This is a genomic window from Planctobacterium sp. R6, from assembly GCF_055755215.1.
The window spans coordinates 115,343-173,013 of the sequence record NZ_JBVTQY010000002.1; the positions used below are offsets into that span (position 1 = coordinate 115,343).

Genomic DNA, 57,671 nt, shown 5'->3' on the forward strand with positions numbered 1-57,671 from the left:
GGCAAAAGTGGGCCATCTTCAAAAAACTGGGCCTGAAAGATTTAATGCCGGTACCGCCGGCTGTTGCTGAATACTCAACCGGTTTGTCGATGGGGCAAACGGCGGAACAGATGGCAAAATCTCACCAGATATCCCGTGAAGAGCAGGATGCGTTGGCGCATCGCTCTCACAGCAATGCCGCAGCCAGTTGGAATGATGGCAAGTTAGATGGTGAAGTGATGACCGCCTGGGCTGAACCCTATAAAGGCGCGTTGGAAAAAGACAATAACATTCGCTTTGATTCCAGCCTGGAAGGTTACAAAAAGCTGCGTCCGGTGTTTGATAAAAAATACGGCTCCGTTACTGCGGCGAATGCAACCCCGTTGACGGATGGTGCTTCTGCAGTGCTGATGATGACAGAAAGCAGAGCAAAAGCCCTGGGTTACAAACCGTTGGGATATATAAAAAGTTACGCATTTTCTGCCATTGATGTCTGGGAAGACATGTTGATGGGACCGTCTTATGCCACACCTATTGCGCTGGACAGAGCGGGTATGACCCTCAATGATCTTACATTGATTGAAATGCACGAAGCGTTCGCAGCACAAACACTGGCTAACGTAAAAATGTTTGCCAGCGATAAATTTGCCAAAGAAAAATTAGGCCGGGACAAAGCAACGGGTGAAATTGACATGGACAAGTTTAATGTCATGGGTAGCTCTATTGCCTATGGCCACCCGTTTGCTGCAACGGGTACACGTATGATCACGCAAATGCTGAATGAACTTAACCGCAGAGGCGGTGGAACCGGTCTGTTGACAGCCTGTGCCGCTGGCGGATTGGGCGCAGCGATGATCGTAGAAACTGAATAATTAGCCGGGATTTGGAGAAGCAAATAATGACTGAACAAGTACAAAGCGCCTTCACATTAGAGAAATTTGAAGACGGTATTGCCATCCTGACGATGGATGTGCCCGGCGAAAGCATGAATACCCTGAAAGCGGAGTTTGGTGATCAAATCAGCAAAATGCTGGATGACATCGAAAGCGACAGCGATATTAAAGGCGTTGTTCTGGCCAGTGGTAAAAAGTCGTCTTTTGTGGCGGGTGCGGATATTACTATGCTGGCAGCCTGCAAGACCGCAGAAGAAGCAGAAGCCTTATCAAAAGGCGGACAGCAAGTCTTTGATCGGATGGAAAACTTTCGGGTGCCGTTTGTAGCCGCTATTCACGGCCCTTGTCTGGGCGGTGGTCTGGAGCTGGCATTGGCCTGCCACTACCGGGTCTGTACGGATAGCCCCAAAACCCAGCTGGGTGTGCCGGAGGTACAACTGGGTTTGCTGCCTGGCAGTGGCGGTACTCAACGCTTACCCGCACTGATAGGTATTCAGCAGGCGATGAAAATGATGCTGACCGGTGCACCGGCGCGTCCCAAACAGGCCAAAAAATACGGTATCGTGGATGACGTGGTGCCAGAGAGTGTATTACTGGATGTGGCACGTCAATTCGCTCTGAAAGGGAAGCCGAATCGCAAGCCGCCGGTACTCAAAGGGGCCAACAAATTCCTTGAAGGCACTACCCTGGGGCGTCAAATTCTGTTTAAACAGGCTCGTAAGCAAACGATAAGTAAAACCAAAGGCAATTATCCGGCGCCGGAACATATTCTGGATATTCTGGAAGCCAGCGGTGGCAAAGCCACCAAACGCGGATATGAGCTGGAAGCTAAGTTTTTTGGTAAGCTGGTTATGACACCGGAATCAGAACAGTTGCGCAATATCTTTTTTGCTACCACTGAAATGAAAAAAGAAACCGGTGTTGACGGTGTTGCACCGGCAAATCTGGACAAAGTCGGCGTATTGGGTGGCGGTCTGATGGGCGGTGGTATCGCTTTTGTCACTGCCAGCAAAGCCGGGTTACCTGTGCGCATTAAAGATGTGCGGGCTGAAGGCATCGCCAATGCGATGAAATACAGCTATGACCTGCTGAATAAAAAGGTAAAGCGCAAGTTTATGCGCAAGTCAGAAATGCAGAAGCAAATGGCGATGCTTACCGGCTCACTGAATTACGAAGGCTTTAAAGATACCGATATCATAGTAGAAGCGGTATTTGAAGATGTAGGCCTGAAGCAACAAATGGTGAACGACGTGGAAACCCACTGCAAAGCATCCACCATTTTTGCATCGAATACTTCATCGATTCCAATTCGTCAGATTGCTGAAAAAGCTGCTCGTCCTGAGCAGGTAATTGGTCTGCATTACTTCTCACCGGTAGACAAAATGCCGCTGGCTGAAGTTATTGCCCATGAAAAAACCTCAGACGAAACCATCTCTACGACGGTCGATTTTGCCAAAAAACAGGGCAAAACACCCATTGTTGTCAAAGACGGTGCCGGTTTTTATGTTAATCGAATCCTGGCTCCTTATATGAATGAGGCAGCGAACGTGCTTCTGGCAGGTGAGCCCATTGAACATATCGACTCGGCATTGGTGAAGTTCGGCTTTCCGGTTGGTCCGATGAAGTTGCTGGACGAAGTAGGAATTGATGTGGGTGCGAAGATTTCACCGATCCTGGTGGCCGATCTCGGAGACCGGTTTAAGGCACCTGACGCGTTTGATAAATTGCTCGCGGATGATCGCAAAGGCAAGAAAAATGGCAGGGGCTTGTACAACTACAGTGGCAAGAAACCCGGTAGAGAAGTAGATTCCTCGGTGTATAGTTTATTAGGTATCGAAACCTCTAAGCGTATGAGTGCCGAGCAGATTGCTGAGCGTTGTGTATTGTTGATGCTGAACGAAGCGGCGCTGTGTCTGGATGAAGGGGTAATACGCAGCCCCAGAGACGGCGATATCGGTACTATCTTTGGTATTGGCTTCCCGCCGTTTTTGGGTGGCCCGTTCCGTTACATGGACAGTCTTGGTATTGGTCACGTAGTGGCTCGCCTGGAACATTATCAGGGGCAGTTTGGTGATAAATTCGCACCTGCTGAAATCCTGAAAACCATGGCAAAAGAAGGTAAGTCGTTTTATTAATTTTGACTGACCCTTGTATTAAAAACGCCCCATTTTTGGGGCGTTTTGCGTTATAAATCCAATTGAAAACACAAAGGGAAGGGGATTAGCTCGATTAGTACTGACTGCTATTACACCGATTCTGATGTTGCTCGCCCGTTATGGCTCAATATGGTTTGGTCGAAATAACGATATAACGCATCAATACTCTCTGTGCACAGGGAAAACCATTCCTGAGTCGACATCAGGTTTTGTGCCGGTAATAAGTGCTCCTGAACGCACTGCAATATCGGCGGGATAAGACGGGCCTGATGTTTAAAGCCCGTGTCCAGGCTTTCCAACAGGCTCACTGATTCATTGAGCTTTTGGCTTAAGTAACAAAGCCGAATTTTGGTGATACTTTCACATCGACCAGACGAAGTAACGTTGGTACCAATGGCTCGGGTTTGCCCTAAAAACTCAATCACGTATAGCAGGTTTCCTCCGGACTGAGATGCGGCATTTGAATCTTCGTTTCTCTGCGTGAGCAGCGCCAGTGATAATTCGTCCTCTATGGTATACATGAGTTGCCTTATCAAAGCATTGTGTTGCTTAAAGTTTACCTCTACGTTGTTGTTCCGCCATTGTTCAGAAATTTGTTGCCACAGCTTTACCGTAGACAGCCAATATGAACTGCTCTGTTCGGTACTTCTGTAGTCATTAATTGCCTTTTGAATGCGGTGCGCAATTTCGGTAAGTTCAGCGAATACCTGTGTGTCTCCGCTCAGCCAGGCGATAGATTTGCCGCGATGAGTCTGAAATAACCACATTAGCTGACGCAGTGTTTTTAGCCGGTGCGCCTGTTGCACATCAACGGTCAGTGGTTTTGGCCGCAGTAGCCAATACAAGCCTGAAACCACGGAGGTTAGCAATAGGCCGAACCAAATATAGGACATAATATGCTCCTTATCACCAGCGTTAAAGGGTGATGGTTTTGTCGTTGCTCAATGACCAGACATGCTTTGCAATCAGCGCCGCCTGTTCAGCGGCATAGCCATTTTGCTGCGCCGTTAAGGCCAGTTCTTCGATACTTTTGGACATTTCGGAGGTGGCGGTCTGCTGTTGCTGAGAGGCACCTGAAATATCCTGAATATCACTGTTGATTTGAGAAGACTGCTGACTGATTTGACTCAGTAGCAATTCGATATTACCGGCCTCAGAAACGGTATTATCAATATTGTGTACCACCTCCTGCATGTCCGAGGTCAATACTTTGGACTGCTTTTTAAGCTGCGCCAGATGCTCATCAATTTGTCGCACCGAATCATTGGTTTTATTGGCAAGATTGCGAACTTCATCCGCCACCACCGAAAACCCGCGCCCATATTCACCCGCTCTGGCGGCTTCAATGGCGGCGTTCAGCGCCAATAAGTTGGTTTGATCTGATACTTCGCTGATCAGATCCGTGATGGAAGCGACATTCAGCGTGAGATCTTCTAACTTTTGCAACTGTGCAAACGCATCTTTGGACAGTACGGCTACCTGCTCAACGTGGGCTCTGACCTCGGAGACAGAGGCGGAGCCCGACTGGCTGAGATCATTGGTTGCCTGAACACTATTTTGAATATCAGCAATATTACGACTGACTTCAGCCAGTGTGTATTCTATCTCGCTGATACCGGCCGCCAGGGTACTGGTGGTTTGTGATTGCTGCAGAATGTTAGTGGCCAGTTGCGCTGAATTGTGGGTAAGTTCCTCAGCGGAATGGGATATTTCAGAGACAGAATCATTGCTCAGTTCCAGTTTTCTGGAAAAGGTTTTAAGGGTAGCCAACAGATTGATTTTGAATTGCAGGTCGGAGTTAAAGCGCAATTCACTTTGCGCCTTTGTTTTTCCGTATTGCTGGATAAGGTTTAGTGTGTCAGCTAATGCGTTTTGACGCGAAATTAGGCTCAGATAGAGCAATCCTGATTGGACGAGAAGTGCAGTCACTAACAATGGAGTAGCGCCACTCAGATAAAAGCTTAATAAAATGCCTGATGTAGTAGCTATAAGAAGCAGTGGATAGCAATGGTAACTCCGCGTCGAGCTGAGTTGTGGTGTTTTCCTGGATAGCACATTTACCTCCTTTGCTTCGATGATGCGTCAGTTTCGGGTGCTGAGCGTGGCCCGGCAGCAGAAACCGTGAAGGAAAAAACCTATTGAGTGCTTCAATTTGAGTGCCATAGTCATGCGCTGGCCAAAAAGAAAATACCTGCCATTAATCAGAGGGTTACGAAATGAGGTTGGAGGCAGCGCTATTGCAACCTGCCAGTTATTTCACCGCGATGGTGCAAATGCACAATCAGGCGACAAGGTGATTGTCAACACTGAGGGGCGCGAACGACGAAACCGATGGCCCTATTTATGTTGATAAATGGTGTGCAATGGCTTTTCAAAACTCGTGGTTGCACTGCTTTGTTTACCCGGACTGTATAGAACAAAATGACTGTTTTTATGGAGAAACTGCTGCCCGAACCACTGCACGATATCAGCTTGACTGAGCCTGGCAATTTCATGGTTAAGGTGTAGCTCATGCTGAAAGTCTACCTGTGGTCTGGCAATTGCACTCCAGTACCGTTGACATTTTTGCGGGAAGTTGATGGTTTTTTGCGAAATCTGACGCTCCAGATTTTTTCTGTACTTCAACCATTGTGGTTCATCAATGGCTGTTAGCCATTGGTGAAACTGGATCAGTGCATTAAGGGTTTCCTGGTAGAGTTCATCGGCACTGGCATTGGGTGACTGAATGAATAATACTGTGCCAGGTTGCTCATTAAAGGGCATGTAACCTGTCCCGACCTGGTAGCCCAGTTGTTTTTTATTGCGCATCCAGTCGAAATAAAAGCCAGCCAATATACTTTCCGAGAGCATCATAAGCGCTCTGGTTTTCAGGCTCTTGTCAGCGGTTTGCAGGTATAAAACAATGGCGGCATCCTGATGTTCGCAGGCGAAGCGAAAACTGCGTTGTTCAATGTCCTGCAACATCACAACTGACGCCTGTGTGCGTTCTTCGGGTATCCGGGTGGGCAGTTGCAGTGAGTCAACAAACCCCGACAGCGCACTTTCGTCCCAGCAACCGTACAACAAACTTTCTAGTTGATACGCACTAAATAGCTCAGTGTGTTTCGTCTGAATGTCTTTTAGCGTTAGATTTTGCACAATATTAGCCAGGTCTTCTGGCAACCATGAGGCTTTAACAAAAATTGCTTGCAGCACGGTGAATAACCGGTTGAGGGGTTTGTTGTGGATACTACTGTGCAGGCTGTTGAGGTAGTCCTGTTTGTGCAACTCAAAGTCAGGGCAGGGTTGGGGCGCCGCGCAGATACGCTGTATCAATTGTCTGACTAAATCCAACTGCTTATCAGCAAAGCCACTGGTGTGTAACCCGATACCGCGCTGATGGGCATAAAAATGGAAGTGCAAACCGGCCAATTGTGCCTGATAAAAGCTGTTGTGCAGGCTGGATTCCAGCGCACTGGCGTACAGTTTACGTTGTGCTACCTTATTTATGTCGGGATTTAAATGGGAGCTGCGCCAGGAAAAGAAGCACTCTCCCTTTAATCCTGACTCCAGGGTGTCAGTGCCGTACCAAATGTTGTGTTGCTCTTTAGAGGCCTTTACAGGCAACTGATTGAGTGGTTTTTGTACCGGTTTAATGTCCGGAATAAATGGATTAACCCCGGGTAGTGCTAATTCCTTGTCGAACAGCGATTCCAGCTGTTGCGGCACGGCCTCCATATGCCAGGGGCGATCCTGGTACGCAACCTGATACCATTTGCTGGAATGCGTTGCCGTGTGCCGGTTCGAAATCGAAATTACCCGCATGCGCTCAGGATTTATATTGGCTAAAAATTGCTGTAATTCTGCTTTGTTCAGGTCGCCTAACAGGTAGTCGCCACACAACACTTCATGCTCTGTGTAGCGTTGAACATTGGTTACTAATTGCTGCACTAAATCAAGAATGTGTTGTCCGGTTTGATGTTCAAAGGCAATGCGATTGAGACGACTTTTCTCGGCATAATGACGTTCAATATCATCAGTGTTTTTTATGATTTGGCAAAAGTGGAATACACTGGCAATAATGGCCTGGATATGTTCCATACCTTTTTCAGTCAGCTCGATATACAGGTTAAAATCAGCAAAGCCAGTGCCTTTTAATCCCGGTCCTGCCAGTACCTGTGTTGCCCATTGTTGGGATTTCCACAGCCGAAGCAAACTGCCATGACCTTCGTAGCCAAACAGGTGACTCACCAGAGTTTCTATGTTTCTGGCATCTGCCAGGTCAGGGGTTTGGTTAAATATCAGTACCAGTCTGTGATGAGGTCTGGCGGTATTAATTTGAATGTGTCGGCCCAGTTGCTTAGCCAAATACAAAGGTGTGCCACTATCTTTTTTACGGCAGGGAGTGCCTTTTTCAAACCGGCTTACCTGCTCAACAAGTTTCGGGACTAATGCGCTATTTGCCGTGTTTGTAATGGCGCAAACCGCGATGTTGCAGGCCACAAAATGTTGGCGCCAGTAGTCTCTGAGTAATTGCTGAAGTTCCTGAGTAGAAAACTGTGCAAAAGTCTCGTTATTGCCAACAGCAAACTGGTGGAAAGGGTGGGCCGGATTGCAGGTTTCTTTCTGGACTTCCATGACACGGCGCTGTTCTTCGGTCACTTTGTTGTGAAATTCCGCATTAATGGCCTTGATCTCTTTTTTGATACCGGCTTCGCTTAGCAGTGGCGATTGCAACATGTCAAAAAAGATATCCAGAGTTTCTGAAAAGTATTTATGATGGACTTTAAAATAAAAGGTGGTGGATTCAGCGGATGTCCAGGCATTGATTTTTCCCTGATGACTATCTAAAAACTGAATAATGTGATTGTCTTCGGGGTAGTGTTGGCTGCCGGTAAATAACACATGCTCTAACAAATGAGCTAAACCGGGACAATGCCGGGGATCAGAAAAGTTGCCGGCAGCGACGGTGACAGCGAATGCGCAAAATTCAGTTTGTGGGTCTTCGACATGCAATATTTTAATGCCATTGGGGGCATGGAGAAGTTGGTATTCGTTATTGTCTGTCGGGGCTTTAATCAAAGGTGTGGACCATTAGTTCAAACTGCTAAGTTTAATTTATTGTTTTTCGTATGCGTTTATCAGTGGTTTCATAATTACAAAGACAAACATGCTCTAAAGCATAGCTACAAATTCATAGAATTACAGCGCTTTTTTGTTATCATGTGCTGATTAATGCACAAAAAAATCAATAATTTAGTTATGCAGTTATTCCTGATGCGGCACGGAGAAGCGGAACCTACTTTTCACGATGATGCGCAGCGCAGCCTGACAACCCAGGGGTTCATAGAAAGCCAAAAAACCGGAGTATGGTTAAAGGAAAACATACATAACATTGAGTATGCGCTGGTGAGTCCTTTTAAACGCGCACAGCAGACTTTTGAAATGGTTCAGTCGATTGTTGAAATCGACAATTTTGAGATCTGTGCAGATATCACTCCCTCAGGCAAGGCGGAACAGGTACATGACTATGTTTATGCCCTGGCCCATGAGAAATCTGTTGAGTCACTCATTATAGTGAGCCACATGCCGCTGGTAAGCTATCTGTTAGATGAGTTTTGTGGCAAATTGCAGTCGTTGATTTTTGCAACCGCCTCAGTGGCCTGTCTGGATTTTGATATTGAACAAAATAAGGCCACATTAAAACAAGTCTATTTACCCTGATGTGCTAAGCGTATTGACCTTTGCTGGTAAAATTGCGAAATTGGCGTATATTCAAATAGAATTGATGGCTCCTGATTATTTTTTAACTAAAAATAACTGGAGAAAATAGAGCAACCAACCGATAAAGAGATCGGGAGGATTGAGGAAATGTCAGGTAATAGTTTACCTGCGCAGTTACAGAAGGTGTTGCAAAGCCATCTGGCGCAGAAAGATATTGCTTACGACGACGAGTTGCAGGGCATCATTAACAGATTGTCAGCGTTGAATGAATCTGTTGAAGAAGTCAAAAGTAAGATACTCGAAAATCGCAAAGCGAAACAAAGCACTTCTTAATGCAGAGGTCTGGATATTAAGGTTGTAAAACAATCTTAGTCTCTTTACCTCTGTAGCATCTCTTGAGCTGTTTCGGCTCATACACAAACTGACAAGCACCGATTTTCAGAACAATCCGAACAGGTACACTTTTACCTTAATTTTTACCCTGTATTTGCCCGTCAATGCTTGTGCGTCTATGCGCTGCTATTGACCAGGTAAATACGCCTGTTGCTAACCTTTTGGTTTTTCAGCTCTTTTCTCTTATCTCGCGAACAGGCCAGATTCGTCCGGACTTTGAACATAACAGCAGCGGAACGTTTAAATAAAATCCACTGAAAAGTTATCTTTCATGTTTAATGTATTTCTCTTATAGTCAATAAAACGACACGTTTGGTTGATGTTAAATTTTTACGTGAAAACATATTTGAATATTTCTCTCTTTGACAAGGAGGTTACAATGACTTCATATAAAAACCTAAATGGAAACTCCAATGTGGAATCCTATGAAATCGCTGAAGACTCAATAACTGTCCGTTTTAAATCTGGTGGAATTAGAAATTACCTGTATACATATCAAAGACCAGGCGTGGCAGTAGTTGACAGAATGAAAGCCCTGGCCGAGCAAGGACATGGCCTAAACTCGTATATCTCATCAATAGTAAAATCTAGGTTCGCTCAGAAGTGGTAAATCATATAACAAACGGCTTTAAAAATAAGCGGGGATTAAGACGTTAACCGCGTTCGCGCCGCTAAGACGGGCGTTGTTCAATTCAGAGTTTAGAGTTGTGGATTGGTTTCAAGAATATAAAAAATTAGTATTTTCTAATACTACATCAGTAGACCAGATTAATAGAGCTATTTCGCTTAAATATGAGCATATCCCAAAAACTCTTTATAAGTATCGTTCCATAAACGAATACTCAATAAGGAATTTAGAAGATGATTCAATATGGTTGTCAGACCCAAAGAACTTTAATGATCCTTATGATTGCTCATTTCATCACAAAGTAGACTTAGACCCTGACAATGTTGATTCAATCCTATCAATTGCTCGTGAAAATGATTTAATTGGAGAGCTTTCAGAACAGCAACTCCACTCAATTGCTGAAAGTAGTGCCCCATTAGTGAAATTTCTTGAACTTAGTTACCCAGATAGACCTGATTATGGTCGTATTTGTGGAGAAGCATTAAGTCGTGTAATGAAAGAGAGAGCAAATTCTCTTGTTCAAGCAACGTCTGAGGGGGTTAAACAGATGTTCAAAATCTGTTGTTTTTCTGAAAACCCAAAGTCAATTCTTATGTGGTCGCATTATGCTGACTATCACTCTGGATTTTGTATAGGATATGACTTTCACGAACTTGGAAATGATGATCCAAGAACACGGTTAATTTATCCTGTAATTTACTCCGACGAAATGTTTGATGCTACAAGTGTTTTTGGAACAACAAGAACTGTAGAAAATATCCTCTATCTTAATCAAGCTGCGCTTATGAAAAGTACTGAGTGGGCTTACGAGAAAGAATGGAGGCTTGTTTTTGGAAACATGCTCAATCAAAATGAAATGTCTTGTCCTATGCCAAAACCAAAGCATATTATTTTAGGTGCAAAAATATCCTCAGGTGACGAGCAGACTATCAGGAGAATATGTAATGATAAAAACATTGAAGTTCTAAAGTTATCTATGGCACACAATAAATTTGTTCTGGATATTGAGCAATTACCACATAATCGGGTCTCCGGAGACAGCTAGCCTTCAGCCCCCACAATACCTTGAGTGCTACTCCGCACAGGGCTTTTCATTCAGGCTGGTAATAAATTGTGGCGTTAGCTGTATAAATGGTGACAACGATGGAATCCAAAGACCAAGAATTATAAGTCAGGACTCTTTTACCATTGATATCTTTAAATCAAACAGATATCGACATGGCTATTCACAATTTTTCCTTTTGGCAGAGCCGTTCTGATGCTGGTGTGGTCTGATTGCTCCGGTGTTTTAGTCATTCCGGCTCTGATTAGGTATAAATCTTCACAGGTCATCCGGCTAATATGCAGTTCCACTTTTTGCTGCCGCAGAGACGAGTGTTAGCTACCAAAGTGCTCATCCAACTTTTTCAGTAAATCTAAGCCTCTTTTTTTATCACCGGTAGCAGCCAATGCTTTGAACCGTACTTCAGTATCAAACTCTGCTATCGCCTGAGTTGATAACTCTTCTATCAATTTGTTGAGGCTCAATTTTTTATGTGCCGCTAATGCCTTTAATCTATTATGTTTATCGTCTGGTAAACGCACTGTTATAGTCGACATATTAAACTCCTCTTAAATATTCTTCGGGCGCATAAACTTTCAGACCATCAAACTGTAACTCGGCATTTCGCAGATCTTTCAGGTTATTTGTTATGATGCACTTTGCGTTTCCGGCCACTGCAAGTTCAATAAGAAAATTATCGCCTTCATCTTTTAAATTAGGTCGCCACAAATAATGTATTTGTACCCACTCACAGACAGCAAAAAAAGCAGCGAGCAACTCGCTAATTTCTTCCTCGGTTAGAGGGCATAACTCTTTTATATTTGGCCTTTTACTTACGGACTCATATTCCAAAAATAAGGCAGTGCTAACAAGCGGCCTGAGTTGGGCCTGCAGACAACGCCGCACAATTTCCCGTGCTGGTCCAGCTTTGCCAATCAAAGCGCTAATAAGTACACTGGTGTCAATAACGACTTTGTCCATAATAATTATGCTAGCGTATATGCTATCACTTTTCAATTTGGCAATGGCAGCTAACAACCAAATGGTGGGACCCAAACACGCGGGCTTTGCTTTACCACGATAGCCCCTGCGTTTGCGACGTTAAATTAGAGCGTTAAATATCAAGGAAATAATCTGATGAATTGGAACAACCTAAATATCCTGCAAAAACTAATTGTAGGCTTCATCATACTCCTTATCGCTGCAACGACACCCGAGTTAATGTTACTGGTAGATTTGGGCGGTATTGAACTGGCTATGACCGCCCTTGTTTGGTATCTGAGGCCCGTAATTGCTTGGATGCATTTGAAGTGCCGTCGAATAAAAGAGGTGTTTTTCATTTTGCAGATTACACTAAAGAGAAGTGCATGGTGTCAGCCAAAAGTATTTGTTACTCAAGCTGCTTTTAGTGTAACTGCATTATTTTTAACCAGCTCGTTAGCATTGTCCATTTTCTTTTTTATCCCCGGCATTTTATTCAATTCGGCATTGGTTTAAGGCATAAAACAAAAAAGTTTTAAAGCTGGACGCTTATTCGCCGGGCCCTCTTATTTTTTATCCCGGACATAAAAATAGAAAGACAGCCCCTTTAAAGTTCAATCAATGCCCTTTTCCCCAAGCCCTGGCCTCGCTATAGGATATTTGTTTAGATCTTCGGGAAAAGGGGGCAACAGAGAACGGGTTTAGCCTTTTACTGGTGTTTTGCTGGTGGATAAAAACAATGCCAAAAAGCATTTTTACTAGCCAGATAAAAAGACTTGTTACAGCGATGGCTGAATGATTCTGAAGATGAATCACATAACAATTAAACAGGAAGTGCGCAGCATGCGTTTCTGCTTCCGGAGGCATTGTTTTTGGGGTTCAGTTAACCCTAATCGTTGTTTTTACCCTCATTCGGGGAAATGTAAAACTCGGGCATTACCCTAATCGTTTTAATTTTGTTGTCTTCAATATCTACTATTTCGATGGGGTAGCCGGCAAGGCGAAAACTCAGGTGGGATTGTGGGATCTCTTCAAGGTATTCCAGAATCAGTCCGTTCAGGGTTTTTGGACCGTCAGTGGGTAAATTCCAGTCCATTTCCCGGTTGATATCGCGAATGTTGTTACTGGCGTCCACCAGGTAGGAGCCATCCTGTTGCAGGCGTGCTTCGCGATCGCTTTTCTCTTCAATAATGCTGGTGGTAAAGTCTCCGACGATTTCTTCCAGAATATCTTCCAGCGTAACCAGGCCCTGAATATCGCCGTACTCGTCCACCACCAGGCCAATGCGCTCTTTTGCAGACTGGAAATTATACAGCAGGTTATGCAGGGGAGTTTTTTCCGGCGTAAAGTGAATTTCCCGTACCGCTCTGAGTAGTGAAGCTTTAGAAAACTCGTCTTTCGACAGCAGTCTCAGCGCGTCTCTGACATGAATAAAGCCAACGGCATCATCTATGTTGTCTCTGAACAGCAATACCCGGGTGTGCTGAGCGTGGGTAAGTTGTTTTTGGATGATTTTCCAGTCGTTGTTGATATCAATGCCAAAAATGTCGTTGCGGGGCACCATAATGTCTTCAGCGGTGACTTTTTCCAGATCCAAAATGCCCATCAACATGTCCTGGTGTTTTTTCGGGATCATGACACTGGACTCATGGACAACGGTCCGCAATTCTTCTTTGCTTAGTGAATGGTTTTCGACTTCGTCCGGGTTTACCCGAAACAGTTTTAAAATCCCGTTGGTAATGTAGTTAAGGGCGATCACCAGGGGGTAAAATATTTTCAGTAGCGGGGTCAGAATAACCGAGCTGGGAAACGCAATACGCTCCGGGTAAAGCGCCGCCAGAGTTTTTGGGGTTACTTCTGCGAAAATCAGTAATACTACGGTCAGGCCAATGGTATTTATCGCTGACGCAACGGCCAGACCATAATCACTAAACCAGCGCAAACACAAAATGGCAGCCACCGTTGAGGCGCCAATGTTAACCAGATTATTGCCGATGAGGATCAGACCGATAAGCCTGTCTGGTGTATCCAGAAGACGTTCAACGCGTTTTGCTCCTTTGTGGCCTTCACTGTTTAAGTGTTTCAGGCGATACCGGTTGATGGACATCATCCCCGTTTCGGAGCTGGAGAAGTATGCGGATAGCACGATGAGTACTGCTAGTATAATAAGTAGCGTACTGGTTGATATATCGTCCAACTAGTCAGTCCTATGTAGTGTGACAGATGCAAATTTAGGTGGTTATAACATTGACTTCAAGCGTTAATCTGGCTTTTTGTCGATTTTATTAGCCCATCAGGACTTCTTTTACGATTCGGCTGCCGAAATAAGCCAGTGTCAGCAATATCACTCCCACTACCGACAAACTGATAATGGTGTTGTCTTTTAATCCAACGCGCTTGTGAGCGACAATCATGCCGGCATACATAAACCAGGCGAGCGTGGTGAGGATTGTTTTGTGTACCTGGCGCTGTTCAAACATGTTTTCCAGAAAGAAGAAACCACTGGCCAGCGATAATGTGAGTAGTCCGGTTCCCAACATCAGCAAGCGGAACAGGTTTTGTTCTACTTCCATCAGCGGGGGCAAGGAGGAGTGAATAATAACCGCCTTTTTTTGTTTTAAACGTCGATTAATAAAGGACAGCTGCAACGCGTATAAGAACGCGATGCTTAAACAGCCATAGGCCAATAAGGCAAAACTAATATGGGCCATCAGGGAAGGGCGCAATTCTATATGCATGATGACAGAACCCGGGGTGAAGCTGGCCACGAATACTGTGATTGCCGAAAACCCGGTAACTAATGGCAATAAGAACGTTTGCTGATTGCGCAATGACAACAGCCAAATAACGGCAGTGATCATCAGAGCTGTGATAGAGCCAACGTTGATAATACTCAGGTTCTGACCATCTCCTGACAAGATGCTGTTGAGCAAAATGATCAGGTGCAGGGTAATCGCGCCAGCCGTTGCTAAGAGAGATAACTTAATGAGTGGTCCATCTTTGTGAAACCATCGACTTGCGACAGAGACAGCTGCAACGATATAAAGCGAGATGCAAATGAGATTAAGTATTATCAACATATTCATTTATTGAGAAAATTCTTCCGCCAGTATAAATAACCCGAGGCAGATACACTAGTGTTTGACGCAAATCCTTCATATTAAAAATGCAAATCCCCACAAGCGGGTACTCATTCGGTGATGCAAAAGGTATAATCAGCCAAAATTTTTCGTGAACCAGTAAGCAAGGCATCAGCATGTTCGATAATTTGACCGAAAGGCTTGGTCAGACATTAAAAAATATCTCCGGTAAAGGTCGTCTAACGGAAGACAACATAAAAGACACTATGCGCGAAGTGCGCATGGCATTGTTGGAAGCCGATGTTGCATTACCCGTCGTCAGAGAGTTTGTGGCAAAAGTTAAAGAGCAGGCTCTGGGTGAAGAAGTGGGCAAAAGCCTGAATCCAGGCCAGGTATTCATTAAAATTGTTCAGAAACAGCTTGAATCTGTGATGGGCGAGGCGAATGAAGCATTAAATCTGGCTGCAACACCACCGGCCGTGGTGCTGATGGCTGGTTTGCAAGGTGCGGGTAAAACCACAACCGTTGCGAAACTTGCCAAATTTTTAATTGAGCGTGAAAAGAAAAAAGTGCTGACGGTCAGTGCTGACGTGTATCGTCCGGCCGCAATTAAGCAGCTCGAAACGCTGTCAGCGGAAGTTAATGCTGAGTTTTTTCCGTCCACTGTAGAACAAAAGCCCCGGGACATCGTCAACGCTGCGATGGAACATGCTAAAAAGTCATTTATTGATGTGGTGTTGGTGGATACTGCGGGTCGGTTAGCTGTGGATGCTGACATGATGCAGGAAATAAAAGACTTGCATGCGGCAATCAATCCGGTGGAAACACTTTTTGTCGTGGATTCCATGACCGGTCAGGATGCGGCGAATACCGCGAAAGCCTTTGATGAAGCATTGCCATTAACCGGTGTGGTACTGACCAAAACCGACGGCGATGCCCGCGGCGGTGCGGCCTTGTCGGTACGTCAGATCACCGGCAAGCCCATCAAGTTTTTGGGTATCGGTGAAAAAACCGATGCCTTAGAGCCTTTCCATCCGGAGCGCGTTGCTTCGCGTATTCTGGGCATGGGCGATGTGCTTTCACTGATCGAAGAAGTGGAGCGCAAAGTCGATAAAGACAAAGCCGCCAAACTGGCCAAAAAGGTGCAAAAAGGCAAGGGCTTTGATCTGCAGGACTTCAAAGAGCAACTGGAGCAAATGCGCAATATGGGGGGCATGATGTCCCTGATGGACAAACTGCCAGGCATGGGTGGCATGACTGATAAAATCAAAGAGCAGGCTGGCGATAAACAGTTTACTCAGATGGAAGCCATTATAAACTCCATGACTCCTGGTGAAAGACAGCGCCCGGATATCATCAAAGGCTCGCGCAAAAAGCGCATCGCTGCAGGTTCGGGTACACAGATTCAGGATGTGAACCGTTTATTAAAACAGTTTACCCAGATGCAAAAAATGATGAAAAAAATGTCTGGTGGCGGCATGAAGAAAATGATGCGCAATATGCAAGGCATGATGCCACCTGGCGGCCCGGGTGGAATGTTTCCACCCAGATAAGCAATCCGTTTTTGCGGGATTGATGTCACAAAGTTTTACAGTTTAAAGTTTACTATTTGCACTGAGTTGCTACTTTTACAACAGTGAATTAACAGGGTAATCAAATCATGGACAATAAAGAATTCAAAGGGATATTACTGGCAGCGGGAAGTTTAGGGCTTGTGGTCTGCCTTTTTGTGTTGATTGCGTCTGCGTTATCACTGTTTAAAACCAGTAAATTGATCCTGCTTGCCTGTACACTCATTTCATTGATCCTTTTCCATGAAGGTCTGGCCAGCAATGTTCAAGCCCGCATTAAGCGCTTAGCCAGGTTTCACCTTCGGGAAATTTGGCAATCTTTGCAGGCCTGGCGCGCTAACTGGTGTGCCATTAAGGCCTGAGTCGACTGGGTTACGGCAAGACGCTGGTTTCAGATTACTCATTAGTGACTCAGAGACCAGCAAATGGCGTTGTTGTTCAGTAACCGTTTGAATTTCAAGATGTAGGCTGTCTTTTGGTGCCATTGCCTGAACCTCACTCTCTCACTTTTAAAGCATTTTCCCCGGAATATTGCCAGCAACTTCGGTCCTGGTTTACAACACCTGAGCAAATTATATTCTGGAGTGGCTACAAGTTTGGTCATCCTGCAACCCTCAATGAATTTGCAAACCAGTTAAAGCTGGTATCTATTCCTGCCTATGCCATGCTGTCAGCAGACGGACAGTTGATCGGTTTTGGTCAAATGATGTTTGATAATGGCCGTTGTCACCTGGTGCGGGTAGCCGTCAGTCCGGCTTTTCGGGGACAAGGGTATGGCAAAATGCTGTTAAATTGTTTGTATTTGCAAGGCCAGAAACTACACCAACCGCGTTACTTTTCGTTGTTCGTGAACAAAAAGAATGCAAGCGCCATAAAGCTTTATGTAAAAGCCGGATTTCAGGCCACCAGATACCATGGCGTGTTGCCCAACGACAATAGCTGGTACATGGAAAAACCGGTGTTGCAAAAGTAAACGAACTTAAAGCCACACCCGTTGAGGGTGGTTGTATAAATACAAGCTGAATGGTCAAGTTGTTATTGCGGTTGTTCAAAAAAATCTATTTTTGTGACAAATTTGCAGGATATTTGCATAACGAGTTTACGCTAAGGGTAATTGCTGTATTTTTGACGCAGTAATTACTTCATTTTATGACTAACAGATTAAAGAGTATCGAAATGGATCTAAGACATTGGTTGCTGGTTTCCCTGACTACATCATTGCTTGCCTGCGGTGGTGATAGTTCAGACGAGGATGTTGACAGCGTTACAATCCTGGTTTCAGCAGGGTCAACCGTTAATGAGCAAAGTGAAGTTACGTTAAGTGGCCGTACTACATTGGACAATGTCAGTAGTTACAGTTGGTCGGTGAGCGACAGTGATTATACCCTGGAGCATGAGGATTCAGCTTCAGTGGCTGCCACGTTAACGACGCCTGAAGTCAGAACAAGTAGCGAGCAAGTCACGCTGACGCTTTCTGCGACGTCTGAAGAAGGCGGTACCATAAGTGGCACCTTTACCCTCACCGTTGAACCCGTCAATATTGCACCAACGGCTGACGTTGCCATTTCCCAGGACAACCGTTTTGACGAAAATACCTATGGTGGCGCGCTTGCAGTGACCTTTACCGGTAGTGGTGCAGATGAAGATCCTATTGATGCAGAAAGCCCAATCAGTGCTTACAGTTGGCAGCAAGTATCGGGAACTGATGTACTTACTGGCCTCGACGTGTCAGGCAGTAGTCTCACTATAACTACACCGGCCTTGGCAGCGTCAGAAACACTGGGGTTTGAATTTACGGTAACAGACAATGAAGGAGGCACTTTTACTGAACCTTTCGAAATAGTGGTTCTGGATGTGACTCAAACCCATCCAATTGCCGAAGCGGGTGAGGCCATTACGATCATGGAAGGTGAGCGATTTTTATTGGCGGGTTCAGCAACGTCACTGAGCGACGATGCAACGCCGTTTTTGTTTGAATGGACAAATAATTCCAGTGATCTGGCCGAATTCGCGGATGCGTCGGATGCAACCACTTATGCGGATGCCCCGGCCGTCACAGAAGATACAGATATAACTATCGACCTGCGAGTCGTGGATCAATTTAATAATGAAGACAATGATCAGGTGGTAGTGACAGTACGTGAAATGCCCGCCACCTATGTGAATGATACCGGAGTGGTGGTCAATGTTTCCAATACCGGTCTTATCAACGGTTCCAGTCACAGCTTCCCTGGTCAGGATGCCGATATTGGCCGTGACCGCATGCATGAATCTGATGTGTTGGAAAAGGCCGGAGCAGGAGATGAAGGCTTTGATTTTACGAAACTGGACGAATTTGGTGATGAAATTGACGCCACCGAAACCGACTGGAGTTGTGTCAGAGATAATGTCACCGGATTGATTTGGGAGTTAAAAACCAATGATGCTGGTTTGCATGATGTTGATAATACCTATTCCTGGGTTTCGAGTACCACCTCAGAGGAAAACCAGAATGATGGTGCCAGTTGTACCATAGCTAACTGCAATACCGCCGCATTTGTAGAAGCGGTTAATGCTGAAGGTTTGTGTGGTTTTTACGACTGGCGTATCCCCACCCACAACGAGCTGATGTCTATCATGCATTTTGGCGAGTCAGGTGGAACCTTTGTTGATCGTGATTACTTCCCATTTAATAGCCCGGATACCAGCGTACCTACCTGGTATTGGACCAATGTTCAAAATGTCGATGGCGCCAGTGGTGACACCCTGCAAAACAGTTGGGCTATCGATTTTAGTTCTGGCAACGACAACTTTTTATTGAAATCCACCGAAAATTACCTTCGTCTTGTGCGTGCAGGCCGGTAAAAAGGAGAACAACATGAAATTGAATACCTTATTGTTATCAGGCTTTTTAATGATGGCATCATTTGTTCAGGCGCAAACCTGCGTCAGTGGAATCGGTGAAACCGCACCGCAAACAAATTTTACAGATAATGAAGATGGCACAGTGACCGACAATACCACCGGACTTATGTGGATGCGTTGTAGTCTGGGGCAAACCTGGAGCGATTCCAGTAATACATGCACTGGCGATGCTACCGCCATGACCTGGCAAGAAGCGTTGCAGGCGACTTATGGCTACGAATTTGCCGGTGCCAATGACTGGCGCCTGCCAAACATCAAACAATTGTTGAGTATTACTGAGAAGTCGTGTGTGCGTCCTTCTATCAACGAAGACATTTTTCCGGAGACCACTTCGGATGACTACTGGACCAGTACACCATCGCTGACCGATTACAGCATGGCCTGGGTTGTGGCCTTTTTTAACAGTAGTAATTCGTTAAAAGAAAAGGACGCCTTTATCTATGTGCGCCCGGTCAGAGTCGCTGATTAGTAGCCGGTTTAAGCCATTGATTTAAAAGGCCTGATATCAGGCCTTTTTGCTTTTTTTACGGGAATTTTTATTAAAGGGTTGGTCGCTACTAAATCGCGTCAGAGCTTTATTGGGTTTACCTTTGGCATGCGCCTTATTGATCGACTTTCGCTCATAATCTTTTTGGGCTTTGCCTTTTAACTCACCTTTGCGCTCCGGTGGAACCAGGTGTTTAGGGCCGTTGCCAATTAAATGAGCTTTACCCATTTTTTTCAAAGCTTCGCGCAACATGGACCAGTTGGCCGGATCGTGATAACGTAAAAACGCCCGGTGTAAGCGACGGTGTCTTTCACCTTTGGCAATGCTCACATGCTCACTGTCACGCGTGATTTTGTGGATCGGGTTCTTCTCCGAGTGATACATGGTGGTGGCATTCGCCATTGGAGAGGGATAAAAGTTCTGTACCTGATCCAGTTTAAAGTTATTTTCTTTTAACCACAGCGCCAGGTTCAGCATATCAATGTCCCTGGTGCCAGGGTGTGCAGAGATAAAGTAGGGGATCAGATATTGTTCTTTTCCGGCTTCTTTAGAGAACTTATCAAATAACTCCTTAAAGCGATAATAGGTGCTCATGCCCGGCTTCATCATTTTGCTCAATGGGCTTTCTTCGGTGTGCTCCGGGGCAATCTTTAAATAACCACCTACGTGATGGGTAACCAGCTCCCGTACGTAATTGGGATCTTCGATGGCCAGGTCGTAGCGCACACCTGAGGCAATCAGCACTTTTTTAACGCCTTTGACGTCCCGTACTTTCCGGTACAATTCTACTGTTGGGGTTTGATCGGTATCCATATGGCCGCAGATATCTGGCCATACGCACGACAAGCGGCGACAGGTTTGCTCTGCTTTGGCACTTTTACAGCGCAGTTTATACATGTTTGCGGTGGGACCACCTAAATCGGAAATCACCCCGGTGAAACCGGGCACTTTGTCGCGGATTTGTTCTACTTCGCGAACAATAGATTCTTCCGAACGGCTCTGAATAATCCGTCCCTCATGCTCGGTGATGGAGCAGAAAGTACAGCCACCAAAACAACCTCTCATAATATTGACCGAGGTTTTAATCATGTCATAAGCCGGGATCTTTTCTTTGCCGTAACTGGGGTGGGGGACCCGGGCATAAGGTAAATCGAACACGGCATCCATTTCTTCGGTTTCTAATGGATAAGCGGGCGGATTTATCCAGATACTTCTGTCGCCGTGGCGCTGCATTAGTGCGCGGGCACAACCCGGGTTAGTTTCCTGATGTAAAATACGCGAGGTATGGGCATAGTGAGTTTTCTCATCTTTGACCACTTCAAAGGCCGGCAACTTTACATAAGTCTTATCCCAGGGCTTGCGTCGTGTCGCTCTTGGATTAAAGGGGTGCACTGTAATGGCTTGCGTTGTATCTGTTTTGGCATCAGCCGCATTTTGCGTGCTGCAATTTTCTTCCCACTCCTGATAAGGGCTGGGAATGGGGTCAATCTTTCCAATCTTATCGACACTGGTGGAATCAACGCCTAACCAGTCAGGTAATGCGTGTTTGACAATGATCGCCGTGCCGCGCACATCCTGCATGTCTTTGATGTCTTCTCCGTTAGCAAGGCGGTGAGCCACTTCTAAGAGTGGTCGCTCGGCATTACCAAACATCAGCATGTCAGCTTTGGCGTCAAACAAAACTGAACGGCGCACTTTGTCAGACCAATAATCGTAGTGAGCAATACGACGTAAACTGGCCTCAATTCCACCGATGATAACCGGTTTTTTATAGGCTTCTTTACAGCGCTGGGTATAAACGGTTACAGCTCTGTCTGGCCGTTTGCCATGGACATTTCCGGGTGTGTAGGCATCGTCGTGGCGCAGTTTGCGATCGGCGGTGTAGTGATTGATCATGGAGTCCATGTTGCCAGCTGTTACCCCAAAAAACAGATTGGGTTCGCCCAGCGCCATAAAGGCATCTTTGGATGTCCAGTCTGGCTGAGCAATTATACCTACTCTGAACCCCTGAGCTTCCAGGGTGCGGCCAATCACTGCCATGCCAAAACTGGGGTGATCCACATAGGCATCGCCGGTTACCAAAATGATATCGCAACTATCCCAGCCCAGTTGATCCATTTCTTTGCGGGACATAGGTAAAAACGGTGCAGGATCGAAACATGCCGCCCAGAACTTTGGAAACGAAAACAATCCCCGTTCAGCTTTCATTCGATCAACGGGCTTTTTGACAACAGCCATACAAACTCACTTAAATAATAACTTTGTTAGTTTAACAAAATTTTCTCACAGAATATCCAGCTTTATGGTTTATGCTTTGGGGATTTTTTTAAACTCGTGGTCACTCACTCATTTTCAGGGAAGCTACACGTGAAAAAACTTGTTATTTTGGTTCTGTTTTTAGTGTCTGTGCATTTTATTAGTCGATATAGTCTGGGATTTTCTGTTTACCGGTTGGGCGATGCCATTGATGTGGCGGCCAGTCTGGGGGCTAAACTGGCGTGTTCGGCAAAATATGTCTCAGGCTTTGACGACGACCAGATCATCGAGGATCTCGCGTCCTATTCTCCAGCTACCCGCTTGTTAGCGCTAAATTATGAGGTTGACCAGCAACGGGTAACTGCCAATCTGCATGGAATGAGTGAGTATTCTGCGAAGTATCGTCCCGGACTGGGTTGTACCCTGGAGATAGGTGATACCGCGCCGTTGGATGAACTTGTCGCTCCTGAACTGGTACCGCAATCGTTACCCTGGCCGCAAGGGGAGCAGGTCACCACACTTAGCCGCGAATATCAGCAACTGAGTGAAAATATCCTGGTGTCTGATAATCAAAACGGTTTACAAACCCGGGCACTTCTGGTGGTTAAAAACGGGGTGGTAGTGGCTGAGTCATATGCGCCTGGTATCGACAGTAATACACCGCTGTTGGGCTGGTCTATGGGCAAAAGTGTGACCGCAATCATGTTGGGGCGCATGGCGAACATGGGCTTGCTGGACACAGAAGCGCCCACTGATTTTGCTTCCTGGCAGGGTGATGAACGCAAACAGATCACCCTGGAGCAACTGTTGCAAATGTCTTCCGGGCTGAAATTTGACGAAACCTATGCGCCAGGTAGTGACTCTACGCGTATGTTGTTTACTGCCCATAGTGCCTCAGAGGTCGCATTGACGGCCACCGCTGATAAATCACCCGGTGAGTACTTTTCTTATTCTTCCGGCACTACCAATATCCTGATGCGGTGGATGAGAGATCAGTTGGGGAGTAATCAGGCATTAATTGATTTCTTTTATCAGGAGATTGCACAGCCGTTACACCTTGCTAACACTGTTTTTGAAGTGGATCCATCCGGGGTTTTTGTTGGCAGCTCTTATATTTTTGCCAGTGCGCGTGACTGGGCCAGAATGGGACTGATGATGTTAAACAACGGCAAAGCCGGCGAACAGGTGTTACTTTCCGGGCAGTGGGTCAGAGATACCCAATCCCCAATTGAAGCCGAAAATTATCAGCAATATGGCTATCAGTTTTGGTTAAACCGCGGTGGCAATCAGGTGCGCTGGCCTGAATTGCCCGAGGATGCTTATATGATGATGGGCAATCGCAAACAAATAGTGATGATCATACCTTCCCAAAATATGGTTATCGTCCGACTGGGCTGGACTTCGGGGAGCTATCCGACGGAAGAGAACTTTGCACGTTTTGTCGGGCTTTAATTCTCCATGTTTTTCAATAATTAACTTGCAATTAAGCCCAAAATCCGTACAATTCGCGAGCCTTTTTTCCGGCATTTATCGGGCGTAAGCCTTAAATTTGCCTGATGAGGGGTAAAGTTGACGTTAACGTTAGTAGCTTTTGCCTTGCGTTGATAAGGCAGAACTAATAACGATTTTGAGGCAATTATGGTAACTATTCGTTTACAACGTGGTGGCGCTAAAAAAGCCCCCTTTTATCAAGTAGTAGTGGCTGATAGCCGTATGAAGCGCGATGGTCGTTTCATCGAAAACATCGGTTTCTTCAACCCTACTGCACGTGGTCAGGAAGAAAGACTGCGTTTGGACCTGGACCGTGTTGAGCACTGGGTAGGTCAAGGCGCTGGTTTGTCTGACCGTGTATCTCGTTTGGTTAAAGACGCGCGTAAAGCGTCTGCTTAATCTGCGAATAAGTGTAGGGCGTTATGGCATCTGAAACGGTTACATTAGGCAAAGTTGGCGCACCTTACGGTGTGAAAGGTTGGTTTAAAGTAACATCCTACACAGAAGAGTTAGATGGAATATTCGATTACTCTCCCTGGCTGTTGTTACAGGGTGGAGAAGTAAAGAAATACACAGTGGAACACTGGAAGCACCATAACAAAAGTTTGGTGGCTAAACTGGTGGGCGTAGACGACAGAGACGCGGCGGAAGCCATTAAGAATCTGGAAATCAACGTTGACCCTGCAGTGTTACCACAACTGGACGAAGACGAGTTCTATTGGCGTGAACTGATTGGCATGACCGTGGTGAATTCCAAAGGTTATGACTTCGGTAAAATCGAACAAATGTTCGAGACCGGCGCGAATGATGTGATGGTAGTGAAAGCTAACATCAAAGACGCCTTCGGCCAAAAGCAACGCATGATCCCGTATCTCTATGAGCAGGTTGTTCTGGAGGTGGATCGTGAGGCAAGAAAAATCACAGTGGACTGGGACCCGGGTTTTTGATGAGTGAGCAACATTGGTTTGGATTCGTTACTTTGTTTCCAGACATGTTTGACACATTTCTGAATCAGGGCGTCATTGGAAGAGCTGTCAAAAGTGGGCTGATACACGCACAGTGTTTTAACCCTCGTGACTTTACGCATGACAAACATCGTACAGTTGATGACAGACCTTATGGTGGTGGCCCGGGCATGTTGATGATGGTTCAGCCTTTAACAGATGCAATTAATGCTGCGCAAGCTGCAGCAGGAGGCGATGCCAGGGTTATTTACCTGTCGCCTCAGGGTAGTACTTTGAATCAACCAAAAGTAAAGCAATTAGTGCAAAGCAAAAAGTTGATTCTGGTGGCGGGTCGGTACGAAGGTATTGACGAGCGCGTTATTCAGACCATGGTAGATGAAGAAATCTCCTTAGGTGACTTTGTCTTAAGCGGTGGTGAGATCCCGGCAATGGCCCTTGTGGACAGTGTCGCCAGACTCATTCCCGGGGTGCTAGGTCATGAGCTTTCAGCAGAATACGATTCTTTTGAAGACGGATTGCTGGATTGCCCACACTACACCAGACCTGAAGTATTGAATGGCGAGCAGGTGCCAGCGGTATTACTCAGCGGTAATCATGAAAAGATAAGACGGTGGCGTCTGAAGCAGTCTCTTGGGAGAACATGGCAAAGACGTCCCGATATGTTTAAAAAACTGGCTCTGACTGAGGAGCAAGGCTCACTCCTAAAGGAGTACCAACAAGAAGTCTTGCAGCAAGATGACAGTTATTCCAGTAAGCGAGGAAAAGATGAGTAAAATCAGTCAAGATATCATCAAGCGCATCGAGCAAGAACAACTTAAATCTGATGTTCCTGAGTTCGGCCCGGGTGACACAGTAGTTGTTCAGGTTCGCGTTAAAGAAGGTGATAAAGAGCGTCTTCAGGCTTATGAAGGTGTTGTAATTGCTAAGAAAAACCGTGGTTTACATTCTTCATTCACTGTTCGTAAGATCTCCAGCGGTGAAGGTGTTGAGCGTGTATTCCAAACTCACAGTAAGCAAGTTGATAGCATTGAAGTGAAACGCCGTGGTGCGGTTCGTCGTGCTAAACTGTACTACTTGCGTGGTCGTACTGGTAAGGCTGCTCGTATCAAAGAGAAGCTTAACTAAGCAAACTGTGGAAAGGCAGGAACTAACATTTCTGCTTAAACAAACAATGTTATCGTCAACTTCGAAAAAGCCCGCAGCAGCGGGCTTTTTTGTGATATTTACCCAGTAATAAATATTTTATTACAACTTACCCCGTCAAATGTTTACTTTTCTTTCCACTTTCTCAAGACAAATGTTAACAAGTTGTTAGTCATTTAATCATCAATTTGCAATAGTGTTCATCGCATTTCCCCGCCAGATGTCCGAAGAACGTAGAAATATATCTACCTATTGTTCTTTTTACCTGATGCTTAGGTGTTCAAAAATTACCCGATTGCATAGTTTTATCGATACTAAGGTGTAAATTATATACCCGTCGAGGTGTTTACTTCCTGATTTGGTGTGTTATAAGTTCCAGCGCAGTGTTTTCACTGCCACACGAAACTGGCTGTTCTAAACGCGGTTTTAGGCAGCAGCAGTAAAAAAATAACAAGGAAAAATCCATGACACACATAAAAAACGTCAAACTTACATTGGCGGCGATAGCGGTTTCTTCCGCTTTCTCTGCTTCGGGCGTGCAGGCTCAGGAAAATAATAGTATCGAAAAGATCTCTGTCACCGGTTCACATATTCGTCGAACGGATATGGAAGGTCCTTCGCCGGTAGCCAGCATTGATGCCGGGCAAATCGCAAATAGCGGGGTCACTGATTTAATTGGGTTGTTCACCAAGTTACCAATTTCCGGCCAGGGCACATTCTCAACCCAGGGCAACAGCAGTGATGACACCGCGAATGGCGGTTCCAGTGTTTCATTGCGGGGACTGGGTGCAGATTCCACCTTGATATTGGTCAACGGTCGTCGTGTTTCAGTTTCGCCCTTTGCCAAAGGGATCGATACCGCGTTCGTAGACATCAATAATATTCCTATTTCTGCCATCAAACGCGTAGATATTCTAAAAGATGGCGCATCAGCCACTTATGGTTCGGATGCTATTGCCGGGGTAATCAACATTATTCTGAAAGATGACTTCGAAGGTTTTGAAGTCTCAGCGAAATATGGTGATACCGCTGATGGTGGTGGTGAAGAGCAAAACTTTAGCGTTATTTACGGTACTTCCAGCGATAAGGCCAGCCATACTTTTATTCTCGATTACTTTGACCGTGAAGAAATAATGTATTCCGACAGAGATTATTCCCGCTCTGCTAACCAGGCAGCCATCAGCGGCGTATCGGATGCGGTTGATTTCCGGAGTTCCGCAGGTATTCCCGGAACTATTGCTTTAGCGTCAGATCCCACAGTAAGAATGCCGGATACTTTTGGCAATGACGTGTGTGCGCCTGAGGATATTATAGGTACTTTGTGTGGCTATGATTATGCGCCACACATGACCTCGGTACCGGATACTGAGCGCTTTAGTTTCAATTACATGGGTAAATATGAAATTTCAAACTCAGTCACTGCGTTTGCCGAACTCAATGGACAAAACTCAAAGTCTATTGTACGTGGTGCAGCCAGCCCAAGCTTTAATGAATTGTTCATGGCGGGTGATAACCCCAATCATCCTTTTGCCGATGATCCATCGCACCCATTCTATCAACAAGATTTAACCATGCGTCGTCGTACCGTGGATATCGGTAACCGTGAGAAACGCGTTGATACTGATTATTATCGTACGATTCTTGGGTTAGAAGGAGAGTTTGGTGACTGGAGTTGGGAACTTGCTTACAGCTACATCAAAAGTGAATCTGTTGAGCGTGGTGTGGATGGTTTCCCCAACTCAGTCCGTATTCAGGACGCGATAGATTCAGGTTTATGGAATCCCTTTGAACCTTCTTCTAATTCACAGGAAGCGCTGGATTATATCGAAACGTCTACAACGCGTGTCGGTAAATCTACGAACAAGTCTATCGACGGTGTTGTGTCTGGCCCGGTAGCCGAAATGTTTGGCAATGATGTCATGCTGGCAGTCGGCTTTGAATACCGCGAAGAATCTATCTCTGATAATCCTGATGAGCAATTTTTACGTGGCGAGATCTTTGGTACAGAAGCTACTCAGGCCAATGGTGATCGCGACAGCACCTCTTTCTTTGCAGAGGTTGCCTTGCCGTTTAGCGATACGTTTGAAGCGCAGTTAGCGCTGCGCCATGAGGATTATAGCGATTTTGGTACTACTACGGACCCGAAAGTGTCCTTCTTGTGGTCGCCAATGGAAAAATTATCTCTGCGGGGTTCCTGGGGCACGGCTTTCCGCGCACCTTCACTGCATCAGTTGGGCCTGGGCCGTACTGACGAATCACCTAATCTGGTCGATACCATTCGTTGTAATGCTGTGGGTATCGACTGTGATCCGAAAGAATATACCGCTGTATTCGAAGGTAACCCGGATCTGGGACCAGAAGAGTCCACCAGTTACAATCTGGGGATGATTTATGAAATCACTGAAGATTTAAGCTTTTCACTGGATTACTACAACTATGACATTGAAAACATTATTGATTCAGACACTCAATTTGTCTTCTCTAACTTTGGCGACGATCCCAATGTCGTAACGCGACTCCCCACCGCTGATCCGAATGATCCAGGTGAAGTAGTACAAATTTTTGATTCTTTCCAGAATATCGGCGACCTGCAAACCAGTGGTTTAGATTTAGACGTGCAATATACCCTGGCGTCATCTATGGGTGATTTCCGTTTTGGTTACGTGATGAACTACGTGCTGGAGTATGAAGAGTTACGCCCTGACGCCGACGGTGGCAAGCGTGTCGCCTTGTCTGAAGGGGAGTTTGAGCAGCCTGAGATCCGCTGGACTACCTCTATGGATTGGTCTAAAGACGATTGGTCGGCAGCGGTTGCTGTGAACTACATTGGCGAGTTTGACGGTGACAAAGATTCAGGTTTTGGTGATAAGACCGTTGACTCCATGACCACGGTGGATCTGACCGTAAATTATCTTGGTGTTGATAACGCGGTCTTTACGCTGGGCAGCACGAACCTGTTTAACGAAGAGCCACCTTTTAGTCATCATGATTTCTTCGCTTTTGTGAATACCATTCACAGCAGCCAGGGGCGTTATGTGTATCTGAAAGGAACATACAAATTTTAATAGCTGGAATTTAGCTAACGTATCAGCAAAGCCCTGACTGTTTCAGCCAGGGCTTTTTTTGTTGAAGCGCAAGAGATTGTTAGCTAGGCTTTTTAGCGACAACTAAAAGATGGAAAAACTATGTCATTACAAGAAACTTTCGAACAAGCCAGTGTTGACTCAAAACAATTGCCGCAACGTCCCAGTGATGAAGACATGTTGAAAATCTATTCCCTGTATAAACAAGCCACAGTCGGTGATGTGACCGGTGACCGACCGGGCATCTTTGATTTTGTGGCGGGCGCCAAGTACGACGCCTGGGCCGAACAAAAAGGCAAATCAGGCGAAGTGGCTATGCAGGAATATGTGGACCTGATCAACAAACTAAAAGGTTGAACAAGTGTTTACCGGGCCGAACAGACAAGCGCAAAGCCTGCCTGTTCAGGCAAGGTGCTGCGCTAAATGGCCCAACTCCTGTAACCAGCCCTGAATATTCATTTGGCGATGTGACTTTTGTTTAAACCCTGACTCGATAAGCACCAGATGAGTTTTGCCACTGACAGTAGGCTTTAAGGTCCATTCCACCAGGGTGGCGCCAGAGTCCTCAAAGGGCACATCCGGATCGTTCATCCACTGGTAGGCGAAATAGTTTTCAGGGTTAACGGAGACCACTTTCATGGCATATTTGCCTTCACATTGGGTGCGCCATTCAAAATAGCCTTCAGCACCTTCGCGCAATTCAAATGCCGCACTATCGCCAAACCATTGAGCGATTTGCTGTGGATCTGTAATGGCCTGCCAGACTTTTTCCAGGGGTTGATTAAAGGTCATTTCGCGTTTAATAAAATCAATGTTACTCATGCTTTATCCTCGTTGTTCAGATGATGTTTAAGATTTTGTAATTTGCCATCCCATTGTTTAGCAATCGGCTCCAGCCATTGCCATGCATCAGAAAAGGCGTAATGTTTCAGAAAATGACGCTTTTCTTTTCCCTGAAATTCGGCCGCGACGGCACCGGTTTTGATCAAAGTATTCAGGTGCTTGGTCATTGCCTGACGGGAAATCCCGCTATCATGAGTCAACTCCTTGATTGACAATCCAAACTTAGCTGCATGATAGCTGCTAAGTTGCTCTATGATTTGTCGACGGGTGGGGTCGGCGATAGCCTGAAATATATCCATAGCAACTACTAAAAAATGACGATAATGGTTTTATATGCAACCCAAAGGTTGCATGTCAAGCCGTAAAGCCATTCTTTTTATCAAATATCGGCGGGTCAGGTTTTCACTCTGGGCCGGATTGTGCCAAAATTCGCTGCGGACTTAATAATTAAAACAGGAATAAATATGTCTGACTCTACCTGGGTTACGCGCGCGCTGGATAAAGTAGAACGCGTCGGTAATAAACTCCCGGACCCTGCGGTTATCTTTTTAATCAGCCTGATGATCGTATGGGCGTTATCAGCGCTGTTGTCTGGTGTTCAGTTTGACGCCATCGACCCCCGAACCGGTGAGGCTGTGGTGGTTAATAACCTGCTGACTGGTGCTTCCTTAGCTGACTTTTTATCGCGAATGGTGACTATCTTCACCGGTTTTGCACCTTTAGGTGTGGTTTTGGTGGCCATGTTGGGTGTTGGTGTCGCAGAGCATTCCGGCTACATTAATGCTGGCCTAAAGCGTATGCTGGACTCAACGCCTAAAATGTTACTGACCCCGTCGGTAATCCTGATTGCGATTGTCAGTCATACCGCCACCGACGCCGGTTATGTATTGGTTATTCCGCTGGCGGGCGTGATATTTTATGCGATGGGCCGTCATCCTCTTGCGGGTATTGCTGCGGCGTTTGCCGGAGTCAGTGGTGGTTTCAGCGCCAACTTTATTCCGTCAGCCATTGACCCACTGTTACAAAGCTTTACTCAAAGTGCGGCTCATATCATTGACCCCAGCGTACAGGTTAATCCACTGAATAACTGGTTCTTTAACTCGGCCAGTAGTTTGCTGATTATCGGTATCGGCTGGTATCTGACCGATAAAGTCATCGAGCCTCGTCTGAAAAATACCCCGGTTGATGGCGACCCCAATGACATCCCTAAATTTGAAGACTTAAATCCAAGACAGAGCAAAGCCCTCAGAATCGCCACTATTACCATGTTGGCAGGGGTTGGGTTATTAGTGGCTATTTTGTGGCCAGAAGATTCACCAATGCGTGCCCCCGATGGTCAGTTAACCTCTTTTGCTGCACCAGTCATGCGTTCAATTGTACCGCTTATATTCTTATTGTTTGTGATACCCGGTGTGGTTTACGGCTACCTCTCTGGTACCTTTAAAACCACCAAAGACGTTATAGGTGCCATGTCCAAAGCCATGGGCAGCATGTCTTATTATGTGGTTATGGCGTTCTTCTGCGCCTTGTTTATTGATGCCTTTGGTAAATCTAATCTGGGAGCCTTGTTGGCCATCGAAGGTGCACAGTTCCTGAAAGCCATGAATTTACCGAGTATGGTAACTATCGTTGGCCTGATTTTCCTCACAGCCTTTGTGAATTTATTCGTTGGCTCTTCTTCGGCAAAGTGGGCCTTGTTAGGCCCGATATTTGTACCTATGCTGATGCAACTGAATATCTCACCTGATTTAACTCAGGCTGCGTACCGACTGGGAGATTCTTCCTCTAATATCATTACTCCGTTGATGCCGTACTTTCCATTGGTTGTGGTTTATTGTCAGCGCTATGTGAAAGGGACGGGAATTGGTACCTTGTTATCATTGATGTTGCCGTTTTCAGTGACTATTATCAGTATCTGGACCGTATTTTTATTGATCTACTGGGGGTTGGGTTTCCCACTTGGGTTGCAATCCAGTTATGTTTATCCCGCACCTTAGTCGGTCGAGTGAAAGGTGGAGGGAGTCACTTTAACAGGTTAACCGGAGCACTATGCAGCAGCGCATTTTTACCTTGATTTTATTCTATTGGACTGCGTTGTTTGCTCCGGTTTATGCTGCTCAGGAGGCCGAAAATGTGCCGCTTGACGACCTGATGGCATTGTCGTTTGATGAATTGTTTGATGTGGAAGTCAGCATAGCCAGCATTGCCCCCCGTAATATTAATGACGCTCCCTCTACTGTCAGTGTTTTTACCCGCAATCAAATTGCCAATCTCGGCTTTCAAAATGTCTACGACATACTGAATCTGGTGCCAGGGTTCCAGGTCACGCGTGGCGATTGGGTGGGGGCCGTGCCTAAGGAACACGCCCGTGGCGTATACCTGGACAATGGCTATGTGTTGTTTTTACTGGACGGCCAAAGGGTTAACGAGTTGTCTTTTGGTAAGGCTTCTGTGTATTTGCCATTCATGGCACTGGATCTGGTGGAACGCATCGAAGTCATACGGGGGCCAGGGTCTGCCATATATGGTAGCAATGCGTTTATGGGAGTGGTGAACGTGATTACCCGCAAAGAAGACAACTGGGTTCATGCTGCGGTGGGGCAAAACAAAGGAACGAAAATTAATGCCGGGTTCAACCTTCAGCTTAATGACCTGTCCTTGAGCTTTTTAGCAGACCTTCGGCAACAAGACGGCAACGACTATGGCAACTTGTCTGAGCCCAAATTTAAGGACCCTTCCGAGCATCAGTTTCTCAGTGCGGCTCTGCAATACCAACGCTTTCAGGTAAAAGTGCGTTGGAATCGTTCTGAACTGGAGGACTTCATTAATCTTGGTGGGGTGCATCCGGAAAATTTCCATTATTCCGAAAATATCGCCTGGTCAATGGCTTACCAACATGAAATTAGCGAACAAACACAAATTACCGTAAAGGCACAATATACCGAACATGAGATTGAATCTGCCGGAAAAGTTTTGGGAGCAGAGGAAGCGGATTTTATTACACAGGACTTTTTAACCGGGCCTTTTTGGATCACCGATGATTTGGAACTATCCGTTGATATCACCCATGTATTGTCTGAATCCGCGCTGTTAAACCTTGGACTGGAATCGCGTCGGGCCAGACAAACACAAGCCGGAACAGTCACCAATTACCTGGATTTTTCCAGCGGAGCGCTGACCTTATTGCCGGAGTTTTATTTGGGAGCAGCACAATCTTTCGCGACACAGGGGATCAATGCGTTGTCGCCGTTGCTATCCAAACAAAACACCCGCAGTGGATATGTGCAATATAGCCAACAGCTTAATGACAATATTGACTTTTATATCGGTGGTCGCTATGACGATGTTGCCGATATTGACGCCAAATTTTCACCCAGAGTAGCAGTAAAATATCAGCTGAATAGTCGGCACAGTTTCAAATTACAGTATGGTGAAGCATTCAGAACGCCGGTGACCAATGAACTTTATTCCGAGGATTTAGTCACAATCGGCAACCCGGATCTGAAGCCAGAAGAAATCAAAACGCTGGAAATTTTATGGCAACGTCAGTCAGAAAAAAACAGAACTGAATTAGTATTGTTTAACAACGAGCTGGACGCCTTTGTGAACAAAGTGTCGCTGAACAATACATTGGATCAGGCTACTTTTCAGAATGTGATCAAGGAGTCGATATCGGGCGTTGAACTGGCCCACAGATCCAGAGTGTCAGATTCCTTTGAATGGTATGTCAATGCCACCAGTTTGTTTGATCAGCCAATTAATCCCAGTTATCGCCGCTTTGCCAGTGCGGGACTGCTTTGGCGTTATATGAAAACACGGATAAGTTCTGAATTAATCTGGCGCCAGGCGATTGAAGTGGACAACCATTTTAGTCACGGTAGCTACAGCCTGTGGAATATTAATTATCATTACCAGGCCACCCCGGAATGGGCAATCCGCTTCACCGCCAGTAACTTGTTCAACAAATCTTATTGGGTGTATGAACCCAGGCTGGCGAATAATGCCATGCCTGGCTACGGCCGTGATGCCTGGTTAGGGGCAACCTATGCGTTTTGAACAGGAATTACTGTTCGATGCACTGCGAGCGATTCTGTCAGATACTGTGCCTTTAAAAGAGTTCGAACTGCTACAGCAATTGCAGAGCCCGCCATGGGAGTTGTTTGAGAAAAACGCGCTGAGCAATGAGTTACGTCTGTTCCAGACCCACTTTACCCTGTTTCACACTTTATACCAGTTGCAGGATTATTGGCTGGCTGAAGGCCTGGGGTACCTGAAAATTTCAGCATTACATATTCAGTTGATGCCTGGTGAGGGGGCAGGCCTGATTGATGAAGCGGAACACAAAATTAAACGCTATTACAACGACTGGCGTCACTTTTCTCAGACCACAGAACAGGATGTTGCGGCATTGCTGGATAGTTTTTGGCGCGAATTTGGACAAAGCAAGCAGTGGCAATCTCCGGCAACGACTGAGGTGCACAACGCATTTGTTTTTTTCACACTTTCGCAGAAGTCAAGTTGGTCTGAGGTGAAGCGCTGTTATCTGAAATTCCAATTAGACCATCACCCCGACAGAGGAGGCGATGGCCAGCTTTGTCAACAAGGGGCTGTTCATTTCGATGTGTTAAAACGCTTCTATAAAACCGCGGCATAGGCAGTATTAAACGGCCTTTTTAGTGATTAAATCGATTTATTTCATTTTTTGCTTGTTCTTTAGATATTCAAATGTTAAAAAGTCAATATATAGTGCTAAATAATTAAATCTTAGCTGTAACGAATTAATTACAATATGTCTTTAGTCAACGCACACAATCAGATTCTGCTCAATAATCTTCCAGGTTATTACCGCACCTATTTCTTTTATTATTGCTAATTCCCAATTAGCTACCCCCACTTTTACTCTTTTTACACATTAACAATCAGGTACAAACATGCATAAGGATTCTATCGATAACGTCCACGTCTCAGCCGAAGATGTGCTTGTTACTCCGGAACAGTTACAACAACAGATGCCGGTCAGTGAACGGGCATTAGCGAAAATTGGCGAAGCCAGGCAAATTATCAGCGACATCATTCATCGCAAAGACCATCGCCTTCTGGTGATTTGCGGTCCGTGTTCTATTCACGATGTTGAAGCCGCTAAAGAATACGCACTGAAACTTAAACGCGTGCAGGAGTCCTGCATGGATAGTTTATATGTGGTTATGCGAGTGTATTTTGAGAAACCACGCACCACAGTAGGCTGGAAAGGTCTGATTAACGACCCGCACATTGACGATAGTTTTGATATTGATACCGGATTGCGCAAGGCCAGAGAGTTATTGATTTGGTTAGCAGAGCATGAGATCCCGGTGGCCACAGAGGCATTGGACCCAATTAGTCCACAATACCTTGCCGAGCTATTCAGCTGGGTAGCCATCGGTGCCAGAACTTCTGAATCTCAGACTCACCGGGAAATGGCCAGTGGATTATCCATGCCGGTAGGTTTTAAAAACGGGACTGACGGCAGCCTTGATATTGCTATTAACGCATTGCGTTCAGCGGCTTCACCTCATAGCTTCATGGGTATCAATAAACAAGGCCAGGTGGCCATGATCCGCACTCAGGGGAATCCCGATGGACATGTGATTTTGCGTGGTGGTAAACAGCCTAATTACGACTCAGTGTGTGTGGCAGATTGTGAAGAACAACTGTTAAAGGCCGGGCTGACCGCTGGTCTTGTTGTGGACTGTAGTCATGCCAATTCAGGAAAAGACTATCGTCGTCAGCCCCCCGTTGCGCAAAACGTTGCCAATCAGATCCTGGAAGGTAATGAGTCTATCATTGGTATCATGCTGGAAAGCCATTTAAAAGCCGGAAATCAAAGTAGTTCAGGTAAGCGTAAAGAAGAACTGGAATACGGCGTATCCATTACCGATGGCTGTATTGATTGGGAAAGCACAGAAAAATTATTAAGAGATATCCGGGATAAACTAATAACTGTGCTACCTTTGCGATTAAATAAAATGAGCAAAGCCAGTTAGGACAACAAGCATGACACGTGAAGTGGATAGTAAAACGACTTCCGGGCAGGAGCCGGCATTGGATCTGAGCGAATTACGCCAGCAAATTGATGCTCTGGACAGTGAATTGGTGCAGATTTTGGCAAAACGGTCGGCACTAACTCGTCAGGTAGGCGAGTTCAAAAGTAAGACCGGCTTGCCCATCTATGTGCCAAGTCGGGAAGCGCAATTGCTGGACTCCAGAAAAGCCCAGGCCAAAGAGGTGGGTTTATCCGAAAGCCTGATAGAAGATGTGTTGCGACGTGTTATGCGGGAGTCTTATCAGACGCAAAATAAACACTATTTGTGTGCCTGCCCTGAAGTGCAAAATATTGTTATTATCGGTGGGCATGGGGCATTGGGGTCTAAGTTTGTCACCATGTTTGAGCGCAGTGGCTATCATGTTGATATTATTGATAAGAATGGCTGGCATGAGGCTGATAGTCTGTTCGCAACGGCCGGTTTAGTACTTGTAGCTGTACCTATTCGTCAAACAGAACAAGTGATACGGACATTAAGACAGCTTCCTGAAAACTGCATTCTGGCGGATATCACCAGTGTGAAATCAGGTCCGGTAAAAGCCATGTTAGAGACGCATCAGGGGCCTGTAGTCGGGTTACATCCAATGTTTGGCCCGGACGTACCTGGCCTGGTTAAGCAAGTTGTAGTGATATCTCACGGGAGGCAGCCTGAGCAATACGAATGGTTGCTGGAGCAGTTCCGCATCTGGGGGGCGGCGTTAATCGAAAGTACCCCTGAAAAACACGATGAAGCCATGGCCTTTATTCAGGTTATGCGCCACTTCAGTAGCTTTGTTTACGGTGCCCATCTGGCAGCAGAAAACCCCTGTCTGACCGAGTTATTGAAACTCAGTTCACCCATTTACCGTCTGGAACTGGCCATGGTAGGGCGGTTGTTTGCTCAGGACCCGGTACTCTATGGCGACATTATCTTCAGCAGCGACACCGGCAAGGCACTTTTAAAACGCTTTCACGGACGCTTTGATGAAGCCATGGCCTTGCTGGAATCCGGTGATAAGCAGCAGTTTGTCAGCCAGTTCACAGCGATTGCCGAATGGTTTGGTGACTACGCCAGCCAGTGTCTGGCGGACAGCAAAAAGTTATTGTTAAAAGCGGATGATGATCGCACCCTGGAGACGGGGGTTTAGACAAAGGTTCCAAAGCTGCAGATTATTACTGATCGCGAAAAAAGATCACTACCGACAGATTTTAACGTTTGGCTTTTGGTAGTTTAGAGCGTCTGGCAACCACATCGGTGGTTGTTGGGGCTGTACGGGTATCCTGGGTATCTCTGAGCCTGGCGACAACACTGACAGTAGACGACAAGCCATGTTGTTGTTCAAAGCTTTTCAGGCTGGATACCCGGCCTGCAGTGCTTTCAAATCGACTGCTGACCGCTTTCGGATTAAACACAACGCTCCCCATTGAACCTGGTGTAATGCCTTTGAACAGGTGTTCTTTACTGCGTCCTGATATCCCTATCTGGTTAGCGGCTTTGCTCTGATCAACATTAATGACGTTGGAACGGGTTTTCTTTTTGTCATCTTCAACGACGGCGGAGCCAAGTATTTGCCGGGTTGTTTGTTTATCAACGTCAAATCCTCGTATCACCGGTCCGGCATCACCCCAGGAATTCATTCTCTGACCGGCTATTACTGAACGGGTCTTTACGGATGCGTTGTCAAACAGGCTGGGGGGCTTTTCCTTAAATTGGCCACGTTGCTTCTGTGCTTCCAGCGCCCTCATCGTCGTTTTAATGGAGGAATGGGAGTCAGCTTTGCCACGTTTTTCACGACGCTCCTGCATCATTCGGCCCACTGCCGCAGCTTGTTGCGCAATGCCAAATGTTTGTTTCAAATCGGATTTAATATGTTGCTCTGAATAGGTTGCAACATAATGCTGGGCGCGTTTTGCGTCACTGAAATTTATCCAGGTTTGCTTGGTTGGACCCTCCGCCGCTACAACCCGGCCACTGGGCATTTGGTGCATATCCTTATACTTACTGCCTGGCGCTGCCGGCGCATAAACCGTACTGAATGCGCGGTTAGTTCCGGTATTTTGACCGTTGATTAACCGACGCGAATCCACATTGACGACTTTTTTTCCGGCTGTGGATTCACCATCGATTTGGTGAATAAATGGTCTCAGGGGGCCTTTGCCATTGGAACCGTTCATAGTAATCAAATTAATTGTGAGCAATATATCTACACAATAGATCAGGAAAGACCAAAAATATAGGCAAAATTATATGCGCTACTTTTTATCCTGATCTTCCAGTTCGGTTACCACTTTTTGCACCAATTTTACCCGACTGTTTTTAACCAGGGCGTCGCGTAAGACGTATTCAATTTGAGCATTCAGGCTGCGCAGCTCGTCATCCGCCCAGCGCTGCATCGCAGCGAGGACGTCTTCGTTAATACGCAGAGGGTAGGCTTTTTTTGCCATAATCAGTAGAGCGAGCCGGTATTCACCACAGGCTGTGTGGCTTTATCGCCGCACAGTACAACAAGCAGGTTGCTGACCATGGCGGCTTTGCGTTCTTCATCCAGCTCAATGACGTCTTTTTCTGCCAGTTTAGAGATAGCCATATCCACCATACCAACGGCGCCTTCAACGATTTTGGCTCGAGCCGCAATAATGGCTTCGGCCTGTTGCCTCTGTAGCATAGCGCTGGCAATTTCCTGAGCGTAAGCCAGGTGACTGATTCTGGCTTCCTGCACGGTAACCCCGGCTTTGCCTAAACGTTCCTGAACCTCTCTTTTCAGTTGTTCAGCGATTTCGACCGGGTCGCTTCGCAAACCAATTTCATTTTCATCGGCGGGATCATAACAGTAAATATTGGCAAGATTTCGTATGGCAGCTTCGCTTTGAATGCTGACATAACTTTCGTAATCGTCTACCTCAAAAACCGCTTCAGCAGTGTCAGTCACCGACCAGACAACAATGCTGGCGATTTCGATGGGGTTACCATTTTTATCATTAACCTTAATTTTGGCACTTTCAAAGTTCCTGATCCGGAGGGAAATTGTTCTTCGGATAAAAACAGGAATGGTCCAGCGCAAACCATTTTCGCGAACTGTGCCCACATAGCTGCCAAATAAGGTTAAGACTTTGCCCTGATTAGGCTGCACCATGAAAAAGCCAGGCATACACAAAATCGACAAGAAAATTAACAATATTTGGGTACCCGGAAACGTCTGAGGAAGCGGGCTCATACTTATTATTGAGCCGCCTATTACCACCAAAAGAATGGCAAAAACAATATAACCGCTGACCGAAAATCCACGTTTTTCATTAATCATAAATCACCTAAAATGATATCAAAGTGATATCACTATGATTGAAAGTCAGGGTTTCGGCAAGTCTGTTTTGTGATAATTTTCAGATGTTCAGACTAAGTCCATGATTTTTATACAAAAAAAAGCGCTCACAAGAGCGCTTCGGGCGATGGGCTAGTTTATTGAGATATGGCCTTCACCATGGGAACTTTGGTGTGATCAATATCTTCACTGGGATAGCAACCCAACACCTTGAGGTTTCGGGTTATATTGGTGAGTTCTTCAATGGTTTTTTCTACCGGTCCATCCTGAATATTGCCTTCGACATCAATGTAGAACATCTCTTCCCATGGATTACCTGTGATGGGGCGAGATTCCAATTTAGTCATATTAATATTGTTGTCTTTGAGTACGACCAGTGCTTCAACCAAGGCACCGGGTTTTTGAACTGTAGACATAACAAATGTTGTTTTTGCCGGAATCTGCAGAGGTACGACACAGGGCTCTTTGGCGATAACAATAAAGCGGCTGTGGTTTTCCTGTTGATTGGCGATATTGCTTTGGATCGGGTGCAGGTCATAAAGCGCGCCACCTTCAGCACTGCCTATAGCTGCAATATCAAAACGCTCTGACTCTTTTACTTTCTTGAGTGCATGATAAGTACTGTCGCATACCTGACGTTGCACATTACCCAGGGTGTTAAGAAACTGGCTGCATTGCTGAAAAACCTGAGGATGACCGTACAGAATTTTGATGTTGCTTAAGTCTTTTTCATCCTTGGTGAGGATGGCGTGTCGGATCGGGAAGGTAAGCTCTCCCACGATGGCAATATCACTGTGTTGCAGTTGGTCGTACACTTCGTTAATACTGCCAGATGAGGTATTTTCGATGGGCAAAACCGCGAAATCGGCAGTACCGCGTTCGACGTGTTCGAATATCTCTGCGAAGCTTTGGCAACCAATTTCCTGTAACACACCGGGGCGACGCGCAAAATACTTGTGTGTGGCCAGATAACTGTAGGCTCCTTTGTCTCCCAAAAACGCTACCCGGTTAACACTGTTTTGCTTGTCCGGATTGGCGTGCTGTGTGAGCAGTGCCTGTTGGTTTAGTACTGAATCTTCAATAATCAGGTGAAACAGGGATTTTACATACTGCGGTGCCAGGCCACATTGCTGCCCTTTTTTAACAAGCTCAATGAGCAGAGATTCTTCTCGTTGTACATCGCGTACATTTTTGTGATGGCGAATTTTATCTTCTGCCACCGCTTTAGTAAGTTCCTGCCGTTTGGCCAGCAGTTTGAGCAATTGCTCATCGGTTTCAGTGATCTGGGTGCGCAGTGTCTGCAAGTCCATGGTATTTTCCTGGTGTTATTCTCTGTAAAAGCAAAAAAAAAACCTCCCGGGTGGGAGGTTTTAATATTTCGTACTCACGCACAAGCCTCCCGATTCAGGATGAGGTAAAAAAGAAAAAGAGTGCGTTTTTTGTATTCATGGTTTTGAAAGTAAAACTACAGCCATTAAAAGTCAACAAACTAATGGTTATAACTCAGCAATCAATGGTATTACTCTATTCCGTGAGCAAGGATACCAGCATCTTTTTCACCATGCTGGGCTCAAAAGGCTTGTCACACAAGGCGTTTACGCCCGTTTGCTGAATGTTTGACATATGCAAACTGTCAGCACTTTCTGAGGTAACCATAATAATCGGAATATGCGCTGTTTCCGGATTGAAGCGAATAAATTCCGATAATTCACGGCCGTCCATTTCCGGCATATTGTAATCGGTAACAACAATGTCAAATTCATTGTCTTTCAGATAGGTCAGTGCCATGGCGCCATTTTCGGCCTCAATAAAGTTTTTAACCCCCATTTTTTCCAGTGTACGACGAATGTGACCGCGGGCCAGCATACTGTCGTCCACCAGTAACACTCTGATTTGGGTAATATCAAAATACTCCAGTTCGATTTCATCTTCGTTGATCAAATCCAACGAAGCATTTAAGGCTTTCGTCAAATGCACGGGTTTAAATGGCTTGGGTAAAATCGCTGAGATACCCGCCTGCTTATATTCTTCCAGTTTAGAGGTTTTGGTTTCGCTGGACACCAACATAAAGGGAATAGACGCCAATTCTGATGATTCTTTGATGTATTTCAACACATCAATTGCGGTGCCGTCAGCAAAGTACATTGCACTGACAACCAGATCCGCTCCGTGAGATTTGAGCGCATTTTTTGCGCCGGACACATCAGACACCGCGTCAATTTCAGCGACATTCTCTTTGATCAATAGTGAAGTTATGATTTTTCTTTGGGTGTCAGACGGCTCTATCAACAGGATATTAAGGTCTGATATTTGTAGTCTTTGCATGAGATACTCTTGTTTATTTAGCCACCGGCCAGTTTGACGTTGTAATTCTTTGCTTCCAAAAAGGTTTTGATTTTATCCCGGTTATCGCCCTGGATCTCGATGACCTGATCCTTGACAGCACCGCCGGTTCCACAAAGCTTCTTTAGTTCTTTTGCAATGGCTTTCAGGGCGGTGTCGTCTAACAGCAATCCCGAAACCGTAGTGACGCCTTTTCCTTTACGGCCTTTTGTTTCGCGTCGTATACGCACCACACCATCGCCTGTAGGTGTCGACTTGCTCTGTTCTTTCTTCGGTATTCGACCAAAGTCGGTACTGTAAACTAAAGGGTTTTCTGCCATGATTAGATTCGTTAACTGTTTATTTTTGATTTTAGTCAAAAATATTTATTGTTTATATGGTTAATTTAGGTTTTTGTTAATTCAATCCTGTGGCGTTTGCTCTTTGTCGCATATTTTTCGCGAAAAGGTGATGACCTCCTGAGCAAATAGCTTAAACGACATTTGTAAACAAACTATTCGACCAAAGTATAACTACGGAGTATTTTCATGAGTGTAGAAAGAGAACTTTCCGGTGACGGTAAAACATTGACCATCATCCTGGATGACAAGTTTGATTTTTCAAAAGTACAGGAATTCAGAGACGCCTATGCAGAGGATATTGAGTCTGTCTCAACGGTTATCGTTGATTTAGGCCACACCGAGTATATGGACAGCTCTGCGTTAGGTATGTTGCTCAATATGCAAAAGTCATTAAAAGAACAGGTTTCTGATTTTCAGATAGTTAACAGCAGACCGGCAGTTGCCAAAATCCTGCAAATCTCCCGATTTGATAAAAAGTTCACCATCAAATAACGCGTCAGCCCTTTTAGCTAAATGCGGATTTTAATTGTTGATGATGAACCGGTAAATCGTTTCCTGCTGGTGCACCTGCTGCAGGAAAACGGCTTTACGGATTGCCATGAGGCCGAATCCGGTGAGGAGGGGTTGCGTCTGGCCGAAAAGCTGGTACCGGACATTGTCTTGCTGGATGTGGTTATGCCCGGTATGAGTGGCCACGATGTTGCACCTAAACTCAAAGCGCTGCAGCGTGATACGTACCTGCCCATTATCTTTATTACCGCCATGGATGATGAAGAAAACCTGGTGCAATGTCTCTCGGTGGGCGGCGATGACTTTGTGGGGAAACCATTTAATAAAACCATTCTGGCCGCAAAATTAAAAGCACATGCCCGCACCAGAATGCTGAGTAAACGCGCCTATCAGCAAAATCGTGAGTTATTGTTCCATCAACAACATATTGAGCAGGAACACGCTATCGTAGAGCACATTTTTTCAAATGTGCTGACAATAAACCGCAGCCTCGCAAAATTTCTTGATAGCCAGTTAGCACCCGCCAGTAATTTTAACGGCGATATGCTGTTAATAGAGCGCTCTCCGGGGGCCGGACTGTATGTGTTGCTGGGTGATTTTACCGGGCATGGACTGGCCTCTGCCATTGGGGCCATTCCGGTTTCCAGGGCATTTCAAACTATGTCTGAAAAGGGCATTCCGGTTGCGGAAATGGCTGAAACCCTGAACAAGACACTGTTGGATTTTTTACCTGATGGTATGTTTTTCGCCGCTGCTATCATAGAAATCGCGGAAGACGGATGTACCCTGGACATCTGGAATGGCGGCCTGCCGCACCTGATCCTGTTCGATAAAAACGGCAACATTAAAAAGCGCTTCGAATCGGCTCATATGGCACTGGGTATCCTGGAGCCGGATGAATTTGAAAGTGATACAGAACATTACGAAGCTGACCTGGGGGATCGTCTTCTGGGTTATACGGATGGCGTGATCGAGTTGTGCAATGAGGCCGGGGAAATGCTCACTGAGGATGGACTGGAGGCGTGGATTTCTGATATGGATGAAATCAACACCTCGCAATTAATGCAAAAGGTTGAGCAGTTTCGTGCTGACGGTGAGCAGGACGATGACATCAGCATGTTTATTTATGCGGCTCAACCGCTCGGATTAAAAAAGCAAATTGCTGCCTTGCCTTCCGCGTCATTCCGGTTAAGCATCGAAGTAACCCACCAGAATTTTGGGTCAGCGAATCCGGTGGGGGAAATAATCGATTTAATTTCAGGGCATGCTGCGTTTTATGGATTGCGATCCGATATCTTCACTGTGCTCAGCGAGTTATATAACAATGCTCTGGAGCACGGAATTTTGAAACTGGATTCACAGTTAAAAGACTCTGCCGAGGGGTTTATGGCATATTTTGCTCAACGGGAAACACGCATTGCCAATTTGCAACAAGGCTGGATCCGCCTCAATGTGACTTACGATGCCGACGCGGCGCAATTGGTTTTTACCATTAAAGAGAGCGGCGAGGGGTTTGATTTCGATACCTGGGTTTCTGATGCAGATTCGGAACAGTGTTTTGGTCGGGGAATTGCTTTGGTTAAAGAGTTGACGGATAGCTTTGTGTACCTGGAACAAGGCACTAAAGCGGTCGCCACCTTCAGCCTTGTGCCGCATCAATAGGAGACGGGTTTTTCGCAACGGAATATTTTACAGCTATGTTTGTAACAGAGTGTTAATATGACAAGAGAATTTACAGGCCAATATTGAGAATAATTCTCAATTGAAATAGTATCCGCTTCACCGATAACTTATCGACATTAATTTATGAAAAAACTACTACTTGCAACGTCGCTGTTGATAAGCAGCTTTACGCCTTTGAGCAACGCACAGGAAGTCAATGTTTACTCTGCGCGCAAAGAGGAACTTATCAAACCTTTGCTGGAAGAGTTTGAAACAGCACAAAAAGTCAAAGTTAACCTGATCACCGGTAAAGCGGATGCCTTGATTTCAAGAATTGCATCTGAAGGTCAATTCAGCCCCGCGGATTTAATCTTAACTACGGATGTTGGGCGGTTACAGCGTGCTAAAGAAATGAACCTGTTGTCGGCCGTTGACTCCGATTTATTACAAAGCAAAATTGCCGCTAACCTCAGAGATGAAGACGGTTATTGGTTTGCTTTGACTATGCGCGCCCGCCCGGTTATGTATCATCCTGACAGAGTCAAAACCGGTGAATTAGGGTCGATATTAGAACTGGCCGACGCGAAATGGAAAGGCCGTATTTGTATTCGTTCCTCGAACAATATTTATAACCAATCCATGGTGGCCGCCATGATTACCAAGTTTGGCGAAGAAAAAGTGCAAAATTGGGCAAACGGTTTTGTGAAGAACTTTGCACGTACTCCTAAAGGGGGAGACAGAGATCAGATCAAAGCCGTTGTTGCCGGTCAATGTGATATCGCGATAGCTAATACCTATTATCTGGCAGGCATGTTGGCAGATACTGATACGGAAAACCAGAAGATTGCCAGCCAGTTAAAAGTACACTGGCCAGATCAACAGGGCACTGGCACTCATGTCAACATTTCCGGTGCTGCGTTACTTAAACATGCACCAAACAGTGCTGCCGCATTGCGTTTAATGGAATTTTTAGCCAGTGACTCCAGCCAACAATGGTATGCGGAAAATAACCATGAATACCCGGTGGTGGCAGGCGTAGAAACCAGCGCGTTGTTAAAAACATTCGGTGATTTTAAAGCTGAGGATGTTCCGCTACAACAAGTCGGTGAACTCAATGCCAGCGCCATTAAGATAATGGATAAGGCGGGCTGGAAATAGAAAAGGCAGTTACCCGACCCGTTACTCGCGGGTCGCTCTCCATGAACTTATTGTTCAGTCTAAACACCCTGGTGTTGTTTGCAGCGGTGATCATCGCCGTGCCTTCCTGTGTCGTATTTGGCGCCTGGCTCTGGCCAGATTGGGGACTCTGGTCACATCTGTCAGAGACGGTGTTAGGTGATTATATCGTCAATAGTCTGGTACTGGCATTTGGCGTGGGGATAACTTGCGGGTTTTTGGGTACCTGGTGTGCCTGGTGTGTCAGCCAGTATCAGTTTGCTTTTTCCCGGTATTTTAAGTGGTTGTTATTCCTGCCACTGGCTTTTCCTCCTTACATCATGGGGTATACCTATACCGGCCTGTTGGATTTTTCAGGTCCGTTTCAGGAACTACTCAGAGAGGCCACCGGCTGGGGCTACGGTGACTACTGGTTTCCGGATATTCAGTCAATGTCCGGGGCCATTTTTACCATTTCGGTTGTGCTTTTCCCCTATGTTTACGGCTTAGCCTACGTGGCATTTTCGTCGCAGTCTCAATCCCTGTTCGATGTGTCCCGCAGTCAGGGGCTGAACGAAAGACAGTATTTTTACAAAGTGGCTTTACCGCTCGCGCTGCCAGCTATTAGCGCCGGCATGTTGCTGGCAATGATGGAAGCCTTTGCGGACTTTGGAACGGTGGAATATCTCGGTGTGTCTACCCTGGCCACCGGAATTTTCAGAATCTGGTTTGGGATGAATGAACCGCTGGTCGCGGCGCAATTGTCTTCCGGTTTAGTCTGTTTTGTATTGTTTTTGCTGTGGGGTGAAAAGTGGGTTAGGCGCAAACAACGGTTTTATCACACGCGTAACACGACACCCAATCAGCCGCGAAGGATTTCATGGCAACGGCAATCCATCGTGCTGGCAAGCTTGTTGAGTATTTTCCTGCTGGCGTTTGTGATCCCGGTGATCCGACTGGTGTCCTGGTCGGTGTTGGTCGTGCAAACATCCCCCGACTTTGCAGCGTTGTTTACCCTGTTAAAGAATAGTTTTTTAGTGGCTGCGATAGCTGCTATTGTCGTTATGACCATTGCGCTGTTGTTTGGCTACGCTCAGCGTGCTGCACCACCAAAAGTGATAAAAAACGCCATCGGTCTGGCTACCATGGGCTACGCTTTCCCCGGTGCTGTCATTGCGGTTGGTGCGGTGATTGCCTTGGGTAATACTGACCAGTGGCTGAATAAATTAACGCTGCAGCTTTTCGATTTTCAACCCGGGCTGGTGTTATCCGGTACCCTGTTTGCGCTGATATTCGCCTATGTGATCCGTTACCTGACAGTGGGCTATCAGCACGTATTAAGTGGCCTGGCGAGGGTGTCGCCGTCGTTAGATGAAGCCGGCAAAACTTTAGCTGAATCAGGGTGGGGGATTTTGCGCAGAATACATGCTCCAATACTGAAACCCACGCTACTGGTTGGTATACTGATGGTATTCGTAGATGTGTTAAAGGAGTTACCGGCCACACTGATTCTGAGGCCGTTTAACTTTGATACGCTTGCAGTAAAAACCTATGAACTGGCTTCAGATGAGCGCTTAACCGATGCGTCATTACCAGCGCTGTTTATTGTCTTAGCAGGTTTATTACCTGTCTGGTTTATTCAAAAAAATATCAACACAAATTAACCATGCTTACACTTCAAGATATACAAATATGTTATGGCAGCAACCGGGTTGTTGAGCAATTTAGCTGGCATCTCGATGCGGGAGATATCGGGTGTTTGTTGGGGAGTTCGGGATCAGGTAAAACCTCGATTTTAAAAGCGATTGCTGGCTTTAAAGCGATCAGCACCGGAGGGATTCATATCAATGACAACGAAGTCAGTTCAGACATCCGCCAGGTGCCACCCGAGCAGCGACAAATTGGTATGATGTTTCAGGATCTTGCGTTGTTTCCACACCTGAATGTGGCACGGAATATCACCTTCGGGTTACAGAAATTAACCAGAGACAAGCAACAGGCCCGTCTGGAGGAGTTACTGGATCTGGTGGATTTGGTGGGTAAAGAAAACGCCATGGTGCACGAATTATCCGGTGGACAACAACAACGAGTAGCCTTAGCCCGGGCACTGGCGCCTAAACCGAATTTACTCTTGTTGGACGAACCTTTTTCAAGCCTGGACAAGGATTTGCGAGAATCATTGGCCACACAAATCAGGCAGATCCTCAAAGCTGAACACATAACCGCGCTGCTGGTGACTCACGATCACGTCGAAGCCTTCTCTATGGCAGACAAAATCGCGGTACTGAATAAGGGGCACCTGGTTCAGTCAGGGACACCCTATGAAGTGTATCATCGCCCGGACTCGCCTGATATCGCCCGATTTTTGGGGATATGCGACTATCTGCCTGCACAGCTAAATACTGAGGGGAAGGTGGCAACACCCCTTGGCACTTTCGCTATGCCCTCCGGTGCTGAATATGAACCCGGTGCGGCCCTGCAACTTCTGGTGCGGCCGGATGATGTGGTACACGATGACAATAGCGCAATGAAAGCAACAGTGGTTCGCCGCTATTTTAAAGGTGCACAGTTCTTGTTCGAATTGCGCTGTCAGGAACATCGATTGCATTGCTACGCCTCAGCGCATCATGATCACAAACCCGGTGACGCCATCGGTATCCGTTTTGATATGCAGCACAGCGTGATTTTTCCAGCCGGTTAACCTTGGTGTATACTTAAACCAATCAGTAAACTTGTGATCGCTCGGCGTTAGTCTCCTGGCCTTGAAGTGGCTGTGTGTAACTCATGTTTACTGTCGTTGTTATCATTTTCGTTCCGCATAAACGTGCCGTAGCGCAGAACGGTGTTGCAAGCCTGGTCTTTATTAGTTCATTTGGTATGTCGTGAAAATACTGCTGGCGTTATTTTGGTTCATCCCCGTACTTTGCCTTGCGGCAGAGTTGCCTCTGGTGCGTACGATAGGGCCTCAGAAAGCGGATGATGTCAGTCATACTTATTTTACTGCCTTGTTGCAACAGACACTAAAAGGGCAGTATCAGTTAGATATTATTGACTATCCCGGGCAGGGGCGGGCGGTTAAATTGCTGGAAGCCGGGGATTTTTTTGATGTGATGTGGTCCGGCAGTTCTCAAACCCGCAATAAACAGCTGATACGCGTCCCGATTCCCTTGTTCAAGGGCGGCCTAGGTATTCGCGGGGCCGTGTTACATCAGCGTTTTCAGAACACCTTTCAGCAAATAACGACATTGCAGGAGTTACAGCGTTTTAGTATTTGTCAGGGACGGCACTGGCCAGATGCTGATGTGCTTGAAGCGGCGGGATTGCATGTGATCAGGGTGCAAAGTTTCGAAGCAATGTTATCAATGTTATCGATAGGTCGCTGTGATTTACTGTTCTTGAGTATTTTTGAAGGTAAAGGTGAGCTGGATGCAGTTAAACAGCAATTCCCTGAACTGATTTGGGATACCCATTTACTGCTTCGCTATCATACTGAAATGTACTTTTACCTGAACAAAGACAACAGGCAATTGGCCACATACATAGAGTCTCAGCTTATTGAAATGATGACTTCAGGCGCGTTTGCTGAGTTTATGGCTTCACATGCCTTGACCCGTCAGGCGTTTCCGTTACAGCAATTTGAGCAATCGATTGTGATTCGTTTATCTGAAGAGGCGGACAAGAGCCTCAAAAAGTGGGCCTTTGACTGGTAATTTCGTTCATGCTGCTTGCATCTTCGGCAATTTTGTAAGCAGATGTTTGATACCTTTAAGTGTTTGCCTGATGGCGTTAAGCTTAGCAGTCTGTTAAACAGATACTGTAGTTATGATTGCAAAAATCTTAGGTTGGTTAAATGACAGCGAAGCTGACGCTGGGGCAAAAAATGCTGAAGAGCTTACTGTGCCGATTGCAACAGCGGTATTGTACTATGAAGTTCTCAGGGCCGATGCGCAATTCAGCAATGATGAGATTCAGGCATATGAACAAAAGGTCCTGACTGAGTTTGGTTTTGCCAGAGAACAATTAGCGCCATTTTTACAAAAAGTCGAAGCTAAGGCCAAAGATGCGGTAGATTACATGCAATTTACCCGCTTAATCCATGAGAATTGCTCACTGCAGCAAAAGCGCTATATTCTGACATCACTGTGGCATCTGGCGATGGCGGATGGGCAGGTGGACCCACACGAAGAACACCTGATCCGCAAAATGGCCGATTTGATGTACTTGTCACATGCTGATTTTATTCAATGCAGAATGTCTGCTGAACAGTCAGCGACTGCTGGGAAATGAGCGCGAGATACAGGTATTACGACCGGCGTTCTTTGCCTCGTATAAACACCCGTCGGTGAATGACAGCGCGTCAGTCAGGGTGACTGCATTGGTTGGAATCAGAGAGGTAATGCCAATGCTGGCTGTAATTTTACCAAAGCTACCATGACCTTCATGCGGAATATTGGCTTGTTCAATACGCGACATGATTGTCTGCGCAAATGCTTTGGCACCTTCTAAATGAGTATTGGGCAGAATTGCGGAGAATTCTTCACCGCCAAAACGCGCCAGAAAATCCGTTTCCCGTTGAATGCAGGATTGCAGAATTTCGGCCACCTGTTGCAGACACTCATCGCCTTTCAAGTGACCATAGTGGTCGTTATACTGCTTAAAAAAGTCAATATCTATCAACAGGATACTGAAAAACTCCTGCTCACGAAGGGCTCTGTGCCATTCTGTGTGTAACACTTCATCGAAACGACGTCTGTTCGCAATTCCGGTGAGTCCATCTGTTGTGGAGAGCATTTTTAAGCGCTTTCTGTGGCGTACCAGCTCCAGGTGATTGCGCACCCGCATTGTGACAATTGGGGGGTGAAAAGGTTTGGCTATATAATCAATAGCCCCCGCCTGAAGGCCTTTTTCTTCGTCTTCAATACTGTCCAGTGCAGTGATAAAAATTACCGGAATGTGAGCGGTTGCGGGATTTTGTTTCAGGTGATGGCATACCTGATAACCATCCATGTCTGGCATAACAACGTCCAGCAGAATCAGGTCAGGAAGCATACGAGTGGCTTGCTGCAGGGCGCTTTTACCGTTGGTGGCAAACACAATATCACAATCGGCACGTAAAATTTCACCGAGCATTTTGATATTGCTGATAGCGTCATCCACCACCAGTACGGTTTGTTTATCGGCTGTAGACGTCTCAAACATGTTACTTTACGTTCTCGTGTAAATTCAGCGTTAAACAAATTTTATTCAGATAGTTTAAGGCTAGCTCATAATCCAGTTGATGTATTGCCGAATCGAGATCTTGTAATAAATTTTTAGGCACCTGACCATTTAACATTGCTTTGAGCGTGACAAAATTATCCATGGCATCCAGAGATTGTATTTCTAATAAACTCTGCAGGTTATCGGTGCAAAGCTGTATGTCACTGAGTTTTTCGATAGTGAGCAGGACCGGCGGCGTTGTTTCAGGTGCGTCTTCAGCTTGGTTTTTAGTGAGGTGTTGCTGCAGTGCTTGTCGGAGTGCATTAAGGTCCTCGTTTAACAAACTCAGCAGGTTTTGATCCAGGCTATGATGTTTTTTAAAGCCACTTTCCAGCGCCACTACCTTACTGTGAATATCTTCAGCCGCCACATTGCCTGACTCACCCTTCATCCGGTGTATCAGTTGGCTTATTTTCAGATTATCCTGTTCATCTATCGCATGGCCAATTTGTTGCTGAAACTGCAAACAACTTTGGGAAAACTCCTGCAATATTTCATCTAACAGGCTGTCTCGCTGGCCTATTCGTTTGTACAGGGTTGCGATGTTAATACCTTCTATTTCGGGCAGCACAGACGTTGATTCTGCCTGAACACTGCTATCCTTCAGGGGCTGCTGACCGCCCGGGACCCAGCGTTTAAGCGTGTCATAAAACACGGAGACATCAATGGGTTTGGTAATGTAGTCATTCATGCCTGCCTGACGGCTTTTTTCCCGATCTTCTTCCAGTGCATGCGCTGTCATAGCGATGATAGGGAGCGTCACCTGATGCTCCTGGCGCAGTTTTTTAGCAGCGGTAAGACCATCCATTACCGGCATCTGGATATCCATCAGGATTATATCGAAGTGTTGTTCACGGACTTTGTCCAGTGCTTCCTGACCATGATTTGCAACCGTTGTTGTGGCGTGCACATCCTCCAGTAATGCCAGGGCAACTTCCTGATTTATTTTGTTGTCTTCAACCAGCAATATATGTTTGGCGGTTAAATCAGGTCGGGATGGGGTTACTGAATCTTTTTGCGACAGTTCGGCATGCGAAAGGTTGAATAGCCGGTTCAGGGTTTCCTGACAATCATGTACATTCAGCGGTTTATAGAGCACCTCGTGAAACAGCTGATTGATATTCTCAAGATGTTTTTCTTCGGCACCCGGAGAGGTCAACAATACCCGTTTCGGCATTGTGGATTTTCCTGATTTAATCAGCATTTCAGCGCTTTCAAGGCCATCCACTTCTGGCATAAAGTGGTCGATAAAAATGGCCTGGTAGCGGGACAGTTGTGCTTCATGCCGCATCAACTTGAGCAAATGGCTGGCTGAATGGGCGATGGTACTTTCGATGTTAAATTGCTTCAGGATTTCCTGAGTAATCTGAGCGGAGGTTTCACTGTCATCAACAATCAACACACTGGTTGGTGAAGGTAGCGGCGGCACTGCCACAGGCAAAACCTGACTTTTACTGCTCAGGGTAAACCAGGCATCAAAATAAAAGGTACTGCCTTTACCATACTGGCTCTCGACGTTTATGGTGCCTTTCATCATGGCAACGAGGTGCTGACATATAGCCAGTCCTAATCCTGTGCCTCCAAACCGTCGGGTAACACTGTTATCAGCCTGGTTAAAAGACTGAAACAGCAGCTTTTGCTTATCGGCATCAATGCCAATGCCATCGTCTTTCACGGAAAACTGCAGATGTAGTTCTTTATCGCCGGATTCAAGGATCTCAACCTTAACCAAAATCTCGCCTTGCTCAGTAAATTTAATGGCGTTGTTTACCAGGTTTAACAGGATTTGCCCCAACCTCAGCGGATCGCCTGATAGGGGTTGGGGTATGTTGCCCGGTACGTCAAATAAAATGTCCAGCGGTTTGTTCTGGCTCTGGCTTATTACCACGTTGGCTAAATTGCTGAGCAGTTCATCAATGGTAAAGGGAATGTTTTCCAGCTCCATTTTACCGGCTTCTATCTTGGAAATATCCAGCACATCGTTCACCAGCCCCAGCAGTACATGGGCCGAGGAGTCAATGCGGTTCAGGTACTGTTGCTGTTTATTGTCTAACAGGGTTTTCTGCATCAGATAGGTGTTGCCTATGATGGCATTCATTGGGGTTCTGATCTCATGGCTCATATTGGCCAGAAACTGACCTTTTGCCTGACTGGCAACTTCGGCATTTTCTTTGGCCTCGATAAGATCCGCCTCTATTTGCTTTTGTCTGGTGATATCGCGTGCCAGGCCTTCTACACTTTTGAGGTCACCGGATTCGTCAAACAAATTGACTTCTGAAAACAGGATCCAACGTTTGTTGCCATCACTGTCTTTGATTTCACCTTCAAATTCTGCCTGCTGCAGAGCCAGGTTCACCTGATTTAAATAGCGTCTGGCCACCTGGTTGATAGGGTTTTCGGTGAGCAGACGGGCAATGTCTTTGAGTTTTTGCGCTGGATGCCCGTAAAGTTGCGTTGCGCCTTCGCTAATCCAGCTGATTTTGCCATCGACTCCACGGGCATAAACAAAATATTGATTGAGGCTGCTGACCAAACGATGGTATTTGCGTTGGTTTTCGGTTAAGGCCACTTCTGAAGCTTTACGCCGGTCAATTTCTTTATTTAATGAGCGAAATAAATACAGTGAAGTGAGCCAGGCAATCAGTAGCAAAAATAAGGCTATGGCCCCCTGTAGCATCAGCTGATTGCGTATATCTCGGGCCAGCATTCTGAAAAATTCATCAGATACCTTAAAGTGGGCGATGCCCATAATCGCAAAGGTGACCGGGGAATAAAGCGGAACATCAACATCAAAGCAACTGCTACAGTCACTGTCACCGCGCACAAAGTTGGGTAATTCGGGAAAAATGTCTTTGTCGATTTCAAGACTAATTTGTTTGAAAAATGGGTTGCCGAGATTGGGCTCCTGATAAAGCATCAGATTGCCAATGGCGCGTTCGATCTCGTCGCTGTTATGCATCTCTTCGTAATCCTGAAGGGCCGAGAGCAATTGCAATCCCTGAGCTTCTGCGATGAGTTTGGCATCGGCTGCGGCCTCGGTGCGCAGTTTTGGTTGCAACACTTCGGTCCAGTAGAGCGCCAGCGAGATTTGCAGCGAGATAGCCAACAACACAAAAATAGCGGATATCGCTTTAGGGGTACGCTTCAGGTACTTTTTATCTTGTGGGTTCATACAGCGTTGCCACCCTTAAGAAAAATGATTTGATGCGTATACCAGAATTATTCATGACCTGAGCATTGATAAAGGGTTTGGGGCTGGTATCGATAGTGAGGCCGCTGAATATGCCCTTTTCCACATCTCCCTGAAACGGGGAGTAAGTCACGATATTATGGCTAAGTCCAAATTGTGCAATGCCTTTGATTTCTTCGGTATTTAATTTGTTCAGGATAAAAATTCCGGCTACCGCGATGTTCATTTCTTCTATATGTGCCATATCCCTGACCAAATGAACGAACACCGGCATATCTTTGATGCGTCCTTTTTTATCGCCACGGCCCATTCTCAAAAAGCTGCGGGCGAGTTTTTCTGCCTGCTGTAACTCTCCGGTGTAGAGAAATACGATGTCTAAGCCATTGTCCGGATTGTGCTTGTCATTGATGTCCTGATCCGCCTGCAAAATGGACTTAAACATCTTTAAGCCATTAAGTACCCGGAAGTCTTCATTCGACCACACAGGCGTGCTAAAGCAGACAGCAACACTCAACAACAGCCACTGATACCATTGCTTCAGGCCGGAACTTGTTGAGGTTAACATCGGTGGGTTCTGTCCATGTTTGTCTTCGGCTTGCTAAGTGCTACTTAAGTGTAGAATTTAAAACAATTATTTGTAGTATAGCCATAGTTGTCAGAACAGTGTATTGGATTCTGAAAGCGCTTCTTTTCTTTGTTGATCCCGCTCTTCCAGATGCTCCTGCCAGCGCTTTTGGGAAATATGCGCTTTCACCACTTCCAGCACTTCAATTATCAGTTTAAGGATTTCATTATTCACCTGTTTTTCGTCGCTGGTGAGGTGATTAAAGCCCTTGTCGAAGATATCTGCTACTGTGTCGTTATCCAGATCTTCCAGCATATTAGTGATCGACTGAATCACCACATTTGAGACGGTATTTTGTAACCGCTTTTCAATGTTGCCACCCAGTACCGGTACCAGATTCAACATCGCAATTTGGTCGTCCTGTCGAACTGCTTTGGCGACGCTATTGATAATGTGCTTTCTGATAACTTCGCCTTGCTCCGGATGGCTGATGGAGGTGCCAAGGTGTTGTGCCAGTGAGGATACCCATTGTGTGACCACGGTCTTTCGGGGGCTGATAATGTTATCCGCAATTTCATCCAATAAGCTGGAACCTTTGGCAATCTCGTCCTGGGCATCAGTGAGTATTTTAACCACGATACGGTCACTCAGCTCTTCAATCAGCACGTTATAATAAAACTTGATAAAACTGAAAAACGCCCAGCTTCTGAAGTCTATGATCTGATATTTGTGCAGGCGATACAGCACCGAGATGATGCGCAAAAAGCGAAAAATCCGCGCTGACTCGACAGGAATACAACCGACTAAGTCATACCAGTGAATAAAGGGGAAAAAGTACCAGCGCATATATTCTTTGTGCTTGATCGCCACTGCCCAGCGCACCATAAACTCACTCAGAAACACGGCAATAAAACACAAGTCGAGGAACAAAAAGTTGGCGTGAATTGGCGCATAAAGCGCAATCACCGCAGGGGCACTTTGCTGCAGAAAATCAAACACAGCAGAGGTGGCGTATAAGGAATCAAAAATCAACAATATGAGATTGACCACTAACAGCGCCATCATCAGTAGATCAACGGCGAACCAGATCCCTTGTTTACTTGCTCGCAGTCTTTCGTAGTTCATGGCTGATCTCCTATGGGCAAAAACACAGAGCAGGGGGATGAATCAATAATCTTTTCAAATCAAAAGTTTAAAATCAACACAAAGCTTTAACTGTGTGTCCGGTGCTGTCTTTTAGTGGCTATAGTGGCAAAGCCCAGGGTCACTATTGTGAATAACCACAATGGCATGTCGCCCCAATAGCGATACGCTGTCATGCCGGATACTTTATGCAATGCTACCTCTAAGGTGGCGCTGCTAAATTGTGGAGCCTGAGCGATCACTTTGCCGTGATGATCAACATATGCTGTAATACCATTATTGGTGGCACGAATAAGGGGCAGGCCAAATTCGGCGGCACGCACCTGGGCGATTTCCAGATGTTGTGCCGGGCCATGGGAGTCACCAAACCAGGCATCGTTGCTTACGGTTAGTAGAAAATCTGATTTTTGTCTCAGGTTCGCCTGGATTTGTCTGGGGAAAGCAATTTCAAAACATATCGCTGCCACAAAATGGTGGCCATTGACCAGCAGATTGGGTTGTTCATAAGCACCGCGACTAAAAGATGACATGGGCAAATCAAAGATGGGAGCGAGTCCGCGCAGCCAGTCTTCCATCGGGATAAATTCACCAACCGGTAACAGATGATGTTTGCTGTAACGGTTCTGATGAAAGTACTGGTATTCGGGGCCGGTTGCGTCTTGTGCCGCTTTGCCCAGTACAATCAGGTTATTGAAAGCTTCATAGGTTTCAAAATTGTAATTCACAATACCGGTGATCAAGCCGGTATTGGTTTCAAAGGCGAGCTGGTCTAGTTCCTGTAAATATCGGGTTGCAAGGGGTTCCAGTTTAGGAATAGCGGCCTCTGGCCATAAAATTACATCGTTGTGCCACAGGTTTTCACTGAGCGCCAGGTACTTTTGCATCGTTGGTTCGTCCTGTTCAGGTACCCAACGAAGTTCTTGTTTAATGTTGCCCTGAGCCATGGCGATATTGACCACCTCGGGCTGTTTTTCTGTGAATGTAAACGAAGACGCCAGCAACGTACTCAGGGTCAGAAACAGCAGACTGACGGCAATGGGTTTGGCTTTTTGTTGCTTATTCTGGTGAGATGCAGCGACTAACTTACCAAGCAGGCACCCGGTAACTAACAGCAGAGCACTGACTCCGGTTTCCCCGATGACCGGGTACCAGCCAGCCAGTGGACTGGTGGATTGGGTATAACCCAATGAGAGCCAGGGAAACCCGGTTAAAAACCAACTGCGCAACCACTCAAACAGGAACCAACACGCGGTGATCACTAAAATCTGATATTTCGTCGGGCTAAATTTTTGCGACAGCCACAATGCCCCGGCCGGAAAGAGCGACAGGTAGGCTACCAACAGTGCCATAAGGGCCAGCGAACCTAAGAGGGGCAAGCCTCCAAAGTTGGCAATACTGACATGTACCCAACTGATCCCCGCACCAAACCAGCCTAAACCAAAGACAAAACCCGATTTAAAGCCTGATAATGCGTACCTGTAATGCAAAAAGAAAATCAGCGGCAGGCTGATGAAGGGGATAAACCACAGTGAAAACGGGGCATAAGCAAAGGTCATTGCTATGCCCGATAAAAGGATTAGAAGATAGTGAAATGAATGTTGCTTAAGCACTGGCGAGATGGTTCGCTGGTACTCTGGGCAGGGTGACCTTGAGTTGAATGAGTCGTCTGCCGTCAGCGTTATTCACCTTAAATTCAATATCATTGATCACGATGGATTCATCTTTGGAAGGCATGTGACCAAAACTATTGAGTACGATGCCACCGATAGTATCGGCCTGTTCTTCGTCAAATTCAGTATTAAAATAGCGGTTAAAGTCATCAACAGCGGTCAATGCTTTTACTGAATACGTATAGGTATTCAGAGCTTTGATGTCTTCGGTCTCTTCATCGTCAGCATCGTGTTCATCTTCGATTTCACCGACAATGAGTTCCAGAATATCTTCAATGGTTACCAGGCCTGATACGCCGCCATATTCATCGATGACAATGGCCATATGATAGCGATGCTGACGAAACTCGCGCAACAGGACATCCACCCGTTTGCTTTCCGGCACGATAACCACCGGACGCAGAATATCTTTAAGTTCGAACTGTTGTACTTCGCCGAAGGCATATTTGAGCAGGTCTTTTGCTAACAGAATACCTTCTACATGATCTTTGTTTTCTGACACTACCGGAAAGCGCGAGTGGGCGGTTTCCAGCACTAGAGGTAAGAATTCAGACACTGTCTGGTTGATATCAATAGTGACCATTTGCGCTCTTGGGATCATAATATCCCTGACCCGCATCTCCGCCACCTCCAGGACACCGTGTATCATTTCCCGGGTACCCGGATCGATCACTTCCTGCAATTCAGCTTCGTTGATAACTTCAACCAGTTCTTCCCGACTTTTGGGCTCTCCTGTGAAGGTTTGAATGATTTTTTCTAACCAACTCTTACCAGAAGAACCGTTCGTAGAGTGTGGGTTGTCGTCGTTACTCATGAGTTTGACATAATTCCTTTGTTGGCAAGCGCCCTATAAT

The 57,671-nt window shown here is 46.0% G+C and carries 53 protein-coding genes (2 of these 53 running past the window's edge); 30 read left to right on the forward strand and 23 right to left on the reverse strand.

What is annotated here, in order from left to right; translation table 11 throughout:
• Together fadI and fadJ are read left to right on the forward strand one after the other, a co-directional pair.
• Positions 1-851: the 3' portion of an acetyl-CoA C-acyltransferase FadI gene (fadI, locus tag AC0J20_RS02310; RefSeq protein WP_473020455.1), read on the forward strand. 460 nt of this gene lie to the left of the window's left edge; only the last 851 of its 1,311 coding nucleotides appear in the window; the start codon falls outside the window, past its left edge; its stop codon occupies positions 849-851.
• A gap of 26 nt (positions 852-877) precedes the next feature.
• A complete protein-coding gene (gene fadJ / locus AC0J20_RS02315) occupies positions 878-3,007 on the forward strand; it encodes a fatty acid oxidation complex subunit alpha FadJ (RefSeq protein ID WP_473020456.1) in 2,130 nt (709 codons plus the stop codon).
• A gap of 110 nt (positions 3,008-3,117) precedes the next feature.
• Here the strand turns inward: fadJ and AC0J20_RS02320 are convergent, their stop codons facing one another.
• The 3 genes from AC0J20_RS02320 to AC0J20_RS02330 all read right to left on the reverse strand — a co-directional run bounded on the left by AC0J20_RS02320 (position 3,118) and on the right by AC0J20_RS02330 (position 8,089).
• The gene (locus tag AC0J20_RS02320) at positions 3,118-3,921 is read right to left on the reverse strand and encodes a nitrate- and nitrite sensing domain-containing protein (protein ID WP_473020457.1); all 804 of its coding nucleotides are present in this window, start codon (positions 3,919-3,921) and stop codon (positions 3,118-3,120) included.
• Positions 3,922-3,943: 22 nt separating this feature from the next.
• Complete coding sequence (locus tag AC0J20_RS02325; protein WP_473020458.1) at positions 3,944-4,957, reverse strand: methyl-accepting chemotaxis protein; 1,014 nt, start codon at positions 4,955-4,957, stop codon at positions 3,944-3,946.
• Between the two features lie 408 nt (positions 4,958-5,365).
• Positions 5,366-8,089, reverse strand: a complete 2,724-nt coding sequence (locus AC0J20_RS02330) for an insulinase family protein (RefSeq protein WP_473020459.1) — start codon at positions 8,087-8,089, stop codon at positions 5,366-5,368.
• Between the two features lie 153 nt (positions 8,090-8,242).
• Between AC0J20_RS02330 and sixA the strand changes: the two genes are divergently transcribed.
• The 3 genes from sixA to AC0J20_RS02345 all read left to right on the forward strand — a co-directional run bounded on the left by sixA (position 8,243) and on the right by AC0J20_RS02345 (position 10,797).
• Positions 8,243-8,731 carry a phosphohistidine phosphatase SixA gene (gene sixA, locus AC0J20_RS02335; RefSeq protein WP_229527747.1) on the forward strand — a complete coding sequence of 163 codons (489 nt, stop codon included), beginning with the start codon at positions 8,243-8,245 and terminating at the stop codon, positions 8,729-8,731.
• A gap of 147 nt (positions 8,732-8,878) precedes the next feature.
• Positions 8,879-9,064 (forward strand): hypothetical protein, encoded by a 186-nt coding sequence (locus AC0J20_RS02340; protein ID WP_473020460.1) that lies wholly within the window; start codon positions 8,879-8,881, stop codon positions 9,062-9,064.
• A gap of 767 nt (positions 9,065-9,831) precedes the next feature.
• On the forward strand, positions 9,832-10,797 hold the full coding sequence (locus AC0J20_RS02345; protein WP_473020461.1) for a DUF2971 domain-containing protein: 966 nt from the start codon (positions 9,832-9,834) through the stop codon (positions 10,795-10,797).
• Positions 10,798-11,129: 332 nt separating this feature from the next.
• On the opposite strand, the gene AC0J20_RS02350 is transcribed toward AC0J20_RS02345, so the two are convergent.
• Both AC0J20_RS02350 and AC0J20_RS02355 read right to left on the reverse strand, forming a co-directional pair.
• Positions 11,130-11,351: a toxin-antitoxin system HicB family antitoxin gene (locus AC0J20_RS02350; protein ID WP_473020462.1), complete on the reverse strand. Its 222-nt coding sequence runs from the start codon at positions 11,349-11,351 to the stop codon at positions 11,130-11,132.
• A 1-nt stretch (position 11,352) separates the two neighbouring features.
• Positions 11,353-11,775 (reverse strand): putative toxin-antitoxin system toxin component, PIN family, encoded by a 423-nt coding sequence (locus AC0J20_RS02355; protein ID WP_473020463.1) that lies wholly within the window; start codon positions 11,773-11,775, stop codon positions 11,353-11,355.
• A 156-nt stretch (positions 11,776-11,931) separates the two neighbouring features.
• Between AC0J20_RS02355 and AC0J20_RS02360 the strand changes: the two genes are divergently transcribed.
• Positions 11,932-12,291: a hypothetical protein gene (locus AC0J20_RS02360; RefSeq protein WP_229527742.1), complete on the forward strand. Its 360-nt coding sequence runs from the start codon at positions 11,932-11,934 to the stop codon at positions 12,289-12,291.
• 373 nt (positions 12,292-12,664) lie between these two features.
• On the opposite strand, the gene AC0J20_RS02365 is transcribed toward AC0J20_RS02360, so the two are convergent.
• The gene (locus AC0J20_RS02365; RefSeq protein WP_229527741.1) at positions 12,665-13,972 is read right to left on the reverse strand and encodes an HlyC/CorC family transporter; all 1,308 of its coding nucleotides are present in this window, start codon (positions 13,970-13,972) and stop codon (positions 12,665-12,667) included.
• 88 nt (positions 13,973-14,060) lie between these two features.
• The gene (locus tag AC0J20_RS02370; protein WP_473020464.1) at positions 14,061-14,861 is read right to left on the reverse strand and encodes a cytochrome C assembly family protein; all 801 of its coding nucleotides are present in this window, start codon (positions 14,859-14,861) and stop codon (positions 14,061-14,063) included.
• Between the two features lie 170 nt (positions 14,862-15,031).
• Here AC0J20_RS02370 and ffh point away from each other — a divergent pair, with 170 nt between their 5' ends.
• From ffh to AC0J20_RS02395, 5 genes are all read left to right on the forward strand, one after another.
• Positions 15,032-16,408: a signal recognition particle protein gene (ffh, locus tag AC0J20_RS02375; RefSeq protein WP_473020465.1), complete on the forward strand. Its 1,377-nt coding sequence runs from the start codon at positions 15,032-15,034 to the stop codon at positions 16,406-16,408.
• A gap of 107 nt (positions 16,409-16,515) precedes the next feature.
• Positions 16,516-16,788 carry a hypothetical protein gene (locus AC0J20_RS02380; RefSeq protein ID WP_229527738.1) on the forward strand — a complete coding sequence of 91 codons (273 nt, stop codon included), beginning with the start codon at positions 16,516-16,518 and terminating at the stop codon, positions 16,786-16,788.
• A gap of 116 nt (positions 16,789-16,904) precedes the next feature.
• On the forward strand, positions 16,905-17,399 hold the full coding sequence (locus tag AC0J20_RS02385) for a GNAT family N-acetyltransferase (protein ID WP_229527737.1): 495 nt from the start codon (positions 16,905-16,907) through the stop codon (positions 17,397-17,399).
• 203 nt (positions 17,400-17,602) lie between these two features.
• Positions 17,603-19,270 carry an Lcl C-terminal domain-containing protein gene (locus AC0J20_RS02390; protein ID WP_473020466.1) on the forward strand — a complete coding sequence of 556 codons (1,668 nt, stop codon included), beginning with the start codon at positions 17,603-17,605 and terminating at the stop codon, positions 19,268-19,270.
• 13 nt (positions 19,271-19,283) lie between these two features.
• Positions 19,284-19,799, forward strand: coding sequence for an Lcl C-terminal domain-containing protein (locus AC0J20_RS02395; protein ID WP_473020467.1), 516 nt, complete (start codon positions 19,284-19,286; stop codon positions 19,797-19,799).
• A 36-nt stretch (positions 19,800-19,835) separates the two neighbouring features.
• On the opposite strand, the gene AC0J20_RS02400 is transcribed toward AC0J20_RS02395, so the two are convergent.
• Positions 19,836-22,055, reverse strand: coding sequence for a YgiQ family radical SAM protein (locus AC0J20_RS02400; RefSeq protein WP_473020468.1), 2,220 nt, complete (start codon positions 22,053-22,055; stop codon positions 19,836-19,838).
• A 129-nt stretch (positions 22,056-22,184) separates the two neighbouring features.
• On the opposite strand from AC0J20_RS02400, the gene AC0J20_RS02405 reads away from it, so the two are divergent.
• From AC0J20_RS02405 to AC0J20_RS02435, 7 genes are all read left to right on the forward strand, one after another.
• Positions 22,185-23,525 (forward strand): serine hydrolase domain-containing protein, encoded by a 1,341-nt coding sequence (locus AC0J20_RS02405; protein WP_473020469.1) that lies wholly within the window; start codon positions 22,185-22,187, stop codon positions 23,523-23,525.
• Positions 23,526-23,711: 186 nt separating this feature from the next.
• Positions 23,712-23,963, forward strand: coding sequence for a 30S ribosomal protein S16 (gene rpsP / locus AC0J20_RS02410; protein ID WP_229527732.1), 252 nt, complete (start codon positions 23,712-23,714; stop codon positions 23,961-23,963).
• Positions 23,964-23,986: 23 nt separating this feature from the next.
• Entirely contained in the window at positions 23,987-24,511 is a 525-nt protein-coding gene (gene rimM, locus AC0J20_RS02415) for a ribosome maturation factor RimM (protein WP_473020470.1), read from the forward strand.
• Positions 24,511-25,302, forward strand: a complete 792-nt coding sequence (trmD, locus tag AC0J20_RS02420) for a tRNA (guanosine(37)-N1)-methyltransferase TrmD (RefSeq protein ID WP_229527730.1) — start codon at positions 24,511-24,513, stop codon at positions 25,300-25,302. Before rimM ends, trmD begins: the two co-directional genes overlap by 1 nt.
• Entirely contained in the window at positions 25,295-25,654 is a 360-nt protein-coding gene (gene rplS, locus AC0J20_RS02425; RefSeq protein ID WP_229527729.1) for a 50S ribosomal protein L19, read from the forward strand. The genes trmD and rplS overlap by 8 nt, the downstream gene beginning before the upstream one ends.
• Positions 25,655-26,136: 482 nt before the next feature.
• Positions 26,137-28,737, forward strand: coding sequence for a TonB-dependent receptor plug domain-containing protein (locus AC0J20_RS02430; RefSeq protein ID WP_229527728.1), 2,601 nt, complete (start codon positions 26,137-26,139; stop codon positions 28,735-28,737).
• Positions 28,738-28,857: 120 nt separating this feature from the next.
• On the forward strand, positions 28,858-29,112 hold the full coding sequence (locus tag AC0J20_RS02435; protein WP_229527727.1) for an acyl-CoA-binding protein: 255 nt from the start codon (positions 28,858-28,860) through the stop codon (positions 29,110-29,112).
• A gap of 45 nt (positions 29,113-29,157) precedes the next feature.
• Here AC0J20_RS02435 and AC0J20_RS02440 read toward each other — a convergent pair whose 3' ends face one another.
• Together AC0J20_RS02440 and AC0J20_RS02445 are read right to left on the reverse strand one after the other, a co-directional pair.
• Positions 29,158-29,577 (reverse strand): SRPBCC domain-containing protein, encoded by a 420-nt coding sequence (locus AC0J20_RS02440; RefSeq protein ID WP_473020471.1) that lies wholly within the window; start codon positions 29,575-29,577, stop codon positions 29,158-29,160.
• On the reverse strand, positions 29,574-29,897 hold the full coding sequence (locus tag AC0J20_RS02445; RefSeq protein ID WP_229527725.1) for an ArsR/SmtB family transcription factor: 324 nt from the start codon (positions 29,895-29,897) through the stop codon (positions 29,574-29,576). Before AC0J20_RS02445 ends, AC0J20_RS02440 begins: the two co-directional genes overlap by 4 nt.
• Positions 29,898-30,062: 165 nt before the next feature.
• Between AC0J20_RS02445 and AC0J20_RS02450 the strand changes: the two genes are divergently transcribed.
• From AC0J20_RS02450 to tyrA, 5 genes are all read left to right on the forward strand, one after another.
• Positions 30,063-31,595 carry an AbgT family transporter gene (locus AC0J20_RS02450; RefSeq protein WP_473020472.1) on the forward strand — a complete coding sequence of 511 codons (1,533 nt, stop codon included), beginning with the start codon at positions 30,063-30,065 and terminating at the stop codon, positions 31,593-31,595.
• A 52-nt stretch (positions 31,596-31,647) separates the two neighbouring features.
• Positions 31,648-33,654, forward strand: a complete 2,007-nt coding sequence (locus tag AC0J20_RS02455) for a TonB-dependent receptor plug domain-containing protein (protein ID WP_473020473.1) — start codon at positions 31,648-31,650, stop codon at positions 33,652-33,654.
• Complete coding sequence (locus AC0J20_RS02460; RefSeq protein ID WP_473020474.1) at positions 33,644-34,252, forward strand: DNA-J related domain-containing protein; 609 nt, start codon at positions 33,644-33,646, stop codon at positions 34,250-34,252. The genes AC0J20_RS02455 and AC0J20_RS02460 overlap by 11 nt, the downstream gene beginning before the upstream one ends.
• A 277-nt stretch (positions 34,253-34,529) precedes the next feature.
• Positions 34,530-35,621 (forward strand): 3-deoxy-7-phosphoheptulonate synthase, encoded by a 1,092-nt coding sequence (locus tag AC0J20_RS02465; RefSeq protein ID WP_229527721.1) that lies wholly within the window; start codon positions 34,530-34,532, stop codon positions 35,619-35,621.
• A 10-nt stretch (positions 35,622-35,631) separates the two neighbouring features.
• Entirely contained in the window at positions 35,632-36,807 is a 1,176-nt protein-coding gene (gene tyrA, locus AC0J20_RS02470) for a bifunctional chorismate mutase/prephenate dehydrogenase (protein ID WP_473020475.1), read from the forward strand.
• Between the two features lie 61 nt (positions 36,808-36,868).
• Here tyrA and AC0J20_RS02475 read toward each other — a convergent pair whose 3' ends face one another.
• The 6 genes from AC0J20_RS02475 to yciH form a co-directional block, all read right to left on the reverse strand.
• Positions 36,869-37,834: a hypothetical protein gene (locus AC0J20_RS02475; RefSeq protein WP_473020476.1), complete on the reverse strand. Its 966-nt coding sequence runs from the start codon at positions 37,832-37,834 to the stop codon at positions 36,869-36,871.
• A 78-nt stretch (positions 37,835-37,912) separates the two neighbouring features.
• Positions 37,913-38,107: a type II toxin-antitoxin system antitoxin gene (locus tag AC0J20_RS02480; protein WP_229528039.1), complete on the reverse strand. Its 195-nt coding sequence runs from the start codon at positions 38,105-38,107 to the stop codon at positions 37,913-37,915.
• Positions 38,107-38,961 (reverse strand): SPFH domain-containing protein, encoded by an 855-nt coding sequence (locus AC0J20_RS02485; RefSeq protein ID WP_229527718.1) that lies wholly within the window; start codon positions 38,959-38,961, stop codon positions 38,107-38,109. Before AC0J20_RS02485 ends, AC0J20_RS02480 begins: the two co-directional genes overlap by 1 nt.
• 155 nt (positions 38,962-39,116) lie before the next feature.
• Positions 39,117-40,289, reverse strand: a complete 1,173-nt coding sequence (gene pheA / locus AC0J20_RS02490) for a prephenate dehydratase (RefSeq protein WP_473020477.1) — start codon at positions 40,287-40,289, stop codon at positions 39,117-39,119.
• A gap of 214 nt (positions 40,290-40,503) precedes the next feature.
• Positions 40,504-41,304, reverse strand: a complete 801-nt coding sequence (locus AC0J20_RS02495; RefSeq protein WP_473020478.1) for a response regulator — start codon at positions 41,302-41,304, stop codon at positions 40,504-40,506.
• A 17-nt stretch (positions 41,305-41,321) separates the two neighbouring features.
• Complete coding sequence (gene yciH, locus AC0J20_RS02500) at positions 41,322-41,642, reverse strand: stress response translation initiation inhibitor YciH (RefSeq protein ID WP_473020479.1); 321 nt, start codon at positions 41,640-41,642, stop codon at positions 41,322-41,324.
• 207 nt (positions 41,643-41,849) lie between these two features.
• On the opposite strand from yciH, the gene AC0J20_RS02505 reads away from it, so the two are divergent.
• The 7 genes from AC0J20_RS02505 (at position 41,850) to AC0J20_RS02535 (ending at position 49,277) form a co-directional block, all read left to right on the forward strand.
• Positions 41,850-42,155 carry an STAS domain-containing protein gene (locus tag AC0J20_RS02505; protein ID WP_229527715.1) on the forward strand — a complete coding sequence of 102 codons (306 nt, stop codon included), beginning with the start codon at positions 41,850-41,852 and terminating at the stop codon, positions 42,153-42,155.
• 21 nt (positions 42,156-42,176) lie between these two features.
• Entirely contained in the window at positions 42,177-43,835 is a 1,659-nt protein-coding gene (locus AC0J20_RS02510; RefSeq protein ID WP_473020480.1) for an ATP-binding SpoIIE family protein phosphatase, read from the forward strand.
• Between the two features lie 144 nt (positions 43,836-43,979).
• Entirely contained in the window at positions 43,980-44,993 is a 1,014-nt protein-coding gene (locus AC0J20_RS02515; RefSeq protein WP_473020481.1) for a Fe(3+) ABC transporter substrate-binding protein, read from the forward strand.
• Between the two features lie 41 nt (positions 44,994-45,034).
• Entirely contained in the window at positions 45,035-46,654 is a 1,620-nt protein-coding gene (locus AC0J20_RS02520; RefSeq protein WP_473020482.1) for an ABC transporter permease, read from the forward strand.
• 2 nt (positions 46,655-46,656) lie between these two features.
• Positions 46,657-47,691, forward strand: a complete 1,035-nt coding sequence (locus AC0J20_RS02525; RefSeq protein ID WP_473020483.1) for an ABC transporter ATP-binding protein — start codon at positions 46,657-46,659, stop codon at positions 47,689-47,691.
• Between the two features lie 181 nt (positions 47,692-47,872).
• Entirely contained in the window at positions 47,873-48,700 is an 828-nt protein-coding gene (locus tag AC0J20_RS02530) for a hypothetical protein (RefSeq protein WP_473020484.1), read from the forward strand.
• Positions 48,701-48,812: 112 nt separating this feature from the next.
• Positions 48,813-49,277: a tellurite resistance TerB family protein gene (locus AC0J20_RS02535; protein ID WP_473020485.1), complete on the forward strand. Its 465-nt coding sequence runs from the start codon at positions 48,813-48,815 to the stop codon at positions 49,275-49,277.
• Here AC0J20_RS02535 and AC0J20_RS02540 read toward each other — a convergent pair.
• From AC0J20_RS02540 to ybeY, 7 genes are all read right to left on the reverse strand, one after another.
• Positions 49,257-50,189 carry a diguanylate cyclase domain-containing protein gene (locus AC0J20_RS02540; protein ID WP_473020486.1) on the reverse strand — a complete coding sequence of 311 codons (933 nt, stop codon included), beginning with the start codon at positions 50,187-50,189 and terminating at the stop codon, positions 49,257-49,259. The genes AC0J20_RS02535 and AC0J20_RS02540 overlap by 21 nt on opposite strands.
• 1 nt (position 50,190) lies before the next feature.
• On the reverse strand, positions 50,191-53,421 hold the full coding sequence (locus AC0J20_RS02545; RefSeq protein WP_473020487.1) for a response regulator: 3,231 nt from the start codon (positions 53,419-53,421) through the stop codon (positions 50,191-50,193).
• Complete coding sequence (locus AC0J20_RS02550; RefSeq protein WP_473020488.1) at positions 53,405-54,004, reverse strand: hypothetical protein; 600 nt, start codon at positions 54,002-54,004, stop codon at positions 53,405-53,407. Before AC0J20_RS02550 ends, AC0J20_RS02545 begins: the two co-directional genes overlap by 17 nt.
• A 90-nt stretch (positions 54,005-54,094) precedes the next feature.
• Positions 54,095-55,129 carry an ion transporter gene (locus AC0J20_RS02555; RefSeq protein ID WP_473020489.1) on the reverse strand — a complete coding sequence of 345 codons (1,035 nt, stop codon included), beginning with the start codon at positions 55,127-55,129 and terminating at the stop codon, positions 54,095-54,097.
• Between the two features lie 86 nt (positions 55,130-55,215).
• Complete coding sequence (lnt, locus tag AC0J20_RS02560) at positions 55,216-56,703, reverse strand: apolipoprotein N-acyltransferase (protein WP_473020490.1); 1,488 nt, start codon at positions 56,701-56,703, stop codon at positions 55,216-55,218.
• A gap of 46 nt (positions 56,704-56,749) precedes the next feature.
• Positions 56,750-57,631, reverse strand: a complete 882-nt coding sequence (locus AC0J20_RS02565) for an HlyC/CorC family transporter (protein ID WP_229527702.1) — start codon at positions 57,629-57,631, stop codon at positions 56,750-56,752.
• Between the two features lie 33 nt (positions 57,632-57,664).
• A protein-coding gene (gene ybeY / locus AC0J20_RS02570) for an rRNA maturation RNase YbeY (RefSeq protein WP_473020491.1) crosses the window boundary here: on the reverse strand, positions 57,665-57,671 show its final stretch. 515 nt of this gene lie beyond the right edge of the window; only the last 7 of its 522 coding nucleotides appear in the window; the start codon falls outside the window, past its right edge; its stop codon occupies positions 57,665-57,667.

Bases quoted from the DNA above. Each gene is read 5' to 3' on its own strand.
- fadJ (WP_473020456.1), top strand. From the start codon at position 878: ATGACTGAACAAGTACAAAGCGCCTTCACATTAGAGAAATTTGAAGAC.
- AC0J20_RS02320 (WP_473020457.1), bottom strand. From the start codon at position 3,921: ATGTCCTATATTTGGTTCGGCCTATTGCTAACCTCCGTGGTTTCAGGC.
- sixA (WP_229527747.1), top strand. From the start codon at position 8,243: ATGCACAAAAAAATCAATAATTTAGTTATGCAGTTATTCCTGATGCGG.
- AC0J20_RS02340 (WP_473020460.1), top strand. From the start codon at position 8,879: ATGTCAGGTAATAGTTTACCTGCGCAGTTACAGAAGGTGTTGCAAAGC.
- AC0J20_RS02350 (WP_473020462.1), bottom strand. From the start codon at position 11,351: ATGTCGACTATAACAGTGCGTTTACCAGACGATAAACATAATAGATTA.
- AC0J20_RS02355 (WP_473020463.1), bottom strand. From the start codon at position 11,775: ATGGACAAAGTCGTTATTGACACCAGTGTACTTATTAGCGCTTTGATT.
- AC0J20_RS02360 (WP_229527742.1), top strand. From the start codon at position 11,932: ATGAATTGGAACAACCTAAATATCCTGCAAAAACTAATTGTAGGCTTC.
- AC0J20_RS02370 (WP_473020464.1), bottom strand. From the start codon at position 14,861: ATGAATATGTTGATAATACTTAATCTCATTTGCATCTCGCTTTATATC.
- ffh (WP_473020465.1), top strand. From the start codon at position 15,032: ATGTTCGATAATTTGACCGAAAGGCTTGGTCAGACATTAAAAAATATC.
- AC0J20_RS02380 (WP_229527738.1), top strand. From the start codon at position 16,516: ATGGACAATAAAGAATTCAAAGGGATATTACTGGCAGCGGGAAGTTTA.
- AC0J20_RS02390 (WP_473020466.1), top strand. From the start codon at position 17,603: ATGGATCTAAGACATTGGTTGCTGGTTTCCCTGACTACATCATTGCTT.
- AC0J20_RS02395 (WP_473020467.1), top strand. From the start codon at position 19,284: ATGAAATTGAATACCTTATTGTTATCAGGCTTTTTAATGATGGCATCA.
- AC0J20_RS02400 (WP_473020468.1), bottom strand. From the start codon at position 22,055: ATGGCTGTTGTCAAAAAGCCCGTTGATCGAATGAAAGCTGAACGGGGA.
- rpsP (WP_229527732.1), top strand. From the start codon at position 23,712: ATGGTAACTATTCGTTTACAACGTGGTGGCGCTAAAAAAGCCCCCTTT.
- rimM (WP_473020470.1), top strand. From the start codon at position 23,987: ATGGCATCTGAAACGGTTACATTAGGCAAAGTTGGCGCACCTTACGGT.
- trmD (WP_229527730.1), top strand. From the start codon at position 24,511: ATGAGTGAGCAACATTGGTTTGGATTCGTTACTTTGTTTCCAGACATG.
- rplS (WP_229527729.1), top strand. From the start codon at position 25,295: ATGAGTAAAATCAGTCAAGATATCATCAAGCGCATCGAGCAAGAACAA.
- AC0J20_RS02430 (WP_229527728.1), top strand. From the start codon at position 26,137: ATGACACACATAAAAAACGTCAAACTTACATTGGCGGCGATAGCGGTT.
- AC0J20_RS02435 (WP_229527727.1), top strand. From the start codon at position 28,858: ATGTCATTACAAGAAACTTTCGAACAAGCCAGTGTTGACTCAAAACAA.
- AC0J20_RS02440 (WP_473020471.1), bottom strand. From the start codon at position 29,577: ATGAGTAACATTGATTTTATTAAACGCGAAATGACCTTTAATCAACCC.
- AC0J20_RS02445 (WP_229527725.1), bottom strand. From the start codon at position 29,897: ATGGATATATTTCAGGCTATCGCCGACCCCACCCGTCGACAAATCATA.
- AC0J20_RS02450 (WP_473020472.1), top strand. From the start codon at position 30,063: ATGTCTGACTCTACCTGGGTTACGCGCGCGCTGGATAAAGTAGAACGC.
- AC0J20_RS02455 (WP_473020473.1), top strand. From the start codon at position 31,648: ATGCAGCAGCGCATTTTTACCTTGATTTTATTCTATTGGACTGCGTTG.
- AC0J20_RS02460 (WP_473020474.1), top strand. From the start codon at position 33,644: ATGCGTTTTGAACAGGAATTACTGTTCGATGCACTGCGAGCGATTCTG.
- AC0J20_RS02465 (WP_229527721.1), top strand. From the start codon at position 34,530: ATGCATAAGGATTCTATCGATAACGTCCACGTCTCAGCCGAAGATGTG.
- tyrA (WP_473020475.1), top strand. From the start codon at position 35,632: ATGACACGTGAAGTGGATAGTAAAACGACTTCCGGGCAGGAGCCGGCA.
- AC0J20_RS02475 (WP_473020476.1), bottom strand. From the start codon at position 37,834: ATGAACGGTTCCAATGGCAAAGGCCCCCTGAGACCATTTATTCACCAA.
- AC0J20_RS02485 (WP_229527718.1), bottom strand. From the start codon at position 38,961: ATGATTAATGAAAAACGTGGATTTTCGGTCAGCGGTTATATTGTTTTT.
- pheA (WP_473020477.1), bottom strand. From the start codon at position 40,289: ATGGACTTGCAGACACTGCGCACCCAGATCACTGAAACCGATGAGCAA.
- AC0J20_RS02495 (WP_473020478.1), bottom strand. From the start codon at position 41,304: ATGCAAAGACTACAAATATCAGACCTTAATATCCTGTTGATAGAGCCG.
- yciH (WP_473020479.1), bottom strand. From the start codon at position 41,642: ATGGCAGAAAACCCTTTAGTTTACAGTACCGACTTTGGTCGAATACCG.
- AC0J20_RS02505 (WP_229527715.1), top strand. From the start codon at position 41,850: ATGAGTGTAGAAAGAGAACTTTCCGGTGACGGTAAAACATTGACCATC.
- AC0J20_RS02510 (WP_473020480.1), top strand. From the start codon at position 42,177: ATGCGGATTTTAATTGTTGATGATGAACCGGTAAATCGTTTCCTGCTG.
- AC0J20_RS02515 (WP_473020481.1), top strand. From the start codon at position 43,980: ATGAAAAAACTACTACTTGCAACGTCGCTGTTGATAAGCAGCTTTACG.
- AC0J20_RS02520 (WP_473020482.1), top strand. From the start codon at position 45,035: ATGAACTTATTGTTCAGTCTAAACACCCTGGTGTTGTTTGCAGCGGTG.
- AC0J20_RS02525 (WP_473020483.1), top strand. From the start codon at position 46,657: ATGCTTACACTTCAAGATATACAAATATGTTATGGCAGCAACCGGGTT.
- AC0J20_RS02535 (WP_473020485.1), top strand. From the start codon at position 48,813: ATGATTGCAAAAATCTTAGGTTGGTTAAATGACAGCGAAGCTGACGCT.
- AC0J20_RS02540 (WP_473020486.1), bottom strand. From the start codon at position 50,189: ATGTTTGAGACGTCTACAGCCGATAAACAAACCGTACTGGTGGTGGAT.
- AC0J20_RS02545 (WP_473020487.1), bottom strand. From the start codon at position 53,421: ATGAACCCACAAGATAAAAAGTACCTGAAGCGTACCCCTAAAGCGATA.
- AC0J20_RS02550 (WP_473020488.1), bottom strand. From the start codon at position 54,004: ATGTTAACCTCAACAAGTTCCGGCCTGAAGCAATGGTATCAGTGGCTG.
- AC0J20_RS02555 (WP_473020489.1), bottom strand. From the start codon at position 55,129: ATGAACTACGAAAGACTGCGAGCAAGTAAACAAGGGATCTGGTTCGCC.
- lnt (WP_473020490.1), bottom strand. From the start codon at position 56,703: ATGACCTTTGCTTATGCCCCGTTTTCACTGTGGTTTATCCCCTTCATC.
- AC0J20_RS02565 (WP_229527702.1), bottom strand. From the start codon at position 57,631: ATGAGTAACGACGACAACCCACACTCTACGAACGGTTCTTCTGGTAAG.